60 protein-coding genes (1 of these 60 running past the window's edge) are annotated in these 55,829 nt (G+C 72.9%); 28 read left to right on the top strand and 32 right to left on the bottom strand.

All coding sequences use genetic code 11. From position 1 onward, the window contains the following. The 4 genes from IMZ35_RS24200 to IMZ35_RS24185 all read left to right on the top strand — a co-directional run. On the top strand, positions 1–299 hold the end of the coding sequence (locus IMZ35_RS24200; RefSeq protein ID WP_307868704.1) for a DJ-1/PfpI family protein. It extends 508 nt beyond the left edge of the window; 299 of the gene's 807 nt are visible here — the last part of the coding sequence; its start codon lies beyond the left edge, outside the window; it ends in the stop codon at positions 297–299. A gap of 309 nt (positions 300–608) precedes the next feature. After that, positions 609–1,190, top strand: coding sequence for a DinB family protein (locus IMZ35_RS24195; RefSeq protein ID WP_199443487.1), 582 nt, complete (start codon positions 609–611; stop codon positions 1,188–1,190). A 369-nt stretch (positions 1,191–1,559) separates the two neighbouring features. Beyond that, positions 1,560–1,772, top strand: coding sequence for a hypothetical protein (locus IMZ35_RS24190; RefSeq protein WP_199443486.1), 213 nt, complete (start codon positions 1,560–1,562; stop codon positions 1,770–1,772). Between the two features lie 83 nt (positions 1,773–1,855). Further along, positions 1,856–2,089 carry a hypothetical protein gene (locus IMZ35_RS24185; RefSeq protein WP_199443485.1) on the top strand — a complete coding sequence of 78 codons (234 nt, stop codon included), beginning with the start codon at positions 1,856–1,858 and terminating at the stop codon, positions 2,087–2,089. A gap of 741 nt (positions 2,090–2,830) precedes the next feature. On the opposite strand, the gene IMZ35_RS24180 is transcribed toward IMZ35_RS24185, so the two are convergent. The 4 genes from IMZ35_RS24180 to IMZ35_RS31910 all read right to left on the bottom strand — a co-directional run bounded on the left by IMZ35_RS24180 (position 2,831) and on the right by IMZ35_RS31910 (position 8,197). Further along, positions 2,831–4,750 (bottom strand): Calx-beta domain-containing protein, encoded by a 1,920-nt coding sequence (locus tag IMZ35_RS24180; protein ID WP_199443484.1) that lies wholly within the window; start codon positions 4,748–4,750, stop codon positions 2,831–2,833. Positions 4,751–5,513: 763 nt separating this feature from the next. After that, positions 5,514–6,239 carry a hypothetical protein gene (locus IMZ35_RS24175; protein ID WP_199443483.1) on the bottom strand — a complete coding sequence of 242 codons (726 nt, stop codon included), beginning with the start codon at positions 6,237–6,239 and terminating at the stop codon, positions 5,514–5,516. 129 nt (positions 6,240–6,368) lie between these two features. After that, entirely contained in the window at positions 6,369–7,010 is a 642-nt protein-coding gene (locus tag IMZ35_RS24170; RefSeq protein WP_199443482.1) for a response regulator, read from the bottom strand. Next, positions 7,007–8,197, bottom strand: a complete 1,191-nt coding sequence (locus IMZ35_RS31910) for a sensor histidine kinase (RefSeq protein WP_199443481.1) — start codon at positions 8,195–8,197, stop codon at positions 7,007–7,009. The genes IMZ35_RS24170 and IMZ35_RS31910 overlap by 4 nt, the downstream gene beginning before the upstream one ends. 146 nt (positions 8,198–8,343) lie before the next feature. Here IMZ35_RS31910 and IMZ35_RS24160 point away from each other — a divergent pair, with 146 nt between their 5' ends. Further along, positions 8,344–9,177, top strand: coding sequence for a CPBP family intramembrane glutamic endopeptidase (locus tag IMZ35_RS24160; RefSeq protein WP_199443480.1), 834 nt, complete (start codon positions 8,344–8,346; stop codon positions 9,175–9,177). A 200-nt stretch (positions 9,178–9,377) separates the two neighbouring features. Here the strand turns inward: IMZ35_RS24160 and IMZ35_RS24155 are convergent, their stop codons facing one another. Both IMZ35_RS24155 and IMZ35_RS24150 read right to left on the bottom strand, forming a co-directional pair. Next, entirely contained in the window at positions 9,378–9,893 is a 516-nt protein-coding gene (locus tag IMZ35_RS24155; RefSeq protein ID WP_199443479.1) for a hypothetical protein, read from the bottom strand. After that, positions 9,890–11,740, bottom strand: a complete 1,851-nt coding sequence (locus IMZ35_RS24150; RefSeq protein WP_229373123.1) for a DEAD/DEAH box helicase — start codon at positions 11,738–11,740, stop codon at positions 9,890–9,892. The genes IMZ35_RS24155 and IMZ35_RS24150 overlap by 4 nt, the downstream gene beginning before the upstream one ends. A 780-nt stretch (positions 11,741–12,520) precedes the next feature. On the opposite strand from IMZ35_RS24150, the gene IMZ35_RS24145 reads away from it, so the two are divergent. Both IMZ35_RS24145 and IMZ35_RS24140 read left to right on the top strand, forming a co-directional pair. Next, complete coding sequence (locus IMZ35_RS24145) at positions 12,521–13,252, top strand: GAF domain-containing protein (protein ID WP_199443478.1); 732 nt, start codon at positions 12,521–12,523, stop codon at positions 13,250–13,252. A gap of 531 nt (positions 13,253–13,783) precedes the next feature. Beyond that, complete coding sequence (locus tag IMZ35_RS24140; protein WP_199443477.1) at positions 13,784–14,227, top strand: DUF2690 domain-containing protein; 444 nt, start codon at positions 13,784–13,786, stop codon at positions 14,225–14,227. A gap of 266 nt (positions 14,228–14,493) precedes the next feature. Here the strand turns inward: IMZ35_RS24140 and IMZ35_RS24135 are convergent, their stop codons facing one another. After that, on the bottom strand, positions 14,494–14,724 hold the full coding sequence (locus tag IMZ35_RS24135; RefSeq protein WP_199443476.1) for a hypothetical protein: 231 nt from the start codon (positions 14,722–14,724) through the stop codon (positions 14,494–14,496). A 145-nt stretch (positions 14,725–14,869) separates the two neighbouring features. On the opposite strand from IMZ35_RS24135, the gene IMZ35_RS24130 reads away from it, so the two are divergent. Beyond that, positions 14,870–15,022, top strand: coding sequence for a hypothetical protein (locus IMZ35_RS24130; protein ID WP_199443475.1), 153 nt, complete (start codon positions 14,870–14,872; stop codon positions 15,020–15,022). Between the two features lie 227 nt (positions 15,023–15,249). On the opposite strand, the gene IMZ35_RS24125 is transcribed toward IMZ35_RS24130, so the two are convergent. From IMZ35_RS24125 to IMZ35_RS24110, 4 genes are all read right to left on the bottom strand, one after another. Next, complete coding sequence (locus tag IMZ35_RS24125; RefSeq protein WP_199443474.1) at positions 15,250–17,196, bottom strand: RiPP maturation radical SAM C-methyltransferase; 1,947 nt, start codon at positions 17,194–17,196, stop codon at positions 15,250–15,252. Positions 17,197–17,200: 4 nt separating this feature from the next. After that, positions 17,201–17,665 (bottom strand): hypothetical protein, encoded by a 465-nt coding sequence (locus IMZ35_RS24120; protein ID WP_199443473.1) that lies wholly within the window; start codon positions 17,663–17,665, stop codon positions 17,201–17,203. A 282-nt stretch (positions 17,666–17,947) separates the two neighbouring features. Continuing rightward, positions 17,948–18,238 (bottom strand): hypothetical protein, encoded by a 291-nt coding sequence (locus IMZ35_RS24115; RefSeq protein ID WP_199443472.1) that lies wholly within the window; start codon positions 18,236–18,238, stop codon positions 17,948–17,950. Between the two features lie 124 nt (positions 18,239–18,362). Then, on the bottom strand, positions 18,363–19,073 hold the full coding sequence (locus IMZ35_RS24110) for a class I SAM-dependent methyltransferase (RefSeq protein WP_199443471.1): 711 nt from the start codon (positions 19,071–19,073) through the stop codon (positions 18,363–18,365). 215 nt (positions 19,074–19,288) lie between these two features. Between IMZ35_RS24110 and IMZ35_RS24105 the strand changes: the two genes are divergently transcribed. From IMZ35_RS24105 to IMZ35_RS24095, 3 genes are all read left to right on the top strand, one after another. Further along, on the top strand, positions 19,289–20,101 hold the full coding sequence (locus IMZ35_RS24105) for an SAM-dependent methyltransferase (RefSeq protein ID WP_199443470.1): 813 nt from the start codon (positions 19,289–19,291) through the stop codon (positions 20,099–20,101). 479 nt (positions 20,102–20,580) lie between these two features. Further along, the gene (locus IMZ35_RS24100) at positions 20,581–21,018 is read left to right on the top strand and encodes a tyrosinase family oxidase copper chaperone (RefSeq protein WP_199443469.1); all 438 of its coding nucleotides are present in this window, start codon (positions 20,581–20,583) and stop codon (positions 21,016–21,018) included. Positions 21,019–21,049: 31 nt separating this feature from the next. Next, the gene (locus tag IMZ35_RS24095) at positions 21,050–21,871 is read left to right on the top strand and encodes a tyrosinase family protein (protein WP_199443468.1); all 822 of its coding nucleotides are present in this window, start codon (positions 21,050–21,052) and stop codon (positions 21,869–21,871) included. Positions 21,872–21,996: 125 nt separating this feature from the next. Here the strand turns inward: IMZ35_RS24095 and IMZ35_RS24090 are convergent, their stop codons facing one another. Then, entirely contained in the window at positions 21,997–22,488 is a 492-nt protein-coding gene (locus IMZ35_RS24090; protein WP_199443467.1) for an FBP domain-containing protein, read from the bottom strand. Positions 22,489–22,560: 72 nt separating this feature from the next. Here IMZ35_RS24090 and IMZ35_RS24085 point away from each other — a divergent pair, with 72 nt between their 5' ends. After that, a complete protein-coding gene (locus IMZ35_RS24085; protein ID WP_199443466.1) occupies positions 22,561–23,130 on the top strand; it encodes a TetR/AcrR family transcriptional regulator in 570 nt (189 codons plus the stop codon). 101 nt (positions 23,131–23,231) lie between these two features. Here IMZ35_RS24085 and IMZ35_RS24080 read toward each other — a convergent pair whose 3' ends face one another. The 3 genes from IMZ35_RS24080 to IMZ35_RS24070 all read right to left on the bottom strand — a co-directional run bounded on the left by IMZ35_RS24080 (position 23,232) and on the right by IMZ35_RS24070 (position 25,206). Further along, positions 23,232–23,585 (bottom strand): DMT family transporter, encoded by a 354-nt coding sequence (locus IMZ35_RS24080; RefSeq protein WP_199443465.1) that lies wholly within the window; start codon positions 23,583–23,585, stop codon positions 23,232–23,234. Then, positions 23,585–23,899 (bottom strand): DMT family transporter, encoded by a 315-nt coding sequence (locus tag IMZ35_RS24075; RefSeq protein WP_199443464.1) that lies wholly within the window; start codon positions 23,897–23,899, stop codon positions 23,585–23,587. The genes IMZ35_RS24080 and IMZ35_RS24075 overlap by 1 nt, the downstream gene beginning before the upstream one ends. A 470-nt stretch (positions 23,900–24,369) precedes the next feature. After that, entirely contained in the window at positions 24,370–25,206 is an 837-nt protein-coding gene (locus IMZ35_RS24070; protein WP_199443463.1) for an NAD(P)H-binding protein, read from the bottom strand. 82 nt (positions 25,207–25,288) lie between these two features. Here IMZ35_RS24070 and IMZ35_RS24065 point away from each other — a divergent pair, with 82 nt between their 5' ends. Beyond that, the gene (locus tag IMZ35_RS24065; RefSeq protein ID WP_199443462.1) at positions 25,289–26,242 is read left to right on the top strand and encodes an AraC family transcriptional regulator; all 954 of its coding nucleotides are present in this window, start codon (positions 25,289–25,291) and stop codon (positions 26,240–26,242) included. Positions 26,243–26,300: 58 nt separating this feature from the next. On the opposite strand, the gene bla is transcribed toward IMZ35_RS24065, so the two are convergent. Then, positions 26,301–27,179 (bottom strand): class A beta-lactamase, encoded by an 879-nt coding sequence (bla, locus tag IMZ35_RS24060; RefSeq protein ID WP_229373144.1) that lies wholly within the window; start codon positions 27,177–27,179, stop codon positions 26,301–26,303. 172 nt (positions 27,180–27,351) lie between these two features. On the opposite strand from bla, the gene IMZ35_RS24055 reads away from it, so the two are divergent. Both IMZ35_RS24055 and IMZ35_RS24050 read left to right on the top strand, forming a co-directional pair. Beyond that, a complete protein-coding gene (locus tag IMZ35_RS24055) occupies positions 27,352–28,236 on the top strand; it encodes a LysR family transcriptional regulator (protein WP_199443460.1) in 885 nt (294 codons plus the stop codon). Then, positions 28,233–29,144 (top strand): serine hydrolase, encoded by a 912-nt coding sequence (locus tag IMZ35_RS24050; protein WP_199443459.1) that lies wholly within the window; start codon positions 28,233–28,235, stop codon positions 29,142–29,144. Before IMZ35_RS24055 ends, IMZ35_RS24050 begins: the two co-directional genes overlap by 4 nt. A gap of 30 nt (positions 29,145–29,174) precedes the next feature. Here IMZ35_RS24050 and IMZ35_RS24045 read toward each other — a convergent pair whose 3' ends face one another. Next, complete coding sequence (locus tag IMZ35_RS24045; RefSeq protein WP_199443458.1) at positions 29,175–30,131, bottom strand: alpha/beta fold hydrolase; 957 nt, start codon at positions 30,129–30,131, stop codon at positions 29,175–29,177. 15 nt (positions 30,132–30,146) lie between these two features. Between IMZ35_RS24045 and IMZ35_RS24040 the strand changes: the two genes are divergently transcribed. Then, on the top strand, positions 30,147–30,509 hold the full coding sequence (locus tag IMZ35_RS24040; protein ID WP_199443457.1) for an MmcQ/YjbR family DNA-binding protein: 363 nt from the start codon (positions 30,147–30,149) through the stop codon (positions 30,507–30,509). Between the two features lie 18 nt (positions 30,510–30,527). Here the strand turns inward: IMZ35_RS24040 and IMZ35_RS24035 are convergent, their stop codons facing one another. Continuing rightward, positions 30,528–31,247: a TetR/AcrR family transcriptional regulator gene (locus IMZ35_RS24035; RefSeq protein WP_307868698.1), complete on the bottom strand. Its 720-nt coding sequence runs from the start codon at positions 31,245–31,247 to the stop codon at positions 30,528–30,530. Between the two features lie 95 nt (positions 31,248–31,342). On the opposite strand from IMZ35_RS24035, the gene IMZ35_RS24030 reads away from it, so the two are divergent. The 3 genes from IMZ35_RS24030 (at position 31,343) to IMZ35_RS24020 (ending at position 34,540) form a co-directional block, all read left to right on the top strand. Beyond that, entirely contained in the window at positions 31,343–32,275 is a 933-nt protein-coding gene (locus IMZ35_RS24030) for a zinc-binding dehydrogenase (protein WP_199443456.1), read from the top strand. Between the two features lie 66 nt (positions 32,276–32,341). After that, positions 32,342–33,403 (top strand): LLM class flavin-dependent oxidoreductase, encoded by a 1,062-nt coding sequence (locus tag IMZ35_RS24025; RefSeq protein ID WP_199443455.1) that lies wholly within the window; start codon positions 32,342–32,344, stop codon positions 33,401–33,403. 459 nt (positions 33,404–33,862) lie between these two features. Next, positions 33,863–34,540 (top strand): S1 family peptidase, encoded by a 678-nt coding sequence (locus tag IMZ35_RS24020; RefSeq protein WP_199443454.1) that lies wholly within the window; start codon positions 33,863–33,865, stop codon positions 34,538–34,540. Positions 34,541–34,563: 23 nt separating this feature from the next. Here the strand turns inward: IMZ35_RS24020 and IMZ35_RS24015 are convergent, their stop codons facing one another. After that, positions 34,564–35,241 (bottom strand): class I SAM-dependent methyltransferase, encoded by a 678-nt coding sequence (locus IMZ35_RS24015; protein ID WP_199443453.1) that lies wholly within the window; start codon positions 35,239–35,241, stop codon positions 34,564–34,566. 8 nt (positions 35,242–35,249) lie between these two features. Then, positions 35,250–35,510, bottom strand: coding sequence for a helix-turn-helix transcriptional regulator (locus IMZ35_RS24010; protein WP_199443452.1), 261 nt, complete (start codon positions 35,508–35,510; stop codon positions 35,250–35,252). A 56-nt stretch (positions 35,511–35,566) separates the two neighbouring features. Between IMZ35_RS24010 and map the strand changes: the two genes are divergently transcribed. Then, the gene (gene map / locus IMZ35_RS24005; RefSeq protein ID WP_199443451.1) at positions 35,567–36,331 is read left to right on the top strand and encodes a type I methionyl aminopeptidase; all 765 of its coding nucleotides are present in this window, start codon (positions 35,567–35,569) and stop codon (positions 36,329–36,331) included. 13 nt (positions 36,332–36,344) lie between these two features. Here map and IMZ35_RS24000 read toward each other — a convergent pair whose 3' ends face one another. The 3 genes from IMZ35_RS24000 to IMZ35_RS23990 form a co-directional block, all read right to left on the bottom strand. Then, on the bottom strand, positions 36,345–37,388 hold the full coding sequence (locus tag IMZ35_RS24000) for a hypothetical protein (protein ID WP_199443450.1): 1,044 nt from the start codon (positions 37,386–37,388) through the stop codon (positions 36,345–36,347). Further along, positions 37,385–38,962, bottom strand: a complete 1,578-nt coding sequence (locus IMZ35_RS23995) for a hypothetical protein (protein ID WP_199443449.1) — start codon at positions 38,960–38,962, stop codon at positions 37,385–37,387. The genes IMZ35_RS24000 and IMZ35_RS23995 overlap by 4 nt, the downstream gene beginning before the upstream one ends. Positions 38,963–39,195: 233 nt before the next feature. Then, positions 39,196–39,474 (bottom strand): hypothetical protein, encoded by a 279-nt coding sequence (locus IMZ35_RS23990; RefSeq protein ID WP_199443448.1) that lies wholly within the window; start codon positions 39,472–39,474, stop codon positions 39,196–39,198. 294 nt (positions 39,475–39,768) lie between these two features. On the opposite strand from IMZ35_RS23990, the gene IMZ35_RS23985 reads away from it, so the two are divergent. Beyond that, positions 39,769–40,791: a TerC/Alx family metal homeostasis membrane protein gene (locus tag IMZ35_RS23985; protein WP_307868696.1), complete on the top strand. Its 1,023-nt coding sequence runs from the start codon at positions 39,769–39,771 to the stop codon at positions 40,789–40,791. A 94-nt stretch (positions 40,792–40,885) separates the two neighbouring features. On the opposite strand, the gene IMZ35_RS23980 is transcribed toward IMZ35_RS23985, so the two are convergent. After that, positions 40,886–41,536, bottom strand: a complete 651-nt coding sequence (locus IMZ35_RS23980) for a TetR/AcrR family transcriptional regulator (RefSeq protein ID WP_199443447.1) — start codon at positions 41,534–41,536, stop codon at positions 40,886–40,888. A gap of 179 nt (positions 41,537–41,715) precedes the next feature. On the opposite strand from IMZ35_RS23980, the gene IMZ35_RS23975 reads away from it, so the two are divergent. The 3 genes from IMZ35_RS23975 (at position 41,716) to IMZ35_RS23965 (ending at position 44,207) form a co-directional block, all read left to right on the top strand. After that, entirely contained in the window at positions 41,716–42,237 is a 522-nt protein-coding gene (locus IMZ35_RS23975; RefSeq protein ID WP_199443446.1) for a CGNR zinc finger domain-containing protein, read from the top strand. Between the two features lie 99 nt (positions 42,238–42,336). Continuing rightward, complete coding sequence (locus IMZ35_RS23970) at positions 42,337–42,696, top strand: DUF1707 SHOCT-like domain-containing protein (protein ID WP_199443445.1); 360 nt, start codon at positions 42,337–42,339, stop codon at positions 42,694–42,696. Between the two features lie 95 nt (positions 42,697–42,791). After that, complete coding sequence (locus tag IMZ35_RS23965) at positions 42,792–44,207, top strand: amidase family protein (protein ID WP_199443444.1); 1,416 nt, start codon at positions 42,792–42,794, stop codon at positions 44,205–44,207. Here the strand turns inward: IMZ35_RS23965 and IMZ35_RS23960 are convergent. The 4 genes from IMZ35_RS23960 to IMZ35_RS23945 all read right to left on the bottom strand — a co-directional run bounded on the left by IMZ35_RS23960 (position 44,198) and on the right by IMZ35_RS23945 (position 47,749). Continuing rightward, positions 44,198–45,154: a helix-turn-helix transcriptional regulator gene (locus IMZ35_RS23960; protein ID WP_199443443.1), complete on the bottom strand. Its 957-nt coding sequence runs from the start codon at positions 45,152–45,154 to the stop codon at positions 44,198–44,200. The genes IMZ35_RS23965 and IMZ35_RS23960 overlap by 10 nt on opposite strands. A gap of 79 nt (positions 45,155–45,233) precedes the next feature. Further along, complete coding sequence (locus IMZ35_RS23955) at positions 45,234–46,442, bottom strand: SPFH domain-containing protein (RefSeq protein WP_199443442.1); 1,209 nt, start codon at positions 46,440–46,442, stop codon at positions 45,234–45,236. 4 nt (positions 46,443–46,446) lie between these two features. Continuing rightward, positions 46,447–46,887 carry an NfeD family protein gene (locus IMZ35_RS23950; RefSeq protein ID WP_199443441.1) on the bottom strand — a complete coding sequence of 147 codons (441 nt, stop codon included), beginning with the start codon at positions 46,885–46,887 and terminating at the stop codon, positions 46,447–46,449. A gap of 58 nt (positions 46,888–46,945) precedes the next feature. After that, complete coding sequence (locus IMZ35_RS23945) at positions 46,946–47,749, bottom strand: DUF3097 domain-containing protein (protein WP_199443440.1); 804 nt, start codon at positions 47,747–47,749, stop codon at positions 46,946–46,948. 197 nt (positions 47,750–47,946) lie between these two features. Here IMZ35_RS23945 and IMZ35_RS23940 point away from each other — a divergent pair, with 197 nt between their 5' ends. Then, positions 47,947–48,369 (top strand): hypothetical protein, encoded by a 423-nt coding sequence (locus tag IMZ35_RS23940; RefSeq protein ID WP_199443439.1) that lies wholly within the window; start codon positions 47,947–47,949, stop codon positions 48,367–48,369. On the opposite strand, the gene thmT is transcribed toward IMZ35_RS23940, so the two are convergent. The 3 genes from thmT to IMZ35_RS23925 are packed head-to-tail and all read right to left on the bottom strand — an operon-like array spanning position 48,366 to position 49,927. Further along, a complete protein-coding gene (gene thmT, locus IMZ35_RS23935) occupies positions 48,366–48,548 on the bottom strand; it encodes a 2-hydroxymuconate tautomerase (RefSeq protein ID WP_199443438.1) in 183 nt (60 codons plus the stop codon). The two genes, IMZ35_RS23940 and thmT, sit on opposite strands and share 4 nt — an antisense overlap. A 10-nt stretch (positions 48,549–48,558) precedes the next feature. Continuing rightward, the gene (locus IMZ35_RS23930; RefSeq protein WP_199443437.1) at positions 48,559–49,353 is read right to left on the bottom strand and encodes an SCO1664 family protein; all 795 of its coding nucleotides are present in this window, start codon (positions 49,351–49,353) and stop codon (positions 48,559–48,561) included. A gap of 7 nt (positions 49,354–49,360) precedes the next feature. Then, complete coding sequence (locus IMZ35_RS23925; RefSeq protein WP_199443436.1) at positions 49,361–49,927, bottom strand: DUF3090 domain-containing protein; 567 nt, start codon at positions 49,925–49,927, stop codon at positions 49,361–49,363. A 78-nt stretch (positions 49,928–50,005) separates the two neighbouring features. Between IMZ35_RS23925 and IMZ35_RS23920 the strand changes: the two genes are divergently transcribed. After that, positions 50,006–51,958, top strand: a complete 1,953-nt coding sequence (locus tag IMZ35_RS23920; RefSeq protein ID WP_199443435.1) for a prolyl oligopeptidase family serine peptidase — start codon at positions 50,006–50,008, stop codon at positions 51,956–51,958. Continuing rightward, positions 51,955–52,878: a S66 peptidase family protein gene (locus tag IMZ35_RS23915; RefSeq protein WP_307868693.1), complete on the top strand. Its 924-nt coding sequence runs from the start codon at positions 51,955–51,957 to the stop codon at positions 52,876–52,878. The genes IMZ35_RS23920 and IMZ35_RS23915 overlap by 4 nt, the downstream gene beginning before the upstream one ends. A gap of 13 nt (positions 52,879–52,891) precedes the next feature. Here IMZ35_RS23915 and IMZ35_RS23910 read toward each other — a convergent pair whose 3' ends face one another. Next, a complete protein-coding gene (locus IMZ35_RS23910) occupies positions 52,892–54,493 on the bottom strand; it encodes an outer membrane protein assembly factor BamB family protein (protein ID WP_307868690.1) in 1,602 nt (533 codons plus the stop codon). Between the two features lie 543 nt (positions 54,494–55,036). Between IMZ35_RS23910 and IMZ35_RS23905 the strand changes: the two genes are divergently transcribed. Beyond that, on the top strand, positions 55,037–55,690 hold the full coding sequence (locus tag IMZ35_RS23905) for a poly-gamma-glutamate hydrolase family protein (protein ID WP_307868687.1): 654 nt from the start codon (positions 55,037–55,039) through the stop codon (positions 55,688–55,690). Positions 55,691–55,829 lie beyond the last annotated feature (139 nt).

Raw genomic sequence — 55,829 nt, 5'->3', positions numbered from 1 at the left:
GCCCCGGCCTGACCGTCTCCGCGCTGTGCACCGGGACGATCCTGCTCGCCGAGGCCGGGCTGCTCACCGGCCGGCCGTGCACCACGCACCACCTCACCAGGGCGGACGTCGTCGAGCGCGGCGGCGTGCTCAAGGACGCCCGTGTGGTGGACGACGGCGACGTGGTCACCGCGACCGCCGTCACCTCCGGCATCGACCTCGCCCTGCACCTGGTGCGGCGCGAGCTGGGCGCGGACCTCGCCGTACGGGTCGAGAACCTGATCGACTACGAACGCAGGGGCACCGTCTGGCAGCGCTGAGGAGTCCCCCGACCGGTCGACCGGGGCCCGGCCCGCCGCCCCCGCGCCGGGAGAACGGCGGTCTGGAAGCACTCTCCGACCGTCCCCTGCTGCCCGGCGCTCACCACCGTCTCCGACACCGCGATCTCACCGGGGGAACCCGCTCCCCTCTCCACCGACACCCCGGATCGACCGGCAGGGGCCGACCACGGATCACACCCCGTCGGCGTGGTGACGGGGGGGGTGGCCCGAGGCCGGTGGACCCGGCCGATGCCACCACCCGGACGAACTCGCGTGCGGGTGCGGGGCTGGTGGTGCACGCTCGTACTCGTGATCGACGACTTCGCGAAGGAGTACCTGCACAGCGACCTGCGAGAGATCCGCGAGGTGATGCTCCGGAAGCTCGACGGGCTGTCCGAGTACGACGTCCGCCGTCCTCTGACCTCGACCGGAACCAACCTCCTCGGTCTGGTCAAGCACCTGTCGGTGACCGAGGCCCGGTACTTCGGCGAGGTCTTCGACCGGCCGTTCCCCGAACCCGTCCCCCGGTGGGACGACCTCGGACAGCGCGGCACCGACATGTGGGCCACCGAGCACGAGACACGCGAGGACATCACCGATCGCTACCGACGCGTCTGGGAATACGCCGACGCGACGATCGCCGCTCTCGCCGTCGACTCGCCGGGCCACGTGCCCTGGTGGCCACGTCCCGACGTGATGCTGTTCAACGTCCTGGTCCACGTGCTCACGGAGACCAGCCGGCACGCCGGGCACGCCGACGTCCTGCGGGAGCAGCTGGACGGCGAGGTCGAGATGAACGCGGACGGCACGGCCCGGGACGCGGCGCTCTGGGAGAAGCGGCGGGCGGAGGTCGAACGGGCTGCCGGGGCAGCCGCCGGGCCAAGTCGGTGATCACCTGCTGACCCCTTCGCCCCCGACCACCCGCGACAGCCCAGCCGGGAGCGCTCAGGACTGCCGACGACCGCGGCGCAACGGACGCTGAACCGGCACCGGCCCTCTCCGCTGGGCCGATGCCGCAGGTGACCCGCGGGACCTCACCCGGTTGTCGTGCTCGGAGTTTGCCCGAGCACGACAACCGGGAACCCGATGCTCGCCACGACAGCGGGCACGGTGCCGACACCGCTACGTCGAGGGGAACACACCGACACCGCTGAGAACACGAGCAGCGCCCTCGCAGGCGAGTCCGGGAGGTGTGCGGTCACGGTCGTCCGGGGCCTGCGCGACAGTGCGGGTCCTCATCGAGGGCAAGGGAAGTGCGCGGTGTCTCTTCTGCCGAAGACCAGGTCGGAAGGCGTGCAGTTCGTGTGCGTGGTGCTCATGTGGCTGTCCTCGACGGTGCTCGCGCCCTCGTTGTCGGAGGAGCGTCTGGTCGTCGAGCCGATCAGAGTGCTGCTCTCCGGCTGCATGACGCTCTTCATCTGGTGGGCGGGCATCTCCGCACAGCGCAAGAAGAACCAGGACGGCTCGCAGTAGGGCCCGACGGACCGCACGCGCTCGGCGCAGCCTCGTCGGCCGTGCTGCCCACGGTGAAAGGACAACCGGTGACGGGAGATCCCGTGAATCAGCGCAAGCCCCTGTCCCGCAAGGCGTGGACGCTGCTGGCCGTCGCAGGCATCGTCACGTCCACGGCGATCGGCGTCGTCCTGGGCGTCCTCGCCCCCGAGGCGAGGTGGCTGGCCCACGTCGTCCTCCTCGTCCTCCTGACCGCCGCCCTCGTCGGGGTCAGGGTGCTCGGAGGCTTCGAGCAGCTCGAAGCGGCGCGGCGGAGAAACCGGGACCGCCGGTCGTAGGCGTGGCGCCCGATCGGGCCGTCGACGGCGTCTCGGGTCGAACGCGGGAGGCCTCCGGGTGCGGCGGTGCTCCACCACCAGCAGCACCGGCCGGTTCCCACCGCGCCACAGCACACTCGCCGGGGAATGCTCGTCACCCCGCGGGTGGGACCGTCGCGGTGCCGGGGCGTCCACCACGCGGACGTGGTGACGCGCGATGCCGGGAGCGCGGCCGAGTCCGCCACGCGTCGCCCAGATCCCGGACGTCGGCGGGGACCGTGGAGCGCTGCCCGGTCAGCGGTTCCGCGTGTCGGGCGGCTGTGGTCGACGCGCCGCGCCGACGAGTCTCACCCCGAGTTCGGCACCGAGCGGGCCCGGCGCGGAAGCGCAGCGGACCGCCTCAGCAGCGGCAGCGTTGGCGGTACCCAGCAGTTGGTGCCAGGTCGACGTCGACCTGGCCAACTACCGGGACGCCCCCGGCGGCCGGGTCCTGAGCCAGCTCTCCCGCGGTCACCGGGTGTGCGAGCACGGATGGGTCGACGGCTGGTACGTCGTGGACGTCGAGTTCGGTCCCAGCGACGAGCGCCGTTCTGCCAGGAGTTCGGGCGGTGTGGTCCGGGGCGCACGACTCCGCCGAACGCCCTTTCGCTCGGCGGCTGCTTCGGCGGCGTGGCGGGGGCCACCGCGGTGCCGGTGGCCGCCGCCAGGTGTCGTGGCGGCGGCCCGTCCCGCTGGGACGCGGACGTTTCCGGTGACCGGGAGTCAGCTGGTGCAGGGGTTGCCGCCGGGGTGCGCGCCGGTGCCGTGGACGTCGGCGTGCGCCTCACCGACGACCACGTCGGCCAGCGGGGTGTCCAGCACCACGGCCCGCTGGGTCACCGAGGTCGCCGTGGTCTCGGTGCTGTTGAGCCGCAGTGAGCCGATCACCAGCGGAATGGTGATCGGCGCGGATCCGACGGTCGTCGGCACACCGTTGATCTTGAGCGAGGCGATCGTCGAGCTGCCCGAGAACTGCGGGGCCAGTCCCGTGCCACTGGGAACGCACCGGGCCACGGCCTCGGACTCGATCACACCCAGTTCCACGGTCAGGCCGAGGGTGCTGATGGTGGTCGTGTCGATCCGCGCGGTCGCGGTGGCGTTGTCACCCGCGGCGGGCGAGGCCGTGGTCAGGTCGTCCGGTGTCTGGTCGGTGACGGCGGAGAGGACCCGGGCCCTCACCCTCAGCGCCGCGGCGTTCAGGTCGACCTGCGCCAGCGTGGTGTCGTCGTCCACGCACGGCACGTCGGCCGGGTTGGCCACCACGGGCTCGACGCCGAGGAGGTTCAGGGCGCTGGCCCGGCAGGAGAACACCCCGTCCCGGTCGTCGTCGAGGATCGTGACGACACCGACCGGGTCGGTGATCGCCGCACCGCTGGCCCCGGACAGCGTCACGGTGAACGTCTCGTCCGGCTCGTCCACCGTGTCGCCGTTGACGGGCACGGTCACCGGCGCGGTGGTCTGTCCGGGTGCGAAGGTCACGGTGCCGGCGGTCGCCACGTAGTCCGCGGGTGCGGTCGCGGTGGCGTCGGCGGTCGCGAAGTCGACCGTCACCGGGTCGGGGCTGGGCCGGTCCAGGGTCACCGCGAGGGTGGCCGGCGTGGTGCCCGTGTTGCCCTCTGCGACGGTGATGTCGTCGACGGACAGGCCGGGCACGTGCACGGTGTTGTGCTCCAGGAACCCCCGCGAGGTGCCGTCGACCAGGAAGTCGACCGTGCAGTGGTAGGTGCCGGCCGGGGTACCGGGGGCTGCTGTGATCGTCTCGGTGAAGGTGGCGTCCTCGCCGCTGTTCACGACCCGGCTCGCGGGTGCGAACCCGACGGTCAGGTGCGGGTCGCACGCGGTGATCGTGGGTGTGACGGTGACCTGAACGGCCTGGATGCCGTCGAGGATGGCTTGCGCGACCTGGTCGGCCGGAACGTTGTTGAGCAGCACGCCCCCGGTGGCGTTCACGATCGCGGTGGCCTGCCCGCCCTGGTCCAGTCCTGCGCCGGCCGAGCCCATGTTGACCGCGATGACGCGGACGTCGGCGGCCTGCAGCGCGGCGATCGCGTCCGCCAGGGTGTGCCCCTGGCTGGGGTCGTGCGACGGTGCGTCGCCGAACCACGCCACGATCCGCGTGCCGTCGGGGCGGAACGCGATGGCACCGCTGCCGATCTCGAACAGCGCGGTGATGGCGGCTTCGGGGAAGTCGCCGCCGCCCGAGGCGACCCAGGCGTTGATCCCGTTCTGCACGGCGGTGGTGTCGCCGGTGAGGTTCTGGTTGACGCGGAAGACGAACGGGTCCCCGGCGTCGCGGTACTCCGACACCGCGAACTGCGCCGTCGGTTCGGCGTCGAGCACCGCGCTGGTCACGGCACCGGCGTTGTTCCGCACGTCGGCGATGGCGCCGCCCATGCTCCCGGTGGTGTCGGCGAGGAACACCAGGTCGGGATTGGGCGGAACCTCCGGGGTGGTGACCGTCTTGGCCACCTCGGTGCTCGCGCCCGGACCGAGGGTGACCACGACGTCGGACGGCTCCACCTGGGCCTCCGCCTGCGGGGCCGCGACGACCGCGACCGTCGCGGCCCACACCGTGGCCGTGACCGTGACCGCTGTGACGAGTCTGCGCGACAGAGAGCGTCGCCGCGTTCTGGAATCGGACATGGTTCTCCCATCATCTGTTCTCGCACGACGCGGCCGGGAAGGCCGCCCGGTGTCGGGTGCCGCCCGTCGACCGGTCCGGCGCGTCAGCGCGGACCGCCGCGGCAGGCGTGGAAGGACGAGCGGTCAGCAGATCGAGGCGACGCAGCCCTCGTCGCCGGAACTGGTGGGAACACGGACGTTCCCGCCGTCACCGACCGTCCGGTGTGGAGGGAGGGCGCGCGGCTGCGACCGGCCCGTCGGCCGCACCGCTCATCACGGCCGCGCGTGGCCGCTGCGGGCCGGGAGGAAGACGAATCGTGTAGACGGACTCTCCTGCGGAGAGGTGCTCTGGAAGTCTGCGCGCCACTGCCGACCGAAGAGTCACGCCCCCGAATCCGCTGACCGTCCACCCGCCACAGCGGCGGACGGCCCGATCGATTTCGACAAGCAGGAAGTTGTGCCCCCGTGGTGGAAACCCATCAGCGATTATTGACGCCGCGGAGATCCTGGCCAAGCCTCCGGCAGTGTGGGACAAAAACCTGCGTCACCACACCAGCGGTGCGAGCAGTGGTCCCTCCAGGTGATGGCGACCGGCCCGCGCGGTCACGTTCGGCCCACGTCCCGTCCTTGCCGCGCGGTACCCGCCTCACGGCGACGCGGTCGCCGGACCGGTTCGCCGATCACCTGGTGACGTGCCGGTGGCGCGGAGCACCGCGTTCTCGTGCCGCACCACGAGCGGTCTGACGTGCGAGCGGTGACCGGAGCACCGCCGCTCGGTTCCCGATCAGGCCCCGGACGGCGGGGCCAGGTCGGCGGCCCGCATCGAGTCGAAGGAGATCGTGCGCACGCCCGTGAGGATCTTCAGGTAGCGGTACGGCTCCGGCGACGGGTTCTCGACCGTCGCGACGCCGGTGGAGCGGATCACGACCAGCTGCCCCTGTCCGAGACGCTTCCCGTCCCGGTCCAGGAAGTGGACGTCCGCGCTGACGCCGAACACGTCGTTCGGCCGCAGGGCGTAGTGGACCTGGAGATCACCCACCCCCTCCTCGCCTGCGCCGAGGTCGAGCACCAGGAACCTGCTGAACCGCCCGTGCACCACGGCGTACCGACCGTCGGGGGCTCCGGTCAGCTCGGCCGCGTCGTCCACCTGGACCTCGTTGGCGGGTGCGACCGCGTCGACGTACGGGTCCGGTGCCGCCGTCCGCCGGGTGCCGTCGGGCAAGAACGGGGAGAAGTCGCCGTCGAGCCCGACGGGCACGAAGGCACAGCGGTAGGCGTCCCGGTCCCCCCTGCTCACACCCGCCGCGCCAGCGGTCTCGCACCGCGCGCACGTGGAGAACCTGCGGGTGGTCGTGGTCCAGCCCGAGCCGGGAGGCGGAGCGAACCAGCAGTGCGACGGGTCCGCGCCGACAGGCGGAGTCTCGACGGGAGCAGCGGCCGCGGCGGTGGCCACCGGCGCCGACAGCAGGAGCGTGGCCAGCACGGTCGCCAGCACGGTCGGAGTACGCATCTTCCGAGTATCCGCGCCGGTCGTGCGCACCGGGAGGCCCTTGGCACGGATTACGACATCGCGGTGACGTGATGACCGCTGGGCGTGCGCTCGAACCGGAGAACGCCGGTGTTCTCGCGCGGAGCACCGCTACCGCGTTTCGGAGATGCCGCTCCGCACCACCAGTGCGAGTTGGGTGCGGTCCCTGAGGCCGAGCTTGCGCAACGCGCTGGACACGTGGTTCTTCACCGTGCCCTCCGTGATGAACAGGTGCGCGGCGATCTCCTTGTTGCTGGCTCCGGTGGCCACCAGGGCGGCCACGTCCGCCTCGCGGGAGGACAGCAGTTCGTGGTGGGGAACCTCCGCGGGGTGGGGGTGGACGATCTCGGCGACCAGTCGCGCCGCCACCGGGCTGTCGAGGACGGTCTTTCCTGCCGCGACCTTGTGGATCGCCGCGACGAGATCGTCCGGTGAGGTGTCCTTGAGCAGGTAGCCGCGAGCTCCGGCGCGCAACGCCCCGAAGAGGTACTCGTCCTCCTCGAAGGTGGTCAGCACGATGCACGCCACGTGCGGGAAGTCCTCGGTCAGAGCGGCGATCAGCGTGACGCCGTCCATCACCGGCATCCTCGCGTCGACCAGTGCGACGTCCGGCCGCTGCGCCGCCACCATCGGCAGCGCCTCCGCGCCGTTCGCCGCCTCCGCGACGACCTCGACGCCCTCCTCGACGTCGAGCAACGTCCTCAGGCCGCGGCGCATCAGCACCTGGTCGTCGACCAGGATCACCCGGATCACGGTCGTTCCCCGGCGGGCAGCTCGACGCGCAGTTCGAACCCGCCGCCCGGCCGGTTGCCCGCGGTGAGCGTGCCACCGAGCTCCGCCACGCGTTCGGCCAGCGCGCCCAGTCCGAAGCCCTGCCGCACCGGTTCGGTCGGTGCGCCCGATCCGTCGTCGGCGATCACCAGCCGCGCCCCGCCGTCCGGGAAGCTCAGTTCGGCGGTGGCCGTGCCCGCACCGGCGTGCCGGAGCACGTTGGTCAGTCCTTCCTGCAAGGCCCGGTAGAGCACGATCTCGGTGTCCGGTCCGAGGTCGTGCTCCGGGCCGGTGACCCGGAGGTCGACCCGGACGTCCGCGCCGTCGAATGTCCTGGCCAGCTCGCCGAGCGCGGCACTGCCCCGGCGCCCCTCCAGTGCGAGCGGGCGCAGCGCGCGCACCGCTCGTCGCGTCTCGGCCAACGCCTGCACGGTCAGTTGCTTGGCCTGGCGCACCTCGGCCCACGCCTGCGTCGAGGCGCGGGTGCGCAGCCTCTCCGCGTTCTCCAGATCGACCTTGATCACGGTCAGGTGGTGCCCCAGCGAGTCGTGCATCTCCCTCGCCATCCGTGCGCGCTCCTCGGCGACCGCCAGCCGCCGGATCTGCTCCTCGTGCCGGTCCAGGTCGGCGCGCGCGGCCGTCAGCTCGTCCAGCAGGTGACCGGCCCGTGCCTGGTGCATCCGCGCCGTCCGCACCGAGGCGGCCGCGACGATGCCGAAGGCGCAGAACACGGCGATGGTCAGCGTGCTGCGCAGCGCGTCGTTCCAGTCGAGGTGGGGATAGGTCAGTCCCCCGAAGAAGAACAGCACGAGCAGCACGCCGAGCGTTCCGAACGCCTCGCGGCTGCCGAAGACCTGCGCGACGTTGCCGAGCCCGATCAGCAGCAGCGGCGCGATCAACCCGCTGCCGTCGACGTAGGCCAGCACCACGCACACGATCAGGAACACCGCCGTCACCGGTCTGCGCCTGCGTGCCACGGCGAGCTCCCACGGCAGCGCGAGCCACAGCGCGATCAGCACCACCAGCAACCCCGCCAGCGGCACGACTCCCAGCCCCGGCGGGTACGTCGGTGCGCCGAGGGCGTGCAGCGTCAGCACTGCCGGCACGGTGATCCAGAACAGGACCGTGAACAGCAGCGGGCGCATCGGCTCGGGAGAACGCACGTCCACCCCGTCGAGGTTAGGTGGCGTGCGGGTGGTCCGCATCGACCTCGGGGGTCGTGTCGTGCCCATGACTTCCGTCATGGGCACGATCGTGACGCGTCGTCCGTCCGCGGCCGGATGTGCTGACACCGGACCCCTCCTAGTTTTCCCGCATGGACCTCACCTCCTCGGCCGTGATCCGCGGCCTGTCGTGTCGCACGTGGCGAGTTCTGCTGGCCCTGTCCGGGTTCTTCGGCTGCCTCCTCGTCGTCGGCCTGGGAGTCGGACGGGCCACCGCGTCGTTGCCCACGACGATCTCGTTCGTGATCGCGGGCGTGGTGATGTCGGCGAGCACGCTCGGGATGGTCCTCCTGCTGCGACGGCACGTGGACCGCGGAACGTGGCGGGGCACCGGTCTGTCGTGCGACCGGAGGACGCTGCCCCAACTGCTCCTCGGGGTCGCGCTCGCCGCCGCGGTCACCGCGGTCGCCGGGGGGATCACCGTCTGGCTCGGCCACGCCGACTGGGGCAGGGCGACGGCCACGACGGCGACGGTGGGACTCACCGACGTGATCGTCACGACCACCGCGTCCACGCTGCTCGTGCAGGGCTTCCCGGAGGAGCTGGTCTTCCGCGGCTACGTGTTCGGCAACCTGCGCGAGGTGCAGCCGCTCTGGGCCGCCGCGGTCGTCAGCTCGGTGCTGTTCGGGTCGATCCACGTGCTCTCCCACAGCGGCGCGACCACGCTCGGCCAGCGCCTGACCTACGCGGCCACGGCAACCGGGTTCGGGCTGGTGCTCGCGGCCTGCCGCACGGCCAGTGGAGCGCTGTGGCTCGGCACGGGTTTCCACGCCGGACACGACGCGTTCACCGGAGTCCTCGTCACCGTGCACCGGGACGCCTTGGTACCGGCGCTGCTGGTCGCACTCGGCACCCTGCTCACCACGGCGGCGATCACCTTCGCAGCGCACCGGAGGAGAACGCGGAAGAACAGCCGGTCCGCATGAAGTACGAACTCTGCTCACATCGCCCGACTCCGGCACACCGCGGCGATCGCGCCGGCCTGTTCGACGGGCTGACGATCGGTTTCGTCGTGACGGTCCAGCACGTCGAGACCCGCCGGTGACCACGGTGGACGAGGTTCCTCGTTCACGCGGGCGCACCAGCGCGCTTCCCCGATCGGGAGTGGCGCCAAGAGCAGCTCCGCTCAGACCTCGCCGTAGAAGGTCACCGGGTCGACCACGCCGAGCGGGATGCGGGTGGTCGTCGAGGTGGCCCCTGGTTCGAGGCCGCGCAGGAGCAGTGCCAGCCGGGGGCGCTCGTCCACCCGCCTGGCCACCTCGAAGAAGGTGGCCAGCAGGTGGACGCAGGGGCGGGTGCGTCCGGTGCAGGTGCAGTCGCTCTCGACGTCGGACAGGGGCGGGAGGCCCCGTTCGCGCAGGCTGTTGTGCACCTCGGCCGGGAGGTCGTCGGGTGCTCCGGCGACGAGCGGGCGGGCGTCCGCGGTCTGCTTCTCCGTCCAGGTGCTGCAGCGGACGGTGGTGCGCTGCCCGTCGACGGTGGCGGTGACCAGGCCGGGCGCGATCGTGACGTCGTCCACCCCGTCGTTGCGGGTCAGGGACCGCGCCTTGGGGATGAGCGGGTTGGCGCGGGTCACCCGTACCGGCTGGGCCAACCGGATCCAGTCCCGTCCCCAGACGGAGTTCGCGAACTCGTCGCTCATCGCGCGACCCCTTCGGCGAGCAGGGCGCGCAGTTGCTCGTCCCCGAGCCGCGCGAGGTCGGTCTTCACCGCGGGGAGCTCCCCCGCGGCCACCCCGGCGAGGTCGCGCTTGCCGGCGTGCAGGTCGGCGACGGCCTCTTCGATCGACCGCTCGGTGATCAGGGTGTGAACGGTGACCGTGCGGGTCTGCCCGATCCGGTGCGCGCGGTCGCTGGCCTGGGCCTCCACCGCGGGGTTCCACCACCGGTCGTAGTGCACCACGTGGGTCGCGCGGGTCAGGTTCAGTCCGAACCCGGCGGCGCGCAGGCTCAGGATCAGCACCGGCGGGCCGTCCGGGTCGTCGGTGAACTCCGTGGTCGTGCGTTCGCGGGCGGCGCTGGAGAGCTGGCCGTGCAGGAAGGGAACCGGCGTTCCGGTCACGTGCTCCTGCAGGTGCCGGGCGAGCAGGTCACCGGTCGCCCGGTACTGGGTGAAGACCAGTGCCCGATCGCCGTTGTCGACGACTTCGGCGAGGATCTCGGTGATCCGGTCGAGCTTGCCGGAGCGTCCGCGCAGCTCACCGCCGGTGGGTTCGAGCAGTTCCGGGTGGTTGCAGATCTGCTTGAGCCGGCCGAGCAGTGCCAGGACGCGGCCACGGCGACCGACACCGCTCCCCAGTCCGGCGGTGAAGGCCTCGTCGATGCTGGCCCGGTAGAGCGCCTCCTGCTCGGCGGTCAGCGCGCAGACGACGGTCGTCTCGATCTTCGCGGGCAGTTCCGGTGCCACGTCGACCTTGCGGCGGCGCAGGACGTGCGGACCGACGAGCTCGTGCAGTCGCTCCGCCGCAGCCGCCGACCGACGCTGTTCGACCGCGACGGAGAACCGCTGCCGGAACCGGCTCCTGGTGCCGAGCAGCCCCGGGTTGGTGAACGCGAGCAAGGACCAGAGCTCGTCGAGCCGGTTCTCCACCGGTGTGCCGGTCATGGCGAGCCGGAGGCGGGCGTCGAGGGCGCGGGCGGCTCTGGCCGCCTGAGCGTCCGGGTTCTTGATCTGCTGCGCTTCGTCGAGAACCACCACGTCCCACGTCGTCGCGCGCAGAGCCGCGTCGGAACGCAGGACGCCGTAACTGGTCAGGACGACGCCGCGCAGGTCGGCGGAACGACGGGTGGCGCCGACGTAGGTGCGCACCGGGAGGGCCGGAGCGAACCGGGCGAACTCCCGTCGCCAGTTGCCGAGCACCGACGTCGGGCAGACCACGAGGTGCGGACCCGCGCTCGGCCGCGCACGGAGCACCGTGATCGCTTGCAGGGTCTTGCCGAGCCCCATCTCGTCGGCGAGCACACCGCCGCCGTCGGACTCCGACGCGAGCAGCCAGGCGACGCCCGCCTGCTGGTAGGGGCGCAGGACGACGGAGTCGCTCCCGCTGGCGCTCGCGTGTCGGAGGACCGCTTCGACCACGGCCCCCGCCGACCAGATCGTCGTGCCGTCCAGGCCCAGGGCGGCGTGGCCGGCTGTCGGGAGACCCTCGACCAGCGCCGCGCTGGGCTGCTCGCCGGTCCTGATGACCGACGCGAGGCCGGCCCAGGCTCGGAGGGACCGCCCGGCGTTCGCCGTCGGGTTCATCGCGACCAGGGCGTCGAGAGCCGCCCGCGTCGGAACGAGTGCCGCGGGGACGTCGGTCGCGCACACCGTCGCGCGGTCGCGGTCGGGCAGCGCGAACCGGACTTCACGCCGTTCACCGGGCGGCAGGCCGAGCGCCGCGGCGTCGCCAGCGGGATCGCTCGTCCCCCACCAGGCGAACCGCTCGGCCTCCAGGAGGTAGGAGGCCTGCAACCGTCCGGGAAGGACACCGAGAACGGACGAGGGCATGCTTCCTCCAGAACGGGAATCGCGATCGGATTGTCCACCACACTACCCACGGTTTTTCACGCACTACAAACAGCGATTCTTCGACAGCAAATTCCGCATTTCGTCAACTCCGCGGCACCGAGACATTTCCGACCTGAACGCCGCGAGGCCGCGAGCACGTCGCAGACGCGGCGAAGCTCCTGGTGGACGACTTCTCGACCAGGAGCAGGGCCGTGGCCCGGCACGGGAGCTGACCGCGGCACGTGCCGACGACATCGCCGACGCCCCGACCAGGGCGGACGTCCCGTGCTGGGCCGACGAAGCACAGCGACGAGGCTCACCACCCGCACGAGGTGAGAACGCGTCGCGCTCGAACTCCGGAGCACGGCTCGCGGCGTCTCCGGTGCACCGGCGGACGCGCCCCGTCACCACGCGCACCACCACCCGAAGCGACGCCCGAGCACCGGCGCTCAGATCGCCGCCACACCCTCCACGACCGCAGTCGTCCACACCAGACGGTCGACCACCGCCCTCGCACGAGGTGCGCGTCCTCGTCGTCACGGTCTCGCCACCGCGGCACGAGATCACGACGTCCGCTCGTCGACGGCGCGGACCCGGCCGTCCACCCGCACCACGCTGTCCTGCCCGTGCTGCACGGTTGGTCCGTCCACGTGACGCCCGACCCGTGACGGCGCAGAAACACCCGCGCGCGGTGCTCGTCGGCGTTGGACAGCCACCGCGGTCACCAGGGGCGCGAGCGGGGGCTGGACGTCACACGGGCTGCGGGGCGATCATGCGGACATGCTCGTCCCGCAGCCCGCCCGTTCGCCCGTCCTGTCCGCGTTGCGGGCCGAGGCCGCCGCGCAACGGCGGCACGCGGCGCGCCAACGCGACCGGATCACCGCCGACCGGCACCAGCGACTCGTCGACGCCGAGGTCCGCGACACCCGTGCCGCGCTGCTGCGCCACGCCCGCCGACACGGCGGCGGCACGGTCGCCGCGCTGTTCGACCCCCAGTTGCACGCCCTGGCCGACACCCCGACGCTCATCAGGGCCGTGCTGGCCGCGGCACTGACCGCCGCCGACTCCTGCGACCTGCAACTGCTCGACGACGGTCGGCTGCACATCGTCGCCCACCACGGCTTCCCCCGCGCCTTCCTGGACTTCTTCTCCACCGTCGACACCGCCACACCCAGCGCCTGCGGCCGGGTCCTGGCCACCGGCCGACCCGTCCGAGTCGACGACGTCACGCGCAGTCCCGTCTTCACCGCAGCACCCACCCTGCAGGTCCTGCTCGACGCCGGTACCCGCGCCGTGGCCTCCTACCCCCTGCGCACCCCGGACGGCACCCTCCTCGGCGTGCTGTCGCTGCACCAGCACCGACCCGATCAGCGCCACCCCGCCCGTGCACACCTCATCGCCCGCGGCGCCGCCCAGGCCCTGACACACCTGCCCCTCCGCACCCCGCTGCTGCGGCACCACGCCGCTCCGGCCAGCCGCCGCCCGTCACCGCCGAGCACACCGGCCGTGTGACGGTGCACCGACGGACTCGCCGGCGCGGCGCACGACCCAGCGGCGCCTCCGGGCACCCGGCCGCACCGCCCGCGTCCCGGCACCGCTGCCCACGCCCGCGGTGCCGGTGTGGTCGAGCAGCTCGCGCCAGCCGACGGGGACGGCGGCCGGACCGCAGTCGGCCGGCCCCTTCGACCAGAACCGCTCGGACACGGACTCCGCAGCGGAGCGGGCCGATCGATACCCGTCCCGGAGTCGAACCCGGTACGCCTCAGCGACGACGACTCCGCAGGCCGGCTCACGACCGTCGTGGACCGGCGGGCGGGCGGGTGTGGTCGAGGGCGAAGTCCGCGCGGTTCAACGGCTCCTCGCACCAGAGCGGGCCGAACGGCAGCTCTCGAATCCAACCACGGCGATCCCTCGAACAGCCGGACCGCGGTCACCATGGGGTTGTTCGAGGAAGAACCCCTACCTCCGCCACGGTCGTGGTGCTCTACTGGCGCTGCCGACGGCCTCGCAGGGGGCGGGGCTCGCACATCAAGGGAGCACGTGATGGCGAAGAGGACGACGTCGCGATCGGTGGTGGCCGGTGTGGTGCTGGCCGCCACGGCGGGCTTGCTGGCCGCAGCACCGGCATCCGCCGCGCCGGTACCGCCGCGGGCGCCACGCAGTTGCGACGGGGGTGAGCCCATCGCCGGTGACGCGATCACGGCGAGATCGGCGACCTACGGCTCGATCGTGGCGGAACTGCGCTACAGCCCGTCCTACGCCTGCGCGTGGGGCCGCGTCCGCGGAGGACGGCTCGGCGACGGGGTGCACGTGAGCAGGCGGTGGAACAGCGACCCCGCCCAGACCGAGTACAACATCGCCAGCGCGATGATCACCTCCGGGTCCACCGTCTACACGCCGTGGTTCGACGACGACGGCCACACCATGTCCGCCTGCGCCGTGAACGAGGCCACCCAGACCGTCTACACCTGCACCGGCTGGTACTAGCCACCACCGTCCCGGTCGTGGTGTCGTGCCACCGGTGTCCGTCCGCGACGCCGTCGATCGGGGACGGGCCTCGGGCCGGGGCGCGGTGGTCGACCACGTTGCCAGTTCCTCGAACGCGGGATCGGCGTGCCGTCCGCAGAACGGCGTTCTGCGGACGGCACAGCACGAGCACCCCGGTCACCGCGAGCGCACTCCGCTCGGCCGACGTCAGCACGACCCGAGTTCGCCACTCACGGACCGGGAGTGCCGCTGCCGGTCGGGGGAAGTCACCCGCCGAGGAAGTCCCCGGCGTCGAGGTCGTCGAGAAGGCCGTCCAGGAGACCGTCGAGAAGGCCGTTGGGGAAGCCCTCCTCGCCGCCGTCGACGACCCTGTCGTGCGCAACGGCCCTGACCCGCTCGGTGTCGACACCGGGCTCCGCACCCGCAGCACCGGCACCGGCGGCGATCCCGCCAGCGGTCGCGACGAGCACGACCACCGCAGTGAAAGTCCTTCGCATGAATGATCCTTCCAGTTCGGGGGCCACCCACGCTAAGCACAACTCCCCCACCACACCCGGCGGACACGACCACCCGACCCGCACTTCACCAGCTCGACGGTCCCCCCGTCGTGCTGAGGCGGGCGCGACGGGGACGAGTGCCGCGGTGCACGACAGCGGCGCGACACGGGTGGTCGCCGACGTGAGCCCGCCGACCACCGACGCCCAGCTCGCGCGCGACCCGACCGCGACGCCGGAGGCTCCGACGACCTCCGGGACGGTGGTCCTGGTGGCACGTCTCGGAGGGCTGACCCGGTAGTCGGTCCTGTGTCCTGATCGGCCCGCGTTCAACGATCGGGGTTCGCGGTACTGGACCCACGATGGAGCGGGGGACGTCGGAAGACGATCGGTGAGACTGGCGATCCTCCACGTCACCCGGTGACTGCGGGCCATCCACAACCGCCAGCACGGCGTCGTACGGCCACCGACTCACCCATCCGCACCTGGCCCCACCACCCGGCCACGGTTGCGCGACGAGCCACCGGTCTAGACGTAGTTCGACAGCCATCCCTTGGGCCAGGCTGTGTCCTGGTGCGCGTTCACAACGGCCTTCGGCAGCGCCAGTCCGAGAAGCAGATCTCCCTCCCGCCAGACAAGCCTGCGCTCGTCCAGTTGAGCCACCGCGTCGTCGAGCTCCGAGGCGGAGAACCCGCCGTCGGACCGCGCGGACGCCAGCGTTCGAGCCAGACTCACCGGGCGGCGGTCAGCTCTGCTGTGCAGGTGGGCAGCCGCGCGGGAAAGCTCGAACTCCTCCGGCACCGGTGCGAACCGCGAATCGCGAACGATCGCACCGGTCTCCGTGGGCACGAGAGAAAGCTCTACGAACCTGGACCGGTGGAGGGCCTTCCAGTGGTCGACCTGCCGGACGAGCTGATTGTAGACGGTTGCCAGTTCGCTGGTGAAGCTGAATGTTCGCGCGAAGTAGTAGCAGTAGTCGTCCAACTTCAATCCACTTCGCGCCAGGAAGTCACCGGAGAACAGTACGTCGTAGCACTCGTGGTGAACAGCCTCGGTGGTGATGCCGAAGCGCTGGGGATCGGCTTGAAGTGGTGCGAAACGAGTGACGACGACCTCGGTACGCGAAACCGGAGGCATCAGGTGGTAGAGCCGGGGGAGCAGAGTGCACATCTGCCGGTAATCGTCGACCACGTCGTCCGGCAAGCCGTACAGCAGATTGTAGTAGATCATCAGGTGTTGTCGGTACCCCTCCTTGAGAAGGGACACGTTGTCGATTCCGCGCACGCCCTTGTCCATGGCGCGAAGCACTGTCGACGAGAAGGACTCTATCCCCGGCTGTATCGCGACGAAGCCTGCCGCGGCCAGCTGTTCGACACGCTCCGGAGGATGGTTCGCCTTGATCTCGGTGTGGAGGCGGAAGGGCACCTCGCGTGCGGCCAGCTGAGGAAGCAGGTCGGTGTAGTACGCCTTCGGCATGATGTAATCGGAGAATCGGAAGGTGACGTCGCCGTACTGTTCGCGCATCGCGTCGAGCATCGCCGTGGTCGATTCGGGATCGCGATACCGGTACTTCAGCGCGTCGTCGTCGATCCCGCAGAACACGCAGTGCTTGCGCTGACCCCACCAGCACCCGCGGGAGCTCTCCACCGGGAGCACCTCGGTGCGGACGCTGACGAGATGTTCCTTCTCGAGCTGGGCGGTGTCACGGTACCAATCAGCGTAGTCCGGTGTCGGCGTTCGATTGATGTCGACCTGCGGGGCGCGTATCGTCCGCTGCTCGCCCGACCGTTCGGAGGCGAGCAGATCGTGCGGGAGAGGACGGCCCTCGAGCACTCGTTGTGCGATGTCGACGATTGCCCGTTCACCGTCGCCGACCACGACGAGGTCCACGCACGGAAACGACTTCGCGACGGCCATCCCCGGTGGACCTTCCAAGGCATAGCCACCGAACACGATCACCAGGCCGGGATCCCGCGCTTTCAGGACGGAGGCGAGCGCCAGCGACGCGATGGTCTGGTCGAACAGGCACGTGAAGCCGACGACCTTCGGCGACGACTCCAGAACCCGCTCTGCGGCGACGTCCAGGAGCTTGGGCGCCACGTCGTAGCGCATCGTCATGAACAGGTCGAGCATCGAGGCCGGCGTGTACCGCCCGGCGCCGCACCTCCCGTCGGCGAACCGCCAGTACGTCTCGACCCGGTTGATGACGGCACTCTGCTGATCCCGGCCGAGCACCGGATCGAGTTCGCCGCTGAACACGAACTCGTTCAAGCCCCACGCATCAGCGACGAGCGAATAGGTGTCCGACGTCACCCAGCGGAGGAGTTCCGGCGCAAAGTGGTGCACCCGCGCCGATATCCCCGCCTCCGTCAGGCAGGACTTCAGGATGGCCAGCCCCAGGCTGGGCTCGTGCACAGGCGCCCACGGCATGCTGATGAGGGCGACGTCGTGGCTCGGTGCGCTGTCGGCGGTCATGGTGCTAGAGCTTCACAATCCCACTCGAGTCGACGACGACCTCGGACCTGACAGCCGGATCGACGACCAGGACCACTCCGAGGACGACGATGCCCACCACTGCGACCACGCCGACGAAGGGCACGGCCGCTTCTTCGTTCGCGGCCCGGACGGCGTTGAGTTCGCCGATGCGCTTGAGGCCGTTCTCGGCGGCCGCTGAAATCTCCACACCGAGCGCCTGCGCCACTTCGGCGGGTTCCACCGTCAGCTTGTTCAGGTACCGGCCGTCGATGACGGCCTGGTTGTAAAGAGCGACGAGTTGGCGAGCATCGTCCTCGGCAAGCTGGATGTCGAGTGGCAGCTCGGCGGCGATCACACCGTGAGCAGCCTCGAGATGGGCTGCCGAGACGAGCTGTGAACGCATGCGCGCCCAGTCGTCAGAAATGCGCTCGCTGAGCTGAAGGGACTGCTGAAACAAGATCTTGGGCACTGACTGGACATCACCAGGTGTAGTCATGGAATACCCCGCACGTTGAGGGCGGACCATCACGACCGATGGCAGCACAATCACCGTAGGGCGGCGATGATTGTATTTCAATCCCTCGATCTGGTGAAGAAGGCGATACTTGTTCTGAAACCGTCGATCTCGAACACCGAATATTGATCATATGCCGCGTGTCCTCTCCGAGGGTGACGCTCCTGGCCGCCCCGGTGCTCTTCCTCTCGTTCGTCGGCGACCTCGACCGGTGGACGCCACGGCGTGCCGCTGGGGTCAGGACGCGGTGACCGTGCTGGCGGGCGTCTTCTCCGTGCCGGACCGCGGTGGCCTCCGGCGCCGCGGTGTCCGGGACGGTGGCCACCGCCACCACCGCGGCGAGCACCGCGACACCAGGCCGGTCATCAGGACCGCCGGGGTGCCCGGACGGCCGACGAGCCGCGCGGCCGAGCCGCCCGCGATCATCACCGCGACGCCCTCGGCGAGAAAGCCGACACCCGTGGACAGCGGGCTCCGGTGCAGGACGTCCTGCAGGTACGGGCTGAGCAGCGTGGGCGAGCTGAGCACACCCGGCGACGAGGTGCCCGAGCTCCCGTCGGCAGCACGCCGCGAGGGGTGGGCCCGACGGCCGGACCGGACGGCTGACGACCGCTCCCCCACGGTGCGGACCCGGCCTCGAACGAGGACGGCGTCAGCGGCGGACGGAGGCGAGGAGACCGACCGGGGGCAGGGTGCCGGCGGCGATGCGGCGTTCCTCGGCTCGACGCAGGGCGTCGAGGACGTCCGGAACGCGGGTGGCCGGTTCGGTCCAGGCACCGCCGCGGCCGTCGAGCAAGCGCCACAGCACGGCCGTGGGCACCGTGGTCAGATCCGCACCGGCCCGGTCCAGCGCGGCGAGCATGGCGGAGCCCCGGTGCAGCGAGGCGTGGTCGGCGGCCCAGGCCTCGACCAGATCACCGGAGGGAGTCTCGGCGTCGAGCAGACCGGCCGCGACCAGCAGTGCACGACTGTCGTGCAGGAAGTCGGCGGCTGCGTGGTCCACCCGCTCCCAGGCGAACTCCTCGACCACGATCTGCCCGCCCCCGGCGAGCAACGTGGTGGCGTGGCCCAGGATGCCGTCCAGGTCCTCGGCGTGGTGCAGGGAACGGGTGAACAGCACGACGTCGTACTCACCGGAGACGTCGCGGACGTCGGCCCGGACCACCGGCACGCCGCGCGCCTCGGCCGCCGCGGCCACCTCGGCGTCGCGGTCCACGCCGGTGACCTCGTAACCCAGGTCGATCAGGGCCGCGGCCAGCGCGCCACGTCCGCAGCCCGCCTCGAGGACACGAGCCGGAGGCGGGGGCAGCAACGGCGTCAGGCGGGCGAGGGTGTGCGGGACGGCGACGGTGCTCAGATCCATCCGGACGACCCTAGGCGGTGCACCGCGGGACGAGCCACCGAAAATCGCAGCAGAGCTGTCGCAGCGCACGGGCGTCACCCACCAGCGCGGCGCCTTCGGGAACCGGTGACGCTCGTACCGCCCATCGGGTGACGCCGTCACCGGATCGGTGGGCCACCACCCGGTGACGGCTAGGCTCGGCGGCCGTCGACAGTCGACCGCCGGTGGGGGCAGCAGTGACCGAACTCTCCTGGGTTCCCGAGGGAATCGACATCACGCGTCCCGCGGGCGCGCGGGTGTACGACTACCTGCTGGGCGGAGGGCACAACTTCGCGGCGGACCGCGCCGCTGCGGTGCGCATCGAGCAGATCCTGCCGCGGGCCAGGCCGATCGCGCAGTCCAACCGGGCGTTCCTGCGCCGCGCGGTGCGGTACATGGTGCAGCGGGGTGTCACCCGGTTCCTGGACCTGGGATCGGGGATTCCGACGGTGGGCAACGTCCACGAGATCGCCCAGCGCGCCTCCCCGGACAGCCGGGTGATCTACGTCGACTGCGAACCCGTGGCGGTGGCGCACAGCGCCATGCTCCTGAACGGCGACGACCGCGCGTGCGTGGTGCAGGCCGACCTCACCGACCCCGACTCCGTGCTCGCCGCACCCGCGGTGCGCGAGCTGCTCGACGCGGACGAGCCGATCGGGCTGCTGATGGTCGCCGTGCACCACTTCGTGCCCGACGAGCGCGACCCCGCGGGGCTGGTCGCCCGGTACCGCGACGCGGTGCCGGACGGCAGCCTCGTGGCCATCTCCCACCTGACCGCCGACCACGACCCCGAGGGCATGGCCCAGGTCAGCGCGGTGATGGCCGCCAGTCCCGACCCGATGTTCTTCCGCCCCCGTCACCAGGTCCTGCGACTGTTCGACGGCACGGACCTCGTCGAGCCCGGCCTCGTCGACGCCCCGCGGTGGCGTCCCGAGACGGATCCCCCCGCCGAGGAGAACTCGGTGCTGGGCGTGTACGCGGGCGTAGCTCGCATTCGGGACGGAGACTGAGCGCGCGGTCGTCCGCAGCCGATCCGGACGGCCCGCGCCTCTCCGATCAGCGCACCCGCGAAGCGCGAACCGGTCGCACCGCCGGGTCCGACGGTCGAGCACTCGCCGTCACCGCACCGAGTACCACCGCGGTGACGGCGAGTGCGCTCTTCCGCAGTCGGAACAAACTCTTCGCTGAACGTTACAAAAAAGCGTTGCTAACACTCGTTTGAGTGAATCGAGCACCACGTTGGCGTCAATGATCTTGTCGAGAGTTATCGTGATTCGCATCACAGATCGGCGGAGAGTGCGGCCACGCTGCACGTGCGCACCAGCACCGGAGCAGCACCGCTCGTCACGGGCGCACGATCGCCTCGTCGCACGAGGAACCACGGAAGAAGCGGTACGGCGAATCGGCTGACGGTTCGAGATCGACCGTCTCTTCCCGACTCCGGAGCGAGCGCGCCGATCCCCTCCCGCTTCCTCGCCTAAGGACCGTCATGACCGACATATCTCGCCGAGACGTGTTCCGGCACGGCGCGGCGGCCGTCCTGGTCACCGCCACCGCGTTCGGCTACGTCACCTCGTCCTCGTCCGTCGGGAGAACCGGCTCGCGCGAGAGGTCGGCCGCAGCCGATCCCCGCGACTTCGAAGAGGTCTACAAGGGCAAGAAGATCAAGGGCGAGCACGACCGGGCCAACGGCCAGCACAGGGTTCACATCAACGGCAGGAAACTCGGGGTCGCGCAGGTCCAACTCCCCGTGAGCCCCACGTCGACGGAGACGTTCACCGCCGTGATCAGCACGGTGAACCACTTCGAACCCGTTCCGCTGGACGAGACGAACAACCGGGACGGCCTCAAGAAGCTGGCGAAGATCGTGGTGGACCAACTCGGGGATCAGGAGCTCACCCGCGACGCCGACCACCACCACCACTGACCCGGGCCGGGACATCGAAGAGGTGCGCACCATGGGAACCCGCAAGAACGCGGCCGCGCTGACAGCCGCCGAGAAGTCCAACTTCGTCGCCGCGGTCAAGGCGCTCAAGGCGCAGACCACCGGTCGCAACTACGACTGGTTCGTGCGCGTCCACATGAACTACTTCGGCACCGTCGACGGTCACAACTACGCACACATGTCGCCGTCGTTCCTGCCCTGGCACCGACAGTTCCTGCTGGAGCTGGAGAACGCCCTGAAGGGCTTCAACCCGGCGGTCGACCTGCCCTACTGGAACTGGACGGCCAACCGTTCCACCACCGGCGCACCGTTCACCTCCGACTTCATGGGCGGCAACGGTTCGGGCGGCAACGGTTCCGTCACCTCCGGCCCGTTCGCCGGTGCCGCGAACTGGCGGATCAACGTCAGCGCCACCTCCTCGACGTCGCTGCGCCGGGCGATGGCGCAGCGCGGCTCCCTTCCGACGGCCTCCGACGTCGACGGTGTCATGAGCGTCTCGACCTACGACGTGTCGCCGTGGAGCTCCGCCTCCCGCAGCGGCATGCGCAACCGGCTGGAGGGCGGCCTGGCGCCGGACCTGCACGGGCGCGTGCACAACTGGATCGGCGGGCACATGGCGCAGATCGACTCGCCCAACGACCCGGTGTTCTTCCTGCACCACTGCAACATCGACCGGCTCTGGTCCCGCTGGCAGACCTCCAGGGGGTTCGACGCGGGCCGGTACGCGCCCGGCGGGAACGTCAGCAACGTCGTCGACGTCAACGAGACGCTCGCACCCTTCGGAACCACCGTCTCGTCCACCCTGGATCACCGCGGCACCTACACGTACGCCTGAGGGGGCTTCGCCGGGACGACGAGAGCGGGGACTCGGCGTCTCCGGGCACGCCGAGCACGCCGGACGTCGCCGTGTGCGCACAGCGCTGCTGCGCAGGTCGGGCGCGGGCGTCCCGCGGTGGGGTGTCAGGCGGCCACCCTCGCCAGGAACCCCGCGAGGGTGGCCCCGGTCCGCTCGACCTTCTCCTCCAGCGACAGCGACTCGTGGACGCGACCACCGGAACCGGCGTCCTTCTTGCCGCGCAGGTAGAGCGAGCACGCCAGGTCCGAGCACAGGTAGGCGCCCACCGAGTTGCCCGCCTGCCCGCTGCGCCCGGCCTTGCGCGCGGTCATCAGGGAGACGCCGTCGCCGGGGTGCGTGGTCAGGCACAGGGTGCACATGCTGCGGCGCAGGTGACCGGACGGGGTCGCGCGGCGCAGGGCCACGCCGATCGGACCGGCCGCGGTGCGGGTGACGAGGTAGGCGCGGTCCGGCGCGCCCGGATCGCTCCAGCCGAGGAAATCCAGGTCGTCCCACGGCCGTTCGGCCAGGTCCCTGGGCACGACCAGGCGCTTCGTCTCGCCCTTGGTGCAGTTGATGAAGGAGGCGCGGATGTCGCGCTCGGTCAGTGGTTCCACGGGGTCGACGGTAAGCTGCCTAGGACCATTAGGCAAAATAATAGTGGTCCTAGGTTGTGTGGAGGGGGCACGGTGGCACGGGCGGGGTTGAACGCCGAGCGGCTGACGCTGGCGGCGGCGGAGCTGGCAGACGAGGTCGGCGTCGAGAACGTGACGGTGTCGGCGCTCGCGCGTCGGTTCGGGGTCAAGGACGCGAGCCTGTACTCGCACATCCGCAACGCTCACGACCTGCGGGTGCGGCTGGCGCTGCTGGCGCTGGCGGAGCTGGCCGACCGGGTCGCCGCGGCACTGGCCGGGCGGGCGGGGAAACAGGCGCTGGCGGCGTTCGCCGACGCCTACCGCGCCTACGCCGGACAGCACCCTGGGCGGTACGCGGCCGCGCAGTTGCGGCTCACCCCGGAGGAGGCGGCGGCGAGCGCGGGACGCCGGCACGTGGAGATGACCCTGGCGATCCTGCGCGGCTACGAGGTGCCCGACGCCGAGCAGGTGCACGCGGTCCGGCTGCTGCACAGCACGTTCCACGGGTACGTGACGCTGGAGCGGTCGGGCGGGTTCGACCACTCCGGCGACGTGGAGACGTCGTGGAGCAGGGTGGTGGACGCCCTCGACGCCGCGCTGCTCAACTGGCCCGCCAGCGGGTGACCGCGGTGCGCCGGGCGGTCGACGGCCCCCGGCTACCGACCGCCCGGCGGTGTCGCGACGGGTCTGCGCGGTGGGGCGATCCCGCCGCTCGGAACCCGGACTCAGCGTCCGGCCGAGTCGCTGTCCCCTCGCACGGGGGGCGCTTTGACGACGTTCAGCCCCACGACGCTGGCGACGATGCCCGCGAGGAACAGCATCCGCAGCGCGGTGGCGGCCTCGTCGCCGGTGACGACGGCCCAGGCCACGGTCAGCGCCGCACCGGTGCCCGTCCAGACGGCGTAGGCGGTGCTGATCGGGATGTGCTTGGCCGCCCGTCCCAGCCCCAGCACGCTCAGCACGATCGCGACGGCGAACACCAGCGTCGGCACGAGCCGGGTGAACCCCTCGCTCCGGCCGAGCGCGGTGGCCCACACCGCCTCCAGCACGGCGCTGGTCATCAGCACGACCCACGGCATCAGCCCACCGCCTTCAGTCCGACGACGCACCCCACGAGGAGCACCAGCAGCGCGGCACGCGCGACCGTGAGCCGCTCCTGCCCGCGAGCGACGGCGAGGACCACGGTGAGCACCGCGCCGATGCCGACCCAGACCGCGTAGGCCGTGCCGGTGGGCAGTTCGGTCATCGCGTACGACAGACCGATCATGCTCACCACCATCGAGACCGCGAACACGGCCGTGGGCCCCTTCCTCCGGAAACCCCGCGAGGCGCCCAGCGCGGTGGCCCACACCGCTTCGAGCACCCCGGAGGCGATCAGCACCGCCCAGGCCATCGTCCACTTCCCGTCCACGGTTGTCGCACGGGTGTGCGATCACGAGCCTACCTTTTTCGCACGACCGTGCGAGAACCGTGGTGTGCCGAGGAGGACGAACCCGCGGGAACGCGACCGGGCGGTGGTCGAAGCGGCGTGGCGGGTGCTGACCCGCGACGGGCTGGCCGCCCTGTCGGCGCGCACCGTCGCCACCGAGGCCGGGCTCGCGCCCAGTTCCCCGCGCACACCTTCCCCACCCGGGCCACCGTGCGCGAGCGCGCCGTCGAAGTCGTCCTCGACGCGTACCTCACGACCCTCGCGCGCACCCGAGCCCCCGCCGCACCAGCGCGCCGACCGTGGCGAGCGGAGGGCGGGGCGCGGTCGGCGGACGAGCTGCGGCGACCACGCGCGGGTGCCGTCACCGTCCACCGCGGACGCTGCGTCCCGGCCGGAGGCGGTCGGGCGTCGACGGTCCGGGTCGCCCGGGGCGATCACCGCTGCCAGACTCCCGCCGCCGCTGCCCGTACGACGTAGTCCTCGAAGGTCCGGGGTTCCCGTCCCAGCACGGTGGCGAGGTCGTCCGTGGCCGTGGCGAGCAGTCCCCGCTCCATCATCACGAACATCTCGGCGACGTGGTGGGCGTCGTCCTCGCTCACGCCCTCGTCGACCAGCGCCGCGGAGTACTCGGCGGCGGAGATCTGCCGGTAGCTGATGTCCCGCCCGGACGCCAGGGAGATCAGCTCGACGGCCTCGCGGAAGGTGATCGCACGTGGTCCGGTCAGCTCGTAGATCCGTCCGGCGTGCCGACCGGCCTCGGTCAGCACGGCGGCCGCGGCGTCGGCGACGTCCTCGACGTCGATGAACGGCTCGGGAACCGCACCGGCCGGGAGCGCCAGCTCTCCGGCGAGCAGCGGGGCGTGGAAGACGTCCTCGTCGAAGTTCTGGTCGAAGTTCGACGACCGCAGGACGGTCCACTCCAGCGCCGAGCCGCGCACGGCCTCCTCGGCCGACCGCATGTCCAGCCCGAACGCGGAGTCGCCCCAGGTGTCGGCGCCGTGCCCGGAGAGCAGGACCAGCCGCCGCACTCCGGCCGCCTCGGCCCCGGCCACGAACTCGTGCACCGGACCCGGCACGCGCGGGGGCACCACGTAGACGGCGGCGACACCGTGCAGGGCCTCGTCCCAGCCGCCGGGGTCGGACCAGTCGAACCGGATCTCGCTCGATCGGGAGGCGGCGCGCACCGGCGTGCCGCGCAACCGCAACCGGGCGGTGATCCGCCGGCCGGTCTTGCCGGTCGCGCCGAGGACGAGGGTGGTTCCGTTGCTCATGAAGACGAGTGAACACGACAGAATCGGACGTGCCCATGGGTGAGGAGCCGGATCGCCTGTGTGATCGTCTAGTCTCGGCAGGGTGGACGCGTTCAGTGATCTGATCCGCGGGGTGCGGGCCCACGGCTCGTTGTTCGGCAGTTCGACCCTGTCCCCGCCCTGGGCCCTGCACTTCGTGGACGGCGCACCGCTGACCCTGTGCACGGTCCTGACCGGGCAGGGCTGGATCGTGCCGGAGCACCGCCCGCCCGAGCTGCTCCGCGCCCGCGAGACGATCGTCGTGCGGGGTCCCGCGACGTTCGCCTTCGTCGACGAGATCGGCACCGGGGCCGAACCGATCGTGTGCGGCGAGGACTGCGCCACGCCCGAGCAGGGCGGGACCCGGCACCGGCTGGGCTGGAACGACCGCGGTGACGACCGCGGCACGACGACGCTGATCGTGGGCGCCTACCCGGTGCGCGGCGAGATCAGCCGCCGGCTGCTCGACGCGCTGCCCGTCGTGCTGCGCGTGGACGCCGGGGGCACGTCCGACCCGGTGCTGGACCACCTCGCCGCCGAGGTCGCCGTCGACACGCCGGGCCAGCAGGTGGTGCTCGACCGGCTGCTGGACTGGATGCTGGTCTGCACGCTGCGCGAGTGGTTCGACCGGCCCGGTGGCGAGCCCCCGGCGTGGTGGGCCGCGCAGCGGGACCCGGTGGTGGGCGGTGCGCTGCGCCTGCTGCACGCCGAACCGGCGGCACCGTGGACGGTCGCCGCGCTGGCCGGTCGCACGGGGGTGTCGCGTTCGACGCTGGCCAAGCGGTTCTCCGACCTGGTCGGCGAACCGCCGCTGACCTACCTCGCCCGCTGGCGCATGACGCTCGCGGCGGACCTGCTGGTCGAGCGGGAGGCCGCGACCGTCGCGGACGTGGCCCGCACCGTGGGCTACTCAGACCCGTTCGGGTTCAGCGCGGCGTTCAAACGGATCAGAGGCACCAGTCCGAGCGAGTTCCGGCGCACCGCGACCACCGCCTCTCCTGCGGGTTCGAACGCCTGAACCCCACCACCCGCGCCACCGGCCGCACCCCTCGTTCGGCCGGTGGCGCGAGATCCGCTCAGTCCAGGACCTCGACCACGACCTCGGTCGCACGGGCCAGCAGCACGTCGTCACGAGCGGCGTCGGCGGTGGCGCGGCTGGACAGCACCGCCAGCACGATCGGCGCGCGGTCCGGCGGCCACACCACGGCGATGTCGTTGCGCGTGCCGTAGGAGGCGCTGCCGGTCTTGTCCCCCACGACCCAGCCGTCCGGGACTCCGGCCCTGATCGTCTTGTCACCGGTGGTGTTGCGGCGCATCAGGTCCACCAGGACCTCCCGCTTCTCCGCGGGCAGCGCGTCGTCCACCGCGACCGCGCGCAGGCTCGTCGCCAGCGCCCTGGGCGTGCTGGTGTCGCGGACGTCGCCGGGCAGCGCCTCGTTCAGCTCCGGCTCCAGCCGGTCGACGTGCGTCGTCGTGTCGCCGATCTCCCGCAGCGCCTCCCCCAGCGCCGCCGGACCGCCCAGCTCGCGGAACAGCAGGTTCGCGGCGGTGTTGTCGCTGAAGCGGATCGCGGCGTCGGCGACCTCGCGCAGCGTCATGCCCGTCTCGACGTGCTTCTCGGTGACCGGCGAGTAGTCCACGAGGTCGGCGGCGGTGTACCGGACGACCTCCTCCATCTCCGGAAGGGTGTTGCGCCGCAACACCGCGGCAGCGGACAGGGCCTTGTGGGTCGAGGCGTAGGCGAAGCGCTCGCCGTCGCGGTGGGCGACCTCGCGGCCCGTGGCCGTGTCGATCGCGTACACGCCCAGCCGCGCGTCGAACGTCCGCTCCAGTTCGGCGAAGTCGGCGGCGGGGTCGGCGGCGGAGTTCCCCGCTGGCACCGGAGCCGACGTGGCGGTGGACGACGACACTGGCGCGGTGGTGCCGCGGTCCGCGGTCGTGGTGCAGGCGGTCAGCGCGAGCGCGGCGAGTGCCGCCGCGACCGTGCTGCGCAGCAGGTGTTTCGTCACCGGTGTTCCCCCTCGTGGTGGGACTGATCTTCTGACGGAGGCAGTGTCGCGGCGGTCGTGACATGTCGTCCAAGACGGAAGGCGTCGATCACATGCGTTTCTGGCATAGAGTGAGGTCGTGGACCTGGTCGGCGCGTGCAGGGCGTTCGTGAGCGTGAGTGAGCGCGGCAGCTTCACCCTCGGCGCGGCGGCGGCGCGGATACCCCAGCCGGTGGCCAGCCGCCGCATCGCGGCGCTGGAGGCGCACCTCGGCGCGCGGCTGTTCGACCGCGCCACCCGGCGTGCCACGCTGACGCCGTTCGGCCTGGACCTGCTCTCCAGCGCCAAGCGCGTCGTGCAGGCCGCCGACGCGCTGGAGCACGACGCGCGCCGGGCCGGGCAACGCCCGCTGCGCCTGGCCGTGCCCGCGTCCTGCGGCACCCGCACCCTGGCCCGGCTCGACGCCGACGCCCGCGCCCGCGGCGTGGTCCTCGACCTGCGCCCGGCTCCGCCCGCCGAGCGGGCGGAGATGCTGCGCACGCAGGAGGTGCGTGCGGCGCTCACGGCCGTCCCCGCCGAGGAGGCGGTCTGGACGGTTCCGCTCGGAGTGGCCGCGGCGAGGCCCCCGGAAGCGGCGACGGTCCACCTGGACACGCTCCGGCCGGGCCGCGGCGGGCGCCCGGTCCGGCGGGTGTGGCTGCAACCGGAGGACGACGTGCCCCACGTGCGCGACCGCATCCTGCGGGCCCGCGACGCCGCCGGTCTGCGGCCCTCCCAGGTCGTGGTGGCGGGATCGCTGACCTCCGCCGTGGCGCGGGTGCTGGGATCTACGGACCTGCTGCTGTGCCCGGCCTCGCAGGCCGACGAGCTGGACCTGCACTGGCGACCGCTGGGCGCACCGGTCCTGGCGCGCGGTTACGACGTGACCGCCGGCATCGCGGACGACACCGACCGCATCCGCACGGGCCTCGCGCGCCCGGTCGCGCGGTGCCTCGGCGCGACGGCGGACGAGGAGGACCTGTGAGCGGGGACGCGCTCGTGGCGGCGCTGCGCGAGGAGCTCGACGACGGCGGCCTGCGCGGCTCCTTCCTGGTGCGGGACCTGCACACCGGCGAGGAGATCGGCATCGACCCGGACGTGGAGTTCCCGCTGGCCTCGCTGGTGAAGGTCCCGCTGGCGATCTCGACGCTGGAGCGGGTGCGCACCGGTGAGCTCGACGGCGCCGAGCAGGTCCTCGTGCGGCCCGGTGCGCCGGAGACGGCGGGGCCGCCGGGACTGTCCCGGTTCCGCCACCCCGCCACCGTCGCCGTGGAGGACCTGGTCTACCTCAGCACCTCCATCAGCGACGGGACCGCCGCGGACACCCTGTTCGAGCTGACGCCCCCCGCGCGGGTCGCGCGCACCCTGCGCGAGCTGGGCCTGCGCGGGATCACCGTGCGGCACCCCATCAGCGATCTCACCGACACCCCCGCCGAGCGCTTCGAACCCGACCAGGTGCACCTCGCCCACACCCTCGCCATCGGCGCGCGCACCGCCGGACGCGGGCACCCGGTGCCGCAGCTGGACGTCAGTCGGGCGAGTTCGGGCACCGCGCGCGCGATGACCGACCTGCTGCACGCGCTGTGGACACCGTCGACGATCCACCCGGACGTCGCGGCGCGGGTGCGCGACCTCATGGCGCACAACGTCCTGCGGCAACGGCTCGCCCCCGACTTCACCTCCGACTCCACGACGTGGTCGTCCAAGACCGGCACGCTGCTCAACCTGCGGCACGAGGCCGGGGTGGTGGAGCACGCCGAGGGCGGGGTGTTCGCCGTCGTCGCGCTCACCGAGTCGCGCGTGGCGGCCTCGGCCCAGCCGGAGGCCGAAGCGCTGATGGGCCGGGTGGCGCGGGCGCTGCGGGACCGGCTGCGCCTGCTCCGGACGTGCTGACCGGCGACGCCGGTCCCGGTGGTCGGCCCGTCAACCGGTCGCGGCGTCCCGGTCGGCGCGCTCCCAGAACGCGGCGAGGACGCCGTTGACCAGTTCCGGTTCCTGCACGTGCGGGTAGAAGCCGGGCACCGTCACCAGTTCCGCGCCGATCTCCCGCGCGATCACCCCTGCGGCCACCTTCAGCGGTTCACCGGCGAGCCGCCGGTAGTCCGGCGGCGCGTTGTGCCAGTCGCCCACGAGCACCAGCGACGGCCAGGACGCCCGTGCCAGCGGAGCGAGCGGCACCTCCGCGTCCCAGCAGGGGCGCTCGCGCAGGGCGGCGTCGGCGGCGCGCAGCCGCGACGGCGTCGCGTCGGGCACCGGCAGGCCCACCGCCTCCACCGACAGCCGCAGGTACCGCTCCGCGGTGAGGTCGGTCGGCAGCTCCGCCGTCGCGGCCCGGTTGCGGCGCAGGACCTCCGCGACGAGCGGGTGGTCCTCCGCGGGGCGCAGCGCCCCCGGCTGGATCAGGCACAGCGACCTGACCAGGTCCGGTCGCGCCGCGGCCGCCAGCATCACCCCCACGGCCCCGTAGGAGTGCCCGACCAGGTGCGCCCCGCCCAGGTGCTCCACGATCCCGACCACGTCACGGGCGTCCGCGGTGTAGTCGCTGCGGAAGCGACCCCGGCCGACCTCGGGACTGTCGCCGTGACCCCGGCGGTCGACCAGGTGCACCTCCCGCACCTCGCCGAGCCGACGCTGCGCGCCGAAGCCGTAGAGCTCGTCGGTCCCCCAGCTGAGCACCCCGTGGACGAACACCGCCGGCGGGCCCACCGCGTCCGGGCCGCGAACCACCTCGACGTGCACGCTCTCCTCACCGGCCACCACGCCATGACAGCGCACCGGCCACCCGGCCGTGAACACGCCGACGGGGTGACGTTCGCGCGGAACGTCCGCCGTCGTGGTGCCGGGACCGGTGATCAGCGCCCTATACTGCGAGCCTGACACTGCCGGGGGGCGACGATGGCCGTGAGCGACGACGAGTTCTTCCAGACGGTGGACGCACTGGCGGGCGTGCGACGCGCCGAGGGCGAGGGGTACAGCTCGTTCAGCGTGCACGGCAAGCGGTTCGGCTACCACTGGCCCCGCACCCGGACCGCCGGTCTGAAGCAGACCCTCTCCGAGCAGCAGGCGCTGGTCTCCGAACGGCCGGACGTCTTCGAGGTGCAGTTCACCTCCGGCGGCTTCGGCTGGGTCGTCGTCCAGCTGGCCGGCGTCGAACTGGACGAGCTGTCCGAACTGGTCTTCGAGGCCTGGCGGTTGTCCGCACCGGAGGAACTCCTCGCCGAGGTGCCCGATCCGGCTCTGCCGGTGCACGCCGGGTGACGTGCGAGGGGCTCTCGCCTACCGGTTCCGCTGTGCCGACGGAGGACGTGCGGTCAGCGCGAGACTCTGCGGCAGGACCTCGATCGCGTCCTGGACGCGGATCGCCAGTTGCCGCCTGTCCGGAGCCTCCGACCCGGTCAGCGCGTCGTCGCCCACCAGGGTCTCCCAGTCGGCGAGGGCGTAGCGGAACGCGGCGGTGAGCATGTCCACCGCCAGCCGGAGGCGAGCACCGTCCTGATCGGACAGACCGAGGTTCCGGTGGAGGATCTCCACCGCCGCGAGGGTGGCGCGCTCGCAGAAGTGCAGGTTGTGCGCGGCCGTCGACGGGGCCAGCGTCGCCAGCCGGGAGCTGCGCAGGACCCGGAGGGTCCAGCTCTCGTCCATGTCCGCCAGTGCGACGAGCACGACGTCCCTCATCAGCTCCACCACCGGCTGACCCGCCGGTGAGGCGGTCTCCAGCTCCTCCAGGAAGACGCCCCAGAAGTCCTGGTGGGGCGTCATCGCGACGTCCTCCTTGCTGCTGAAGTACCGGAAGAACGTGCGCTTGGAGACCTCGGTCTCGTCGCACAGCTCGTCCAGGGTGACGGCGTCGAAGCCGCGGCTCAGGAACAGGTCGAGCGCGGTGTCGACCAGCAGGCGCCGGGTGCGCAGCTTCTTGCGCTCGCGCAGCGACGACGCGGCGGGTCTCGCCGACGGCGCGGGAGCGCGAGCCGGGCCGGTGCGGGGAACGGCGGTCACGGCCGAAGGATAGCCGAAATCAGGCACTTGTGCGCATGTGCCACTTGGTGGCACTTTTAGTGGGGTCTCGTCCTCCGAAGGAAGGCTCACCCGACATGCGTGCCCTGCTCGTCGACCGCACCCGCGCCTCCGGTCTCCGCCTCGGCGAGGCGGCCGATCCCGAACCGGCACCCTTCGAGGCCCTGATCCGGGTGACCGCCAGCTCGCTGAACTTCGGGGAGGTCGCAGGCGTCCTGCCGGGCGCGCCGGACGGCGCGGTGCTCGGCTGGGACGTCGCCGGTGTCGTGGAGCGCGCCGCGTCCGACGGCAGCGGTCCCGCCGCCGGAACGCCCGTGGTCGGCGTCGGCGGAGCGGGAGGCGGGTGGGCGGAGTTGCAGGCCGTGCCGACCGCCGGTCTCGGTGTCGTCCCCGCGGGAGCCGACCTCGGCGCGATCAGCACCGTTCCCGTCGCGGGAGCCAGCGCCCTGCGGGCGCTGCACAGGATCGGCCCCCTGCTGGGCAGGAGGGTCCTCGTCACCGGTGCGACCGGTGGCGTGGGGCGCTACGCCGTCCAGCTGGCCCGCCTCGGCGGCGCGCACGTGCTCGCGTCCACCGGCGATCCGGCCGGGCACGGTGACGGGCTGCGCGCGCTGGGCGCGCACGAGGTGGTGGCGGGACCGCGGTTCGTCGACGGCCCGGTGCACGGGGTGGTGGACGCCGTCGGCGGCGAGCAACTGGTCGAGGCGTTCGGGAAGCTCGCTCCGCACGGCACGCTGGTCGCGGTCGGCCACACGACGGGACAGCCCGAGAGCTTCCCGCTCGGCGCGTTCGTCGGCGACGGCGGACGGCACGACCGCTCCGTCGTCACCTTCTACCTCGCGGACTGCCCCGACCTCGCTCCGGACCTGACCTGGCTGGCCGGGCAGGTCGCCTTCGGTGTCCTCGACGCGCAGATCGCGTGGCGCGACAGCTGGGAGCGGGCCGACGAGGCGGTGAGCGCCCTGCTGGAGCGCCGGCTCCACGGCAAGGCGGTCCTGGAGATCCGCTGACGGGCCACCACCGCTTCGGCGGATGCGCGAGGACGGCGGATCCACCACGCTGGAACGGTGCCCGGGATGAAGTTCAGCTACGCGATGCTGCCCGACTACCCGTTGCAGGACTCCCTCGACGCGATCCAGCTGGCCGACGAGCTGGGCTACCACGCGGTGTACGCCGCCGACGAGACCTGGCACAAGGACATGTGGTTGCTGTTCGCCGCGGCCGCCGCTCGGACGCGGAACATCCGCTTCGGACCGAGCCTGTCGCCGATCACCCTGCGGGAGCCGACGCTGGTCGCGCAGGCGACGGCGACGCTGGACGAGCTGACGGGTGGACGTGCGGAGTGCGTGATCTCCAGCGGCAACTTCGGGCTGCTGGCCCAGTACGGCGTCGACTGGGCGACGACCAGACCGCTGTCCCGCGTCCGGGAGGCCCACCACGTGGTGCGGACGTTCCTGGACGAGGGCACGATCACCCACAGGGGCGAGTTCTTCACCTACGACGGCCTGTTCACCTTCGCCCGCCCCGTGCAGCGGCACGTGCCCCTCATGCTCGGGGCGATGCGGGGCCCGAGGTCGTTCCAGGTGGCCGGGGAGATCGCCGACGGCGTCCACCACGCCCTGAGCTACACGCGGCGCGCTCACCAGTACGCGGTGGACAACGTGCGCATCGGCGCCGAGCGCGCCGGTCGGGACTGGCGCTCGCTGGACCTGGGAGCCTGGACGGTGTTCTCGACCGGGCCGGACGGCCGGGCCGCGAAGAACGCCGCACGGGCGATGGTGGGCCTCTACGCCTCCTCCATGTCCGCCGAGCAGTTGCGGCGCAACGACGTCGACCCCGACTCGCTGCGCGATGCCGTCGAGGCGGTCGGTGCGGGCGATCTCCGGCGGGCCTACGAGCTGACCCCGCCGGAGATCGCCGACGCGCTCTCGATCTCCGGCACGCCGCAGGAGTGCGTCGACAAGATCGAACGGGAGATCGAACCCACCGGGATGAACCACCTGATCCTGGCCATCACCGACTCCGAGCTGGTCAAGGTCTTCTCCGGGATGGAGCTGCCGGGAGTGCTCAGCGTTCCGGAGCAGCTCCAGCTCGTCCACGACGAGGTGATGCCCGCCTTCGCCGCGACCACCGGCTGATCCCGGAAGGCGGGCGTGCGCACGGCCGGACGCCGAGCCCGCCCCCGCGGTCTTCACCGACGATCAGCACGCCGCGTGGGAGAGGATCGTCCGGCGGGTGTCGCGGGAGGCCGGTCCGGTCACCAGGCGGCCCGGCTCGACGGCATCTCCCACCGGACGCGGACCACCCCCACCTGATCACCGGGCCGCCGCTCGGTCGCGGGTTGTGGACGACGCTCACGCGGTCCTGCGGCTGCCGGTGGTGGGCCCGCGAGGGCGTGCGCGTGATCGCCGACCGACCGCTGCCCGCGTCTCCCCCGCCGGACCTCGGGTGGCTCGGGCAGCGGCGGTGCGCGTCCGTGCGGGCGGTCGGTGGAACCGTCGCTGCCCGAACGCTCCCGCCGAACGCCGTGTCCCTTGAGGACGTGCCGCGCGACCGAGACTCTGATTGAAGAGTCAACTTCTCAGGAGGCGGGGGCCATGCGTTCGATTCGCACGTTGTTCAGCACCGGTGCCGTGGCGGTGGCGCTCGCGGTGGCGCTGCCCGGCTCGGCGGCGGCGATCGTGGGAGGCCGGGCCGCTCCCGCGACACCGTGGGTGGTGAAGGTGAACCAGGGCGACATCGTCGACTGCACCGGCTCCGTCGTCGCGGCGCGGTGGGTGCTGACCGCCCGGCACTGCGCCGACGAGACCGCGGAAGCGACCTCGGTCGACGTCGCGGGCACCGAGATCGCGGTCGACCGGAAGGTGGTGGCGCCGCAGGGCGATGTCGCCCTGCTGCACCTGGTCACCGCGACCACCGCGATGCCCGTGCGGCTCGGGACGAGCGACCCCGTCCTCAGCACCTTTCCGGTCGGCACGATGTTCGGCTGGGGGGCCGAGGGCCCCGGCGGCCCGATCGGCGTGCTGCTGAAGTCCGCGCTCGTGGACGTGATCGGCTTCTACACCGACGCCCACGGCGGCCGCACCATCGGCACCAGCGGCAGCACCGGAGCCGGGTGGCACGGCGACTCGGGCGGCCCGCTGCTCGTCGGCGGCCGACTGGTCGGTGTGGCCTCGTCGGTGCTCGGGCAGGACGGGAGCAACCCCTACGCCCACACGGACTTCGCGAGCGTGGCGGCGCACCGCGGCTGGATCCGCACCGCGGCGGGCGTGTAGCACCGGACGGCGGGCGCGGGGCGTCAGCGGGCCAGGCTCCACACGGTGGTCGTGCGGGTCTCGGCGCTCTCCAGCGTCGCGGGCACCGGCACGACGTGCTCCGCGACGCGACGCAGTCCCTCGCGGGGCAGGTGGGCGCGCTGCGGATCACCCACCAGCACCAGCGCGCCCCGCACCGCCGCGCGCCGCAGGAACGGCAGCACCCGCGCCGCCATCCACCGGTCGTAGAACACGTCACCGGCCAGCACCACGTCCGCCTCCGGGTCGGTGTCGAGCACGTCCCCCGGTTCGACGACGATCGACACCCCGTTGACCTCGGCGTTCAGCGCGACGGCGACCACGGCCAGCGGGTCGACGTCGTTGGCGACCACCTCGGCCGCACCGGCGAGCGCCGCGGCGACCGCGACCAGACCGGAACCGGAGGCCAGGTCGAACACCCGCCGTCCCGCCACCAGGCCGGGGTGGTCGAGCACGTGCCGGGCCAGCGCCTGCCCGCCCGCCCACGGGAACGCCCAGAACGGCGGCGGAAGCTCCTCCCCGGCCCCTCCGGCGTTCCGCTCGGTGCTCTCCCACAGGTCGACGACCTCCCCGCCGGTGTGCAGCCGGACCTCCGGCACCAGGGGCACGGCCCGGACAGCGGTGTGCGCGCGCACGAACGCCGCCGCGTCGCGGAACGCGGCGGGCCCGTTCTCCTCGTCCACGCGCGGGATCAGGCCGACAACCGCACGGGGCGGGCCAGGTCGGCGCACAGCACGTCCAGCGACACCCCGACCGTCGCCGCGATGGCCGCCACGGTGAACAGCGCGGGCGTGGGCACCCTGCCGCGCTCGATCTTGCGCAGCGTCTCCACCGAGATCCCCGCCGCCGCGGCGACGCTCGTCGTGCTGCGCTCCCCCCGCGCGAGACGCAGGGCCTCGCCGAGGCGCTCGCCGCGTTCCCGCTCGGACTGGGTCAGTGGTTGCCGGACCATCGCATGATAGTAATCCGGCATACCTATCCCGCTTCCTCGTTGTGCTGGAGAACGCCGTGATCGAGCTGAAGACACCGACCGAACTCGACGCCATGCGCGAAGCGGGCCGCGTCGTCGCCGCCGCCCTGGCGGCCGTCCGAGCTCACGCCGTCCCCGGAGTCTCCCTGCTCGAACTGGACCACGTCGCCGACACCGTCATCCACGAGGCCGGTGCGCGGTCCTCCTTCCGCGACTACCTGCCCTCCTTCGCCCCCACCCCGTTCCCCGGCGTCATCTGCGCCTCGGTCAACGACGTCATCGTCCACGGCATCCCCGACGAGCGGCGCATCGCCGACGGCGACCTGGTCAGCATCGACTGCGGCGCCCACCTCGACGGCTGGCACGGCGACTCCGCCATCAGCTTCGTCGTCGGCACCGCGGACCGCGCGGACCTCGAACTCGTCGACACCGCCGAACGCGCGCTGGCCGCCGGCATCGCCGCGTGCGTTCCCGGTGCCAGGCTGAGCGACGTCTCCCACGCCATCGGCCTCCTCGGCCGCGCCGCCGGGTACGGCATCCCCCGCGACTTCGGCGGCCACGGCATCGGCCGCGCGATGCACGAGTCCCCCGGCGTGGCGAACGACGGCGAGCCCGGCCGCGGCCCGACCCTGCTCCCCGGCATGGCCATCGCGATCGAGCCGATGTTCATGGCGGGCGGGCGCGACGCCTACCGCACCGCGGAGGACGGCTGGGCCCTGCGCACGACGGACGGCAGCCGCGCCGCCCACGTCGAGCACAGCGTCGCGATCAGGGAGGACGGTCCGCAGGTGCTCACCGCCTGATCCGGGGTGGTGCTCAGACGGGGTTGAGGGCGAACAGGTGGTTGGCCTCGCCGCCGACGGTCAGCGCGGCGGCCCGGTCGGCGGCGGTCAGCGCCCGCTGGTTCGCCTCCGGCGCCAGCGTGCTCCTGCCCGTGCTCTCCAGGCGGCGCAGGGCGGCGTCCAGCTCCGCCCGAGGCACGTCGGGCAGCGCGTCGCGCAGCTCGGTCAGGGAGATCCACTCGCCCTCCACCGGCCGCAGGCGCCGGGCGGCCTCCACGACGCGGCCCGGCACCCCGGTCTCGGTGACGGGCGCCGGGTGACGGGCCAGGTAGCCGCGCTCGAAGACCAGCGCGTTCTCCTCGACGGTGACGTCGTCCCCGTCCAGGCGCGCCAGCACGGCGTCGACCTCCTCCCGCGTCGCCGCCACCGCGGCGCGCAGGTCGGTCAGGAGCACCTCGGCGTGCGGTGAACGCCGCAGGCGGCGGTACGCCGCCAGGAGGTCGGTCTCCACGACCGCGGCGCGCTGCGCGGAGCGGGCCGCCGCGCCGCGCGCGGCCGCGGTGGAGCGCCCGGCGGGGGGCGCGGGCTCGTCGGCCGGGGTGGTGACGGTGAGGCCGTCGACGTAGTCGGTGACCTGGAGGGTGTCGGACAGGCCGGGCTCGTAGCCCTCCATCACCGTGTCGGACAACGCCTGCTCGGCGTGCTCCACGTCCCCGGACTCCAGGGCGTCGGCCACCGGCACCAGGTCGACGTCGACCTCGCCGACGGTCCGCAGTCCCTGGTCGGCGCCGTCGTAGGCCACCCGCACGGTGCCGACCTCGACGGTGCCGCCCGCCCCGCGCAGCACCCCGGCGGCGACGTGGTTCGGCAGCCACCTCAGCGCGAGGTCGACGACGGCCTGCCGCCGGGCCGCGGGGGGCGTGACGCTCATCCAGCGGCGCGCGGTGCGGGCGGCGATGCCGGCCTGCTCGGCCACCCACCGGGTGGCGCCGGCGCCGTGCACGGCGCGGATCGCGGCCTGCGCGTCGGGCACGCCCGCTCGGCGGGCCAGGGTCCGGACGATCTCGGCGAACGTCACTGCGGCGCTCTCTCCCTGCGTGCGGTGTCGGTGGCGGTGATCGCACGGCGCAGCGTGCCGATGCGCCCCCTGCGGTGGGCGGTGACGATCTCGTCGGTGATCGGGCCGTAGCGGTTGACGTGGAACTTCCCCGGCTGTCCGCCCCTGGGCGTGATGGTCAGCGCGTCGGGCAGGACGGGTCCGGGGCCGGGTCCGACGAACCAGAAGGAGTCCTTCATCGCGCCCAGCAGCCGGATCTCGGCGTTGGCCGGCGCGGCCAGGGCCTTGTCGACGGCACGCAGGGCGTTCACCCCGCCCTGGGCGACGATCTGGTCGCCCCAGTCCGGCCGCAGCGTCTCGGTGTTGTTCAGCGTGCGGGAACGCAGCCAGCCACCGGAGAACGTGGCGTACACGGCCTTGAGCACCGCGCCCGCGCCGGCCGCCGCCGGAGACTCCGCGGCGGCCCGGTCCAGGGTCTCGCGGCCCTCGGCGAACAGCTGCGCCCACCGCTCCAGCCGCTTCCCGTGCCGCGCGGTCTCGCCGCGTCCGCGCCCCCTGGGCCAGTACACGGCGCCGGTCACGTCGAGGGCGCTCCCGTGGTCGCGGTGCAGGTACGTCGCCGACGGGGTGGGCAGCCACCAGTCGTCACCGACGCGGGCGAAGGCCAGTCGCGCGGTGGGCGCGGCCGGCAGCTCCGGCCTCGTGCCCAGCCGCACGTAGCCGGGACAGGCCAGCACGGAGCGGAGCTCGTCGGGCGCGACGTGCTCGACCTCGTCCGGCTCGCCGTCACCGAGCAGCACCGACCGCATCGCGCCGAGGTACTGGGCGTTGACGTCCAGCTCCGTCACGCACCACCCGGCCTCCCCGGCGGCGGCGAGGTCCACGTCCTGGTCGACGAAGGACAGCACGTCCAGGGTGGTCCGCGACCGGCTGATCTCCCACACGCGCTCGTCGTCCAGCCTGCGCGGCGGCACCATCACCGGGTAGCGCGCGCACAGCCAGCGCAGAGCGGCGGTGCCGGTCATGCCGCGCGAGGAGACGTAGCGCAGCGCGTCGCCCTTCACGGTCAGGGCGGCGTGCCACGCGGCCAGCGCGGCGGCGCACTCCTCGTCGGTGGCGTCCCGGTGAGCCTCGATCTGCCGCAGCGCGCGGGAGAAGTCCCGCAGCTCCTGCCCCGCGTCGAGGGTGAACCGGTCCTCGGCGGTGGTGCCGGTCAGCCGCCGCCGCGCCGGGACGGCCTCGGCGGCCGGGGCGGCGGGGCGGGGCAGTTCCGGGCTGCCGGCGTGCTGCCAGCAGTGCTGGTGACCGGGGTGCCCGTAGATCCGGGTGATCGTGGCGCGTCCGCACCACGTGCACGGCAGGCCCTCCAGGGGGTGCGGTGTGGTGCGGACGGGCTCGGCCGTGACCGGACCGGCCTCGTTCAGCGCGGTCAGGGCGACGGCGGCCCGGCGCAGCTGGTCCACCACCCCGGTCCAGTCCGCCGACCAGTGCCCCGTGGCGTGGGCGCGGGCCACCGCCCGGTTCGCCTCGGTGAGCAGTCTCGACGCCCGTCCGAGCAGGTCGTCCGGGTTGGAGGACGGCTCGGTACCGCTCATCACGACCCCCGTCCGGCGGGGATCGGCGACGTTCGCCCGCGCCGCCGGAGCTCACGGGTGCTGATGTCGGCGAGCAGCGTCACAGACCGCCCCGGCAAGATCGTCGTGATGTGGCAGCGCCACTATAGCGGCGCGCGCCACCACGACCGGCCGACGACCAGCGGCACGTCCGGTGTGGACGCGGAGGACCGCCGCCGTCGTCCGAAGTGGACCCGACGAGGTCACCGGGGCGCTCAGCCGACGTTGAAGTTCTGCTCCACCTCGTCGACCAGCGCGTCCAGCACCCGACGCGCGGTGGCCTCGTCGGCGTCGTGCACGGTCAGCTCGATCTCGCTGGCACCGGCTCCTCCGGACCGCACGCGGAGCGACCCGCCGTCCCACTCCACCCGCGAGTCACCGACCGGTCCGGGCACACCGGACGGGAGCCACGACGCGGTCCTCGCCGGGTCGGTCGCGGTGTTCAGAACGATCTCCGGCAGGGCGTTCGCGCCCCGGCGCACTGTTGCCGTCATGCCGTCCGGGTACCCGCGTGCGGGCCGGTCACCACGTCGCCGTCACCGTCCCGACGAGAGCCACCTCACGTGTCCCCGGTCACCTGCGCGGAGGCGCCGTGATCGCACGACCGCCGCACGCGTCGCCCCGGAACTGCGAACACCAAGTAACCTTTACCGGCGAGGGGAGTACTTCCCAAGTGCCGGACCGGTCAGTACGAGCTCCACCGACGGAGCTCCCGGACGGCCACCCGCAGGTCACCGCGGGTGAAGGAGACCTCATCAGACGACGCACGCCCGTTTGAGGAGACCCCCGTGCCCGCCGAGACCCACCTCGCAGCACCCCTGAACACCATCGGGACCCCGTCACTGTGGATCATCACGGTGGCGGTGCTGCTCGCTCTGCTGGTCCTCGACTTCATCGTGACGCGCAAACCGCACCACGTCGGGCTCAAGGAGGCCCTGGCCTGGACGGCGTTCTACCTCGCGCTGCCGGTCCTGTTCGGCGCCTACCTCTGGTTCGACCACGGCTCCACCCAGTCGGTGGAGTTCTTCACCGGCTGGATCGTCGAGAAGTCGCTCTCGGTGGACAACCTGTTCGTGTTCATGCTGCTGATCAGCGCCTTCGCCGTGCCGGACGAGCTCGTGCAGCGCGTCCTGCTCTACGGCATCACCGGCGCTCTCGTCCTGCGCGCGATCTTCATCGCGCTCGGCGCGGCGATCCTGCAGACCGGCACCTGGGCGTTCCTGCTCTTCGGCGCCATCCTCGTCGTCACCGCGATCAAGATCTTCCGCGACGCGATCAGCGGTCACGAGCAGTCCGTCGACATCAGCTCCATGCGCTCGGTGAAGTTCCTGCGCCGCTTCATGCCGGTCGTGGAGGACTACCGCGGCCCGCGCCTGTTCACCCGGCACGACGGCCACCGCGCGCTGACCCCGCTGGCGCTGGTCGTCGTCGCCGTCTTCGCCACGGACATCGTCTTCGCGATCGACTCCGTCCCCGCCGTCTACGGCATCACCGAGGACCCCTACATCGTCTTCACGACCAACGCCCTGGCCCTGCTCGGCCTGCGCGCGCTCTACTTCGTCCTGCAGAACGCCCTGACGAAGCTGCGCCACCTCAACCACGGCCTCGCGATCATCCTGGCCTTCATCGGCGTCAAGCTGGTCCTGCACTGGGCGCACGGCGTGTGGCCGGGCGTCCCCGACGTGCCCACCCCGCTGTCCCTGCTGGTCATCGCCCTCACGCTCGCCGTCGTCACCGCGACCAGCCTGCGCGCCAACCGGAGGGACGCCGCCGGGAGGGCGGACGTCCAGCCGCACGACACCGCACGCTGACGTCTCGCGCGGTGGTCCGCGGCTCGACCGGGCCGCGGACCACCGCCCGCCGCGCGTGCCACCGGAGCGGCGAGGTGCAGCCGGGTCGAGAGGATCAGCTCGCCGTGCGGGAGCCGTTCTGCGCGGCGGTGCCCGGCCGGGCCGCGGTGGCCGAGAACAGGCCGATGCCCAGCGCGTAGGGGTCGTCCATCCCGAGGGTGCGCAGCGCCTCGGGCCGCAGGGCGAGCAGCGACACCGCCACGCCCAGGTAGTAGGCGTCCAGCAGGCCGCCGTCGCGGGCGGTGGAGGCCAGGCCCGCCGCGCGGTGCAGGTGCGCGTTGGCCTCGGCGTTGGCCACGACCATCGCGCTCAGCGCGTCGCGCACCGCCGGTCGGCGCACGGCCTCCAGGTACAGCTCGAACATCGCCAGGATCTGCGTCTGGTCGGTCACCGCGCGCCGCAGCAGCGCCGGGTACAGCTCGCTGATCTCGGTGGGCGTCACGTCCTCGGGGGTCGTCTCGCGCAGCCGCTGCACCGCGACCCGGTGCTGCTCGGTCATCCGCAGCGCGGCGGCCTCCAGCAGGGAGTCCCTGGTCGGGAAGTAGTTCTTCGCGGTGCCCTCGGGCACCTGCGCCTCCCGGTCGACCGCGCGGTGGGTCAGGCCGCGGCCACCCTCGTCGGCGAGGACGCGGATGGCGGAGTCCGCGAGCAGTTCCCGGCGCGCACCGCGTCGCGAACGCCCACGAGAAAGTTGTTGATCGCTCACGGATCGCAGACGATAGTCGAACTACCACGGCTGTGGTGACTCGGGGCGGGTCCCGACGCAGGTGGGAGGCGCTGCCGTGCCGCGAGGCGGTCCGCGGCCCGGCGTCGGCGGGCCAGCCGCAGGAGGGACAGGACGGAGCTCCGGTGGTGGCCGTCCCACCGGCGTGATGTAATTGTTCAGTGCATTTCAACCATTACGGTGGCACGGCGGCCGAACTCGCGGCCGCGCTGGTGAACGCCGGTCCGGCCGTCGGGCCCGCCGACGTCCTGACGGTGCTGCGGGCCCACGGCTGCGCACCGCTGGGCGAGATGTCCGAGGAGGACGCGGCCGAGCTGGCGCGGTGGGCGGTCAGGCTGCGCCCGGTGTTCGGCGAGCCCTCCCGCGACGAGCAGGTGCGGGTGGTCAACGGTCTGCTCGCCGACTCCGCCACCCAGCCCCACGTCTCCCAGCACGACGGCCGTCCGCCGCACCTGCACTACGCGCTCGAGGACGCGCACGTGGTCGACCGCGTGCGCGCGTTCACCGCCGCCGGGCTCGCGCACCTGCTGTGCCAGGACGGCGACCGGATCGGCCTCTGCGGGCGCGAGGGCTGCGGCGTGGTCTACGTCGACACCTCCCGCAACGGCCGCCGCCGCTTCTGCACCCCCCGCTGCGCCAACCGCGTCCACGTCGCCGAGCACCGCAGCAGGCACACGCCCTGAGCGCGTACGTCGTCCGACGCAGCCGGGGAACGCGCCCACCGGCCGACGACGCGGGGCCGCGCCGCGGCGAGGCTGGACGCGCACCCCGAGGAGGTCATCGTGTCCGCACCCGACGTCCGCGTCTCCGACGCCGAGCGCCAGCGCGTCGTCAGCACCCTGTCCACCGCCGTCGGCGAGGGCAGGCTCACCCTCGCGGAGGCCGACGAGCGCATCGTCTCGGCCTGGGCCGCTCGCCACGGCGGCGAACTGGCCGCGCTCACCGCCGACCTGCCCGCCCCGGCACCGCCGGTGGCCCGGCCGGGACGGCGTCCCGCGCTGTTCGGGCTGATCGCGCTGCTGGTCGTGATCGCGTGGGTGCTCTCCCCCGTGCCGTTCTTCTGGCCGGTCTTCCCGCTGACGTTCCTCGCCGTGCGCGCGGTGCGGACCGCGCGTCCGCACCCTGGCCCCGCGAGCGCCTGAACGCTCCACCCGTGGTGCTGCGGCGGGCGCTCGCCGTGCTCGAACGGTCAACTCGTCGATCACGGGCTCCCCGCGCACCGCACTAGGGTGCGGGAATGGATCTGACCGAGGTCTGCTTCGCCGGAGCGGCACGCCAGGCCGAGCTGCTGCGCGCCGGGGAGATCTCCTCCCGCGCGCTCGTCGGCGAGTGCCTGCGCCGCATCCACCGCCACGACCGCGATCTGAACGCGTTCCGGACGGTGTTCGAGCCGGAGGCCGTCGCAGCCGCCGAGCAGGCGGACCTGCGCCGCGAGCGCGGGGAGGACGCGCCCCTGCTCGGCGTGCCGATCGCGGTCAAGGAGGACCTGGCCGTGGCCGGGCTGCCCACGACCAGGGGCACCGACGCCGTGCGCACCCCGGCACCGGCGGACTCCGCCGTGGTGCGCCGGCTGCGCGAGGCGGGCGCGGTGATCGTGGGCCGCACCCGCATGCCCGAGCTGGGCCTGTGGCCCCACACCGAGAGCTCCTGGGCCGGAGCGACCCGCAACCCGTGGTCGCACCGGCACTCCCCCGGCGGTTCCAGCGGCGGGTCCGCCGCCGCGGTGGCGGCTGGCCTGGTCGGCGGCGCGGTCGGCACGGACGGCGCGGGCTCCATCCGCATCCCGGCGGCCTGCACCGGCGTGTTCGGTCTCAAGCCGCAGCGCGGCCGGGTGTCGCTGGCCCCCGACCCGGAGGGCTGGGACGGCCTGGTCGTCGCCGGTCCCATCACCCGTCACGTCCGGGACTGGGCGCTGATCGCCGACGTGCTGCGCGGAGCCGAACCCGGCGACCGGCACGCCGCCCCGCCGCCCCGCGTCAGCTTCACCGAGGCCGCCGGCACCGAACCGGCGCGACTGCGCGTCGCGCTGTCGCTGCGCCCGTGGGGTCCGGGCGGACGCGTGTCCGACGACGCCCGCGACGTCGTGCTGGACACCGCCCGGCTGCTGGAGGACCTCGGCCACGAGGTGGTGCGGGTCGACCCCGCCTTCGACGACGTCGCCGGACCGGTGTCCTTCGCCGTGCGCTACCTGCACAGCGCGGCCGTCGGCGCGAGCGAGGTCGACGAGCCCGCGCACCTGGACCGGCGCACCCGCAGGATCGCCGCGCTGGGCCGGGCCCTGCCCGCCGGGGTCGTGCGCGCCGCCGTCGCCAACGGCGACCGGCTGCACCGGCACACCGAGCGGGTGTTCGACCGCTACGACCTGCTGCTCACCCCGGCGCTGACCCGGCCGGCGCTGCGGATCGGGCAGTGGGGGCCCACCTCCGCGGTGCGGGCGCTGCTGGCCGCGGCCCGCTACACGACGTTCCTGCCGCTGTGGAACGTCGTGGGCAATCCGGCCGCCGCCGTACCCTCCGGGTTCGGCCGGGAGGGGCTGCCGCTGGCGGTGCAGCTCGTGGGCCGCGAGCACGACGAGGTCACGGTGCTGTCGGCCGCCGCTGCCCTGGAGCGCGCCCGGCCGTGGGCCGACCGGTTGCCGCCCGGCTACGCCTGAGCGGCGCAGCGGGTGAACAGCTCGGCGGTGGCGCGCAGGTGCTCGCGGAACTCCGGCGGTTCCAGCACCTCGAAGTCCGTGGCGATGCTGGCCAGGACGAAGGCCGGCCAGCGGAAGTCGTCGACGTTCATGACCAGCCGGCAGGAGTGCTCGTCCACCTCCTCGACACCGCCCCAGTGCCCCACCACCGACGTCACCTCGTGCGCGGGCGCACGCACCAGCACCACCGTGCGGTGCTGCCCCGGCACCGAGCTGAGGCGTTCCCGCACGTACTGCGCCGCGTCCCCGCCGGGCAGGTCCCGCGGCCGGAAGCGGGCCCCGGTCGCGCGCGGCGAGGTGAGCCGGTCGACGCGGAAGGTGCGCCAGCCGTGCCGTTCGGCGTCCCAGGCCACGAGGTACCAGCGCCGTCCCAGCGGCACCAGCCGGTGCGGTTCGACGAGTCTGCTGGTGCGCTCGCCGCCGTGGGCGGTGTAGTCGAACCGCAGTCGCTCGTCGTCGCGGCACGCCTGGGCGATGGTGGTGAGCGCCGAGGCGTCCACCGTGGGCCCGGCCAGCGCCGCCGGCACGGTGAACGCCCGCAGCGCGTCCACCCGGCGGCGCAGGCGCGGCGGCATCACCTGCACGACCTTGGCCAGCGCCCGCAGGGACGTCTCCTCGATGCCCGTCACCGCGCCGCCGGCCGCCGTGCGCAGGCCGACGGCGATGGCGACGGCCTCCTCGTCGTCCAGCAGCAGCGGAGGCATCGCCGCGCCCGACTGCAACTGGTACCCGCCCGCCACGCCGCGGCTGGCGTTCACCGGGTAGCCCAGCTCGCGCAGCCGGTCGACGTCGCGGCGCAGCGTCCGCTCGCTGACCCCCAGCCGCTCGGCCAGTTCCCGGCCAGGCCAGTAGCGGTGGGTCTGCATCAACGACAGCAGCCGCAGCATCCGCGCGCTCGTGTTCGCCATGAACCCACGATCCCGTGCACCGAGGTCAGGAACTGACCGGAATGAGTCTCGACGTCGCAGGAGCGCGCGGACGCGGCGATCAGGACTCGGGCTGCTCCAGCGAGCGCGGCGCGTCGGCGCGGTCGGCGTCCAGGGCGGGCACGGCGCTCCGCTCGGCGGCGCGCACCGACGGCGTCGACGTCCCCAGCGGGCTGGGCACCTCCTTGCGAGCGACCTCCTCGGCAGCACGCACCGCCTCGGCCACGTGCGGGTCGGGCGCCGTGTCGAACCAGTCCGCGATCGAGGCGTCGTCGTCCTCCGGACGTGCCTGCGAGGGCTCCGAGACCGGCGGCTCGTAGCGGAACACCCCGTCGTCGCCCTTGGCCCCGAGCTGACGGGCGAAGCCCTCCAGCGCCTTGCCGAAGTCGCTGGGGATCATCCACACCTTGTTGGCGTCGCCCTGCGCCATCTGCGGCAGCGTCTGGAGGTACTGGTAGGCCAGCACCTCGGGCGTGGGCTTGCCGTCCTTGATGGCGGCGAAGACCTTCTCGATGGCCTTGGCCTGTCCCTGCGCCTGGAGGTAGCGCGCCGCCCGCTCGCCCTGCGCGCGCAGGATGCGCGACTGCCGCTCCGCCTCCGCGGCCAGGATCGCCGCCTGCTTGGCGCCCTCGGCGGACAGGATCGACGCCTGCTTCTGCCCCTCGGCCGACTTGATCGCCGACTCCCGCTGGCCCTCCGCGGTCAGGATCATCGCGCGCTTCTCGCGGTCCGCGCGCATCTGCTTCTCCATCGAGTCCTGGATCGACGGCGGCGGGTCGATGGCCTTGAGCTCCACCCGCGCCACGCGGATGCCCCAGCGGCCGGTGGCCTCGTCCAGCACGCCGCGCAGCTGGTTGTTGATCTGGTCGCGCGAGGTGAGGGTCTGCTCCAGGCTCATGCCGCCGACGACGTTGCGCAGCGTCGTGGTGGTGAGCTGCTCGACGCCGATGATGTAGTTGGAGATCTCGTAGACCGCCGCGCGGGGGTCCGTCACCTGGAAGTACACGACCGTGTCGATCGACACGGTCAGGTTGTCCTCGGTGATCACCGGCTGCGGCGGGAACGACACGACCTGCTCGCGCAGGTCTATCCTGGCGCGCACCCGGTCGAAGAACGGCACCAGGATGTTCAGCCCCGGCGCCGCCGTCGTGCGGTAGCGGCCCAGCCGCTCCACGACGGCGGCCTGCGCCTGGGGGATCACCAGCACCGCCTTCACCGCGATGATCAGCACCAGCAGCGCGACGACTGCTACGACGATGAGCGTGGTCAACTCTTCAGCCTCCACTCAGGTCCTCCGACAGCACCACTGCTGTCGCGCCCGAGATCTCGACGACGGTGACGACGGTGCCCGGTTCCAGCACGCGCTCGTCCACCGAACGCGCCGACCAGACATCGCCGCCGATCTTCACCCTGCCACCGTGGGCGTCCACGGTGGACTCCACGACGGCCCTGCTGCCCGGTAGCGACTCCAGGGCGGACCGGTGCCCCACCCCGATCTCCAGCCTCCGCTTGAGCACCGGACGCGCACCGGCGACCAGCCCCAGCGACACCAGGCCGAACACCGCGGCGGTGATCACCGGTGAGGCGCCCAGCGACGCCGCCCCCGCCGACGACAGCGCGGCGACGCCCAGCATCACCAGGACGAAGTCGCCCGAGAGGACTTCGGCGCCGATGAGCAGCACCCCGATCACCAGCCAGATCAACGCCGCGCCCATACCTCCCATACTCCCATCCCGGACCGGACGGGGCGGGGCGATTTCCGATCCGGTTCGATCACGAGTGCTCGGTCACGAAGTCGATCAACCGCTCGACCGCGCCGATCAGCGGTGTCTCCAGGTCGCGGAACCCGCCGACCCCGGCCAGCACCCGCTGCCAGCCCTCCCACGGCTCGCCCCAGCCCAGCTCGTCGCACACGCCGCGCTTCCACTCCACGCCGCGCGGGACCTCCGGCCACGCCGCGATGCCCACGGCGGCGGGCTTCACCGCCTGCCACACGTCGACGTAGGGGTGACCGGTGACCAGCACGTTCTCGTCGCGCACGGCGGCGACCAGGCGGGACTCCTTGCTGCCGGTGACCAGGTGGTCCACCAGCACGCCCAGGCGGCGGCGCGGACCGGTGCCGAACTCGGCGACCCGCTCGGCCAGCACGTCCACCCCGTCCAGGGCCTCCACGACGACGCCCTCGACGCGCAGGTCGTGTCCCCACACCCGCTCGACCAGCTCGGCGTCGTGCTTGCCCTCGACCCAGATCCGGCTGTCGCGGGCGGTGCGGGCCCGCAGGCCCCGCACCCGCACCGACCCCGACGCCGAGCGCGCCGCCGTCGCGGGCGCGGGCGGGGGCTTGACCAGGGTCACCGGAGCGCCGTCGAGGAGGAAGCCCGCGGCGCGCAGCGGGAACAGCCGGTGACGGCCCTGCCGGTCCTCCAGCACCACCTGCCCCGGCTCGAAGCGCACGACGGCCCCGCAGAACCCCGACGCGGGGTCCTCCACCACCAGGCCGGGTTCGGCCGGCACCTCGGGCACGGTCCGCTTCGTGCGGGTGGACAGGACGTCGCGGCCGTAGTCGTGGGAGCGCACGATCAGCGACCGTACCCGCGCGGGGCCGCCCGCCCGGTGAGCGACGCGCGGGCGGTGCCGCCACTCCCCCGAGCACCCGGCCGACGTCGCCGATCACCGGTGCTGCCCGGTCAGCGGCGATGACACGACCGGACAGGGCGTGAACCGGACGATCGGCCGCCGCGTGTGTTCCAGTACACCCCCGAACCAGGAGCGTCATGATCGCCAGCACGGACGAGGCCTTCGGACTCCGCCTGGGCCGCGCCTCCGCCCAGTACCGCGTCGACTACGGATGGTGCACCGGAGTCGTCGGGACGCGCCTGCTGTTCACCCCCGAGGCCCGCGTCACCGGTCTCGCGCTCGACCGCGTCCCGGCGGCGCGGCTCGTGCAGCGCATCGAGGGGCTGGGGCTGCACTTCCCCGTGGTCCTGCTGGGTGCCGAACACGTGTTCCTGGCCACCGACGAGGCGTACGACCTGCCGCGCGGCGTCGACGTCGTCCCGCTCGACGCGCTCGCCCTGCCACCGAGCAGGACACCGCGCGGGAACTCGCGCTGGGCGGTGCCGCCCAGACGCGGGGCGGACCTCGTGCCCAGCCCCGGCACGCTGCTGGCCCTGCTGGGCCGGCGGGCGGCGGACTAGTCGACCGTGCGCTTGCCGCCGACGCCCCAGTGCTCGCCCGGCACCTCGTCGATCATCACCCACACGCCCTCGCGGTTGCCGCCGCAGGTCTCCAGGAACGCGTCGGTGACCTTCTCCACCAGGGCGCGCTTCTGCTCGTCGGTGCGTCCGGGGAACATCGACACGGTGATCAGGGGCACGGGCACTCCTTCAGAACGCGGGCCACGGGATCGCTGGCCACTCCGACGAGGGCTCCGGGTAGCGCCCGGAGGCCAGCAGCTTGTCGGTGCGCTCGGCCAGCGCGCGCACCTCAGCGCGGGTGAGGTGGTCGTGCAGCGTCTCGCCCAGCTCACCGGTCAGCTCCACGCGCAGCCGCTCCAGCGCCTCCACGGCCTCCGGCGGCAGCTCCTCGCGCGACCAGCCCCACAGCACCGTGCGCAGCTTGTCCTCGGCGTGCAGGCAGATCCCGTGGTCGACGCCGAAGACCCGGCCGTCCGGGGCGTGCAGCACGTGCCCGCCCTTGCGGTCGGCGTTGTTGGCCACCACGTCGAACGCCGCCATCATCCGCATGCGCGGGTGGTCGGCGTGCACCAGCACAGCGGGGTCGCCGTAGCGGTCGTGGGCACGCAGCACCGCGCGCCAGCCCTGCGGCACGTCCGCCTCGGCGACGATGTCGACCAGCTCGTCGTCCTCGCGGGTGTCGACCCACAGCTGCACCATGCCCGACCCGAACGGGCCGGGCCGCAGCACCGTCGTGGGCACCACGTCGAACCCCGCCGCGGCGGAGATCAGGTGGGCGGCGACCTCGCGCCCGGCGAGCGTGCCGTCGGGGAAGTCCCACAGCGGCCGCTCACCGCTGACCGGCTTGTAGACGCACTGCGCGCTCACGCCGTCCAGGGTGATCGCGCAGAACAGCGTGGCGTTGGACGCGTCGACCAGCCGCCCCTCGACCTCGATGCGCCCGCGGGTCAGCAGCTCGTGCACACCGGGATCACCTGGCAGCACGCGAGGCTCAGCTCTCCTCGGAACGCCGGTAGCCGTTCTGCCGAGGGCAGATGTGGCCGTCCGGATCCAGGGGTTCGGAGCACAGGGGGCACGGCTTGCGGCCCGCGTTGACGACCTGGTCGGCGCGGTGCGCGAACGCCCTGGCCTCGGCGGGCGACAGGAAGACGCGGACGGCGTCCGGCCCCTCCTCCGTGTCGTCGAGGACGACGGCCTCGTCGACCTCCTCCTCCGTCACGGCGAGCAGCTCGATCACCACCGCGCTGGCCTCGGCGTCCCAGCCCAGACCCATGGTGCCGACCTTGAACTCCTCCTCGACCGGCACCTGGAGGGGTTCGGCGTCGCGCAGGTCGTCGGGGACCTCCTCGGGGACGTCCGCGCCGAACCGGCGGTGCACCTCCTCCAGCAGCGAGCCGATGCGTTCGGCGAGGACAGCGACCTGTTGCTTCTCCAGCGCGACGCTCACCAGCCGGGCCTCCTCGGAGGCCTGGAGGTAGAAAACGCGGTCGCCGGGCTGCCCGACCGTTCCGGCGACGAAACGATCGGGCTGGCGGAAGACGTGAATGACGCGAGGCATGGCACGTCAAACCCTATGCCACGACGCGACGGGCGGCAGGACCTCCCCCCGCGAAGTGCTCGCGTATAGGGTCGCGACGTGGTGAAGATCGCTCCGTACGGGACGTGGACCTCCCCCATCAGCTCGGCGGACGCCGCCGCGGCCGGTGGCGGGCCGCAGTGGGTCGACCTGCACGACGGGCAGGTGTGGTGGGCGGAGAGCAGGCCCGCGGAGGGCGGGCGGGTGGCGCTGGTGCGCACCCGCGCCGACGGCACGCACCAGGAGGTGCTGCCCGCGCCGTGGAACGCCCGCAACCGCGTCCACGAGTACGGCGGGCGCCCCTGGGCCGTGATCTCCACGCCCGGCGGCGACCGGGTGGCCTTCACGCACTGGGACGACCAGCGGGTGTACCTGCTCGACCCCGAGGACCCCGGCACCGAGCCGCGGCCGATCAGCCCGGCGCCCGAGCGCCACCACGGCGTCCGCTACGCCGACCTCGTGCCCGGTCGCGACGGCGAGGTGTGGTGCGTGCGGGAGCGGATCATCGGGGACGCGCGCACCGACGTGCGCCGCGACCTGGTGGCGCTGTCGGTGGACGGCGGCGAGCCGCGCGTCCTGGCGTCGAGCCACCACTTCACCACCGGCCCGCGCCCGAGCCCCGACGGGCGGCACGTGGCGTGGATCGGCTGGGACCACCCGCGCATGCCGTGGGACGGCACCGAGCTGTGCGTGGCCGAACTGGACGACGACGGGGTCGCCGGGCCGCACCGGGTGCTCGCCGGTGGACCGGCCGAGGCGGTCTGCCAGGTCGAGTGGGAGAGCGCGCACGACCTGCTCGCGCTGAGCGACCCCGACGGCTGGTGGAACCTGTTCCGCGTCGGCCTGGACGGGTCGGTCGCCAACCTCGCTCCGTGCGAGGAGGAGCTGGGCGGTCCGATGTGGCGGCTGGGGAACCGGTGGTTCGCGCCGCTGGGCTCTGGCCGTCACGCCGTGCTGCGCAGCGGCCGGCTCGCGGTGCTCGACGAGCGCAGCGCCACGGTGACGGACGTCGACGTGGACCTGCCGGTGTGGCAGTCGAACCTCGCGGCGCACGACGGCGTGGTGGTCAGCGGCGCGGCCGGACCGACCACCGAGGCCGTCGTGGTGCGGCTGGACCTGTCCACCGGCGAGCTGACGGAGCTGACCGGCACGCCCGACGCGCTGCCCGACCCCGCCCACCTGCCGGTGCCGCAGGAGCGGGTGTTCACCGGGCCGCAGGGCCAGGACGTGCCCGCCTACGTCTACCCGCCGACCAACCCCGGCTTCCGCGCGCCCGAGGGCGAGCTGCCGCCGTACGTGGTGCACGTGCACGGCGGTCCGACCGGGCGCGCGCTGCCCGTGCTGGACGTCGACATCGCGTTCTTCACCAGCCGCGGCATCGGCGTCGTCGCGGTCAACTACGGCGGTTCCACCGGCTACGGCCGGGAGTTCCGGGAGCGGCTGCGCGAGCAGTGGGGCGTGGTGGACGTGCGGGACTGCGCCGCCGTGGCCGAGGCGCTGGCCGCGGAGGGCACCGCGGACGGCGCCCGGCTGGGCATCCGCGGCGGCAGCGCGGGCGGCTGGACCTCGGCGGCGTCGATGACCTCGGTCGGCACCTACCGCGGTGCCATGATCGCGTTCCCGATCCTCGACCTGGTGGGGTGGACCGCTCAGGGCGGCGAGACGCACGACTTCGAGTCGCAGTACGTGACGGGTCTGGTCGGCTCCTACCCCGAGCACGCGGCCCGCTACGCCGAGCGCTCCCCGATCGACAAGGCGGACCGGCTGGCCGGTCCGGTGCTGCTGCTGCAGGGCCTGGAGGACGAGATCTGCCCGCCGGAGCAGGCCGACCGGTTCGCCGCGAGCCTCGACGGCACGGGGGTGCCGCACGCCTACCTGGCCTTCGAGGGCGAGCAGCACGGGTTCCGCAGGGCGGAGACGATCCGCGCCGCGCTGGAGGCGGAGCTGTCGTTCTACGGTCAGGTCTTCGGCTTCGAGCCCGTCGGCGTCCCGCGCCTGGAGCTGCGGACGTGAGCCTGCTGCTGCCCCGGCCGCTGCGGGAGGGCGATCGGGCCGTGCTCGTCGCACCGGCCGGTCCGGTCCCGGAGGACGAGCTGCGTCGCGGTGCCGAGGTGCTGCGCTCGTGGGGGCTGCGGGTGGACGTCGCGCCGCACGTGCTGGACCGGCACCCCGTGCTGCGGCACCTCGCCGGGGCCGACGCCGACCGCGCCGCCGACCTGCAACGGGCGTGGTGCGATCCGGACGTCGACGCCGTGGTGTGCGTCCGGGGCGGCTACGGCAGCCTGCGGGTGCTCGACCTGCTGGACTGGCCGGCGATGGCCGCCGCGCGGCCGAAGGTGTTCACCGGGTCCAGCGACATCACCGCCCTGCACGCCGGGTTCACCGCGACGCTGGGGGTGGCGACGCTGTTCGCGCCGATGACGGCGACCAGGCCGTTCCTGGACAGCACGATCGCTCAGGAGCACCTGCGGCTGTCGCTGTTCGAGCCCGAGCGGGTGCGGGTGCTGACCCGGCCGTCGGCGGTGACGGTGTCGCCGGGTGTCGTGCGCGGCACCACCGTCGGCGGCAACGCCTGCCTGATCGCCGACGCCCTGGGGGCCCGCACCGCGCCACCGCACCCGGCCGACGGCTCGATCGCGCTGCTGGAGGACGTGGGCGAGGAGCCCTACCGGCTGGACCGCATCCTGACGCAGCTGCTGCGGGCCGGGTGGTTCGACGGCGTGCGCGGCATCGCGCTGGGCTCCTGGGACGGCTGCGGCGAGCCGGCGGAGGTGGCCGAGGTCCTGGTGGACCGGCTCGGCGGCCTGGGCGTGCCGATCCTGGGCGAGCTGGGCTTCGGGCACTGCGCGGACCAGTTCACCGTGCCGCTGGGCGTGGACGTGGAGCTCGACGCCGACGCGCGCACCCTCACCGTCCTCGGCGGAGAGCGGTGAGGGTGCGCGCGTCCTACAGGCCGAACGCCAGCAGCACGGCGCCGCGGCCGGGGTTGGGGTACTCCGGCGCGTACCCGGACTGCACGTAGACCATCCCGTGCGAGACCACCGCGCCTCCTCCGGTGCCCGCGATCGCCCCACCACGCCCCGGCAGCCCGTTGACGCCGATCACCGGCTGCACCGTGTCGTGGGTCCACAGCACGCGCCCGGTCCTGGCCGAGTACGCCCGCAGCTTGCCGTCGGTGCTGCCGACGTAGACCACTCCCGGACTGCTGCTCACCGGCACGCCGTGCGCCAGCTCGCACTGCTCGGGGAACGCCGCCGCGCCGCCCGTGGTGCAGCCGTCGGACGGGTTGGGCGTCTCCCACAGCACCTCGCCGGTCAGCGGGTCGACCGCGAACACCGTGCCGGGACCGGCGTAGTAGGTCGCGACGTAGAGGCGCTCGCCGTCGTAGCTCGATCCCCACTGGATGCCCGAGATGCCGCCGCTGGGCAGGGGGACGCCGAGCTGCCGCCGCCACACGACCTCACCGGTCCGCGCGTCGAACACGTGGTAGACGCCCAGCTTCTGCCCGACCCCGACGAGCTTGCGGCCACCGGCGGTGAAGACGTTCGGGGTCGCGCCGATGTCGTAGTCCAGGGCGCTGCCGTCCTTCAGGCCGGGGCAGTACCCCTCGGCGTCGGGCGAGTTGCACAGCGACCGCCACGTGTCGGCCTTCGTGACCTGGTTGCGCCACTTCACGGCCCCGGTGACGGGGTCCAGCGCGAGCAGGGTGTCGAAGTCGCCCGCGCTGCCGGTGTAGTTCTGGCCCGTTCCCACGTACAGCGTGCCGTCGGCGGGGTCGATCACCGGCGAGCTCCACACCCCGGCGCCGGACGGCTCGTAGCGGGTGGCTCCGCTGGGCCACGTGCCCACGGCCTGCGGCTCCGGCACCGTGTGGTGCCGCCACACGAGTGCCCCGGTGTTCGCGTCGTAGGCGTCGACGTGCCCGCGGAAGGTGCAGCACGGGTAGTCGGCGCCGTTGACGTTCTCCCCGCTGGACGTGCCGATGTAGACGCGTCCCCCGTGCACGAGCGGTGAGCTGGTGTTGAACGCCGCCGGGTGCGTGTCCGTCCGCGTGTGCCACACCAGGCGTCCCGTGCGCTGGTCCAGCGCGTACAGGTAGCCGCGGAGGTCGCCGAAGTAGACCTTGCCGCCGGAGACCGACGGGCCGTCCCAGACGACGCCGAGCCGATCGCCCGGCGCGACCGAGTTCAGGTCGAAGGTCCACCTCTGCCGCCCGGTGCGGGCGTCGTTGGCGTAGAACCTGCCGTCCGGCCCGCCGAAGTAGACCGTGTCGCCCACGACCGCCGGATGGCTGCGGACCACCGTGTTCGGCGTGCCGGCCGGGTAGCTGAACGCCCACCGGAGCTTCAGCGTCCCGACGTTGCGCGGGGTGATGGTCCGCTCGGCCGCGTTGTGCCGCGACCCGAGGAGGTCCTTCTGCCAGGTCGGCCAGTCACCGCGGGAGGAGCCCGCTCCTCCCGGTGACGCCGCCGTGGTGCTCCCGCCCGTCAGCACGGCGACCGAAGCCACCGCCAGACAGGCGACCAGTGCTCTGCGAAGTCTGAACACGTCCTCGCCCCCTCACCCCGTGGTGAACTGCCCTCCTTCCACCGTCCCGCGACGGCGGACGCACGTCGATCGGCCGATCGTCGATCGCTTCCGGTGCTGAGGTGGACCCCGCGTCCACCGTTCGACGGACCCGCTCAGGGCAGGAGGGACGCCTGCTCCACGATCTCGTCGAGGTCGGCGGTGACGCGCTGGAACGACGTGCTCGGCGAGCGGGGTCCGTCGTCGTCCACCGGATCGGGGTGTGGTCCCGTCGTCGTGCAGGCGGGAAACCGCGTCGAGCACGCGCGGCGCCGCGGCGGCGATCTCGTCCAGCTCGGCGCGGGTGAACGTGGTCGCGGTGCGGCCGTCCGCGCGCAGCGTGCCCAGCAGCGCGATCTCGGCGTCCGGGTTGGCGACGCGGTAGCCGTGAGCGCGGTGCAGGCCTTCCACGGCGTGCCCCACCGGGTGGCAGTAGACGAAGTTGACGAGAATGGAGGGCGGCATCAGGTGATGATGTCGGGGCAGCACCGCCGCGGCATCCGGACTTCTCGGGAGGAACGCGCTGTGCGAGCAGAGTCGCCCGCTGACGTGCACCCGTCGAACACCGCGCTCTACGCCGCGCCCGGCGTGCTGGAGGGCGTGGACTTCCTGCGGCGCCACCGGCACCGCCCCGGCTCCGACACCGTGGTGATCGCCCCGCACGGCGGGGGCATCGAGCCCGGCACGTCGGAGCTGGCCGTGGCCATCGCGGGCCGCGCGCACTCCTACTGGTTGTTCGAGGGCCTGCGCCCTGCGGACAACGGCGAGCTGCACGTCACCGCGGAGAACTGCGACGACCCGGTGGCGCTGTCGCTGCTCCGCATGGCGCGGACCGCGCTGGCCGTGCACGGCTGCGCGGGTGGGACGCCGGAGGTGCTCGTCGGCGGCCGTGACGCCCCGCTGCGCCGGCTCCTGCTCGCCCGCTACCGCGAGACCGGGTTCCGCGCGGTGGACGCGGCGCGGCACGAGGGTCTCAGCGGCACGTCCCGCTACAACATCGTCAACCGCACCCGCACGCGCCGGGGCGGGCAGATCGAGCTGTCCACGGCGCTGCGCGCGTCGATGTTCACGCGCAACACCACCCCGCGCCGGGTGGCCAGCACCAACGAGGTGTTCTGGCGCTTCGTGGAGGCGACCAGGGCGGCGCTGACCCAGCGCAGCGCCCGCCGGGCCGCCTGACGCCGCTACCGCCGGGCGCCGGACGTGACGCCGAGCCCGCCGTGAGCGGTCGCGGCTCCCGCGCCCCCCCGCGGAGTAGTGGCTCAGCGTGGCCCGGTGGTCGTGGTCGAAGTAGTAGGCGCCGTTGTTGACGTTGGAG

The sequence above is a fragment of the Umezawaea beigongshangensis genome (assembly GCF_016464305.1).
GTDB classification, from domain to species: Bacteria; Actinomycetota; Actinomycetes; order Mycobacteriales; family Pseudonocardiaceae; genus Umezawaea_A; species Umezawaea_A beigongshangensis.
This window is presented reverse-complemented; position numbering and strand designations above follow the sequence as displayed.

Bases quoted from the DNA above. Each gene is read 5' to 3' on its own strand.
- IMZ35_RS24180 (WP_199443484.1), bottom strand. From the start codon at position 4,750: ATGTCCGATTCCAGAACGCGGCGACGCTCTCTGTCGCGCAGACTCGTC.
- IMZ35_RS24175 (WP_199443483.1), bottom strand. From the start codon at position 6,239: ATGCGTACTCCGACCGTGCTGGCGACCGTGCTGGCCACGCTCCTGCTG.
- IMZ35_RS24160 (WP_199443480.1), top strand. From the start codon at position 8,344: ATGGACCTCACCTCCTCGGCCGTGATCCGCGGCCTGTCGTGTCGCACG.
- IMZ35_RS24155 (WP_199443479.1), bottom strand. From the start codon at position 9,893: ATGAGCGACGAGTTCGCGAACTCCGTCTGGGGACGGGACTGGATCCGG.
- IMZ35_RS24150 (WP_229373123.1), bottom strand. From the start codon at position 11,740: ATGCCCTCGTCCGTTCTCGGTGTCCTTCCCGGACGGTTGCAGGCCTCC.
- IMZ35_RS24145 (WP_199443478.1), top strand. From the start codon at position 12,521: ATGCTCGTCCCGCAGCCCGCCCGTTCGCCCGTCCTGTCCGCGTTGCGG.
- IMZ35_RS24140 (WP_199443477.1), top strand. From the start codon at position 13,784: ATGGCGAAGAGGACGACGTCGCGATCGGTGGTGGCCGGTGTGGTGCTG.
- IMZ35_RS24135 (WP_199443476.1), bottom strand. From the start codon at position 14,724: ATGCGAAGGACTTTCACTGCGGTGGTCGTGCTCGTCGCGACCGCTGGC.
- IMZ35_RS24125 (WP_199443474.1), bottom strand. From the start codon at position 17,196: ATGACCGCCGACAGCGCACCGAGCCACGACGTCGCCCTCATCAGCATG.
- IMZ35_RS24110 (WP_199443471.1), bottom strand. From the start codon at position 19,073: ATGGATCTGAGCACCGTCGCCGTCCCGCACACCCTCGCCCGCCTGACG.
- IMZ35_RS24100 (WP_199443469.1), top strand. From the start codon at position 20,581: ATGACCGACATATCTCGCCGAGACGTGTTCCGGCACGGCGCGGCGGCC.
- IMZ35_RS24095 (WP_199443468.1), top strand. From the start codon at position 21,050: ATGGGAACCCGCAAGAACGCGGCCGCGCTGACAGCCGCCGAGAAGTCC.
- IMZ35_RS24080 (WP_199443465.1), bottom strand. From the start codon at position 23,585: ATGCCGTGGGTCGTGCTGATGACCAGCGCCGTGCTGGAGGCGGTGTGG.
- IMZ35_RS24075 (WP_199443464.1), bottom strand. From the start codon at position 23,899: ATGGCCTGGGCGGTGCTGATCGCCTCCGGGGTGCTCGAAGCGGTGTGG.
- IMZ35_RS24070 (WP_199443463.1), bottom strand. From the start codon at position 25,206: ATGAGCAACGGAACCACCCTCGTCCTCGGCGCGACCGGCAAGACCGGC.
- IMZ35_RS24040 (WP_199443457.1), top strand. From the start codon at position 30,147: ATGGCCGTGAGCGACGACGAGTTCTTCCAGACGGTGGACGCACTGGCG.
- IMZ35_RS24030 (WP_199443456.1), top strand. From the start codon at position 31,343: ATGCGTGCCCTGCTCGTCGACCGCACCCGCGCCTCCGGTCTCCGCCTC.
- IMZ35_RS24025 (WP_199443455.1), top strand. From the start codon at position 32,342: ATGAAGTTCAGCTACGCGATGCTGCCCGACTACCCGTTGCAGGACTCC.
- IMZ35_RS24020 (WP_199443454.1), top strand. From the start codon at position 33,863: ATGCGTTCGATTCGCACGTTGTTCAGCACCGGTGCCGTGGCGGTGGCG.
- IMZ35_RS24010 (WP_199443452.1), bottom strand. From the start codon at position 35,510: ATGGTCCGGCAACCACTGACCCAGTCCGAGCGGGAACGCGGCGAGCGC.
- IMZ35_RS23995 (WP_199443449.1), bottom strand. From the start codon at position 38,962: ATGAGCGGTACCGAGCCGTCCTCCAACCCGGACGACCTGCTCGGACGG.
- IMZ35_RS23990 (WP_199443448.1), bottom strand. From the start codon at position 39,474: ATGACGGCAACAGTGCGCCGGGGCGCGAACGCCCTGCCGGAGATCGTT.
- IMZ35_RS23965 (WP_199443444.1), top strand. From the start codon at position 42,792: ATGGATCTGACCGAGGTCTGCTTCGCCGGAGCGGCACGCCAGGCCGAG.
- IMZ35_RS23960 (WP_199443443.1), bottom strand. From the start codon at position 45,154: ATGGCGAACACGAGCGCGCGGATGCTGCGGCTGCTGTCGTTGATGCAG.
- IMZ35_RS23950 (WP_199443441.1), bottom strand. From the start codon at position 46,887: ATGGGCGCGGCGTTGATCTGGCTGGTGATCGGGGTGCTGCTCATCGGC.
- IMZ35_RS23940 (WP_199443439.1), top strand. From the start codon at position 47,947: ATGATCGCCAGCACGGACGAGGCCTTCGGACTCCGCCTGGGCCGCGCC.
- IMZ35_RS23925 (WP_199443436.1), bottom strand. From the start codon at position 49,927: ATGCCTCGCGTCATTCACGTCTTCCGCCAGCCCGATCGTTTCGTCGCC.